At 67.7% G+C, this 57,671-nt stretch carries 36 protein-coding genes and 1 pseudogene (1 of these 37 cut by a window edge); 11 read left to right on the forward strand and 26 right to left on the reverse strand.

Annotated elements, in window-relative coordinates:
- The 5 genes and pseudogenes from mobF to EDD90_RS10065 form a co-directional block, all read left to right on the forward strand.
- Positions 1-437, forward strand: partial view of a MobF family relaxase gene (gene mobF / locus EDD90_RS10045; RefSeq protein ID WP_260328704.1) — the 3' portion only. Its footprint begins 4,378 nt before the window's first position; 437 of the gene's 4,815 nt are visible here — the last part of the coding sequence; the start codon falls outside the window, past its left edge; the stop codon is at positions 435-437.
- Between the two features lie 16 nt (positions 438-453).
- The gene (locus EDD90_RS10050; protein ID WP_123972724.1) at positions 454-744 is read left to right on the forward strand and encodes a hypothetical protein; all 291 of its coding nucleotides are present in this window, start codon (positions 454-456) and stop codon (positions 742-744) included.
- A 229-nt stretch (positions 745-973) separates the two neighbouring features.
- Positions 974-1,322, forward strand: a pseudogene (locus EDD90_RS57075) (RNA polymerase subunit sigma-70); the annotation flags it as partial.
- A 164-nt stretch (positions 1,323-1,486) separates the two neighbouring features.
- The gene (locus tag EDD90_RS10060) at positions 1,487-1,816 is read left to right on the forward strand and encodes a transposase (protein WP_123972376.1); all 330 of its coding nucleotides are present in this window, start codon (positions 1,487-1,489) and stop codon (positions 1,814-1,816) included.
- The gene (locus tag EDD90_RS10065; RefSeq protein ID WP_221305085.1) at positions 1,813-2,724 is read left to right on the forward strand and encodes an IS3 family transposase; all 912 of its coding nucleotides are present in this window, start codon (positions 1,813-1,815) and stop codon (positions 2,722-2,724) included. The genes EDD90_RS10060 and EDD90_RS10065 overlap by 4 nt, the downstream gene beginning before the upstream one ends.
- A gap of 80 nt (positions 2,725-2,804) precedes the next feature.
- Here the strand turns inward: EDD90_RS10065 and EDD90_RS10070 are convergent, their stop codons facing one another.
- The 4 genes from EDD90_RS10070 to EDD90_RS10085 all read right to left on the reverse strand — a co-directional run bounded on the left by EDD90_RS10070 (position 2,805) and on the right by EDD90_RS10085 (position 7,097).
- Positions 2,805-3,917 (reverse strand): hypothetical protein, encoded by a 1,113-nt coding sequence (locus EDD90_RS10070; RefSeq protein WP_123972726.1) that lies wholly within the window; start codon positions 3,915-3,917, stop codon positions 2,805-2,807.
- A 296-nt stretch (positions 3,918-4,213) separates the two neighbouring features.
- Complete coding sequence (locus tag EDD90_RS10075) at positions 4,214-5,455, reverse strand: DUF1173 family protein (protein ID WP_123972727.1); 1,242 nt, start codon at positions 5,453-5,455, stop codon at positions 4,214-4,216.
- Positions 5,452-6,645 carry a hypothetical protein gene (locus EDD90_RS10080; RefSeq protein ID WP_123972728.1) on the reverse strand — a complete coding sequence of 398 codons (1,194 nt, stop codon included), beginning with the start codon at positions 6,643-6,645 and terminating at the stop codon, positions 5,452-5,454. The genes EDD90_RS10075 and EDD90_RS10080 overlap by 4 nt, the downstream gene beginning before the upstream one ends.
- An 11-nt stretch (positions 6,646-6,656) precedes the next feature.
- Complete coding sequence (locus EDD90_RS10085) at positions 6,657-7,097, reverse strand: hypothetical protein (RefSeq protein WP_123972729.1); 441 nt, start codon at positions 7,095-7,097, stop codon at positions 6,657-6,659.
- 332 nt (positions 7,098-7,429) lie between these two features.
- Between EDD90_RS10085 and EDD90_RS10090 the strand changes: the two genes are divergently transcribed.
- Positions 7,430-8,848, forward strand: a complete 1,419-nt coding sequence (locus tag EDD90_RS10090; protein WP_260327775.1) for a hypothetical protein — start codon at positions 7,430-7,432, stop codon at positions 8,846-8,848.
- A gap of 36 nt (positions 8,849-8,884) precedes the next feature.
- Here the strand turns inward: EDD90_RS10090 and EDD90_RS10095 are convergent, their stop codons facing one another.
- From EDD90_RS10095 to EDD90_RS10135, 9 genes are all read right to left on the reverse strand, one after another.
- Positions 8,885-29,017 (reverse strand): UvrD-helicase domain-containing protein, encoded by a 20,133-nt coding sequence (locus tag EDD90_RS10095; RefSeq protein ID WP_123972730.1) that lies wholly within the window; start codon positions 29,015-29,017, stop codon positions 8,885-8,887.
- Between the two features lie 53 nt (positions 29,018-29,070).
- Positions 29,071-29,343, reverse strand: coding sequence for a hypothetical protein (locus EDD90_RS10100; protein ID WP_221305086.1), 273 nt, complete (start codon positions 29,341-29,343; stop codon positions 29,071-29,073).
- Between the two features lie 327 nt (positions 29,344-29,670).
- Positions 29,671-30,276: a hypothetical protein gene (locus EDD90_RS10105; protein WP_123972731.1), complete on the reverse strand. Its 606-nt coding sequence runs from the start codon at positions 30,274-30,276 to the stop codon at positions 29,671-29,673.
- Positions 30,269-32,089, reverse strand: a complete 1,821-nt coding sequence (locus EDD90_RS10110) for a type IV secretory system conjugative DNA transfer family protein (RefSeq protein WP_123972732.1) — start codon at positions 32,087-32,089, stop codon at positions 30,269-30,271. The genes EDD90_RS10105 and EDD90_RS10110 overlap by 8 nt, the downstream gene beginning before the upstream one ends.
- Complete coding sequence (locus EDD90_RS10115) at positions 32,086-33,465, reverse strand: ATP/GTP-binding protein (RefSeq protein ID WP_185149013.1); 1,380 nt, start codon at positions 33,463-33,465, stop codon at positions 32,086-32,088. The genes EDD90_RS10110 and EDD90_RS10115 overlap by 4 nt, the downstream gene beginning before the upstream one ends.
- A 2-nt stretch (positions 33,466-33,467) precedes the next feature.
- Positions 33,468-34,967 carry an SCO6880 family protein gene (locus EDD90_RS10120; RefSeq protein WP_260327776.1) on the reverse strand — a complete coding sequence of 500 codons (1,500 nt, stop codon included), beginning with the start codon at positions 34,965-34,967 and terminating at the stop codon, positions 33,468-33,470.
- Between the two features lie 31 nt (positions 34,968-34,998).
- Positions 34,999-36,468, reverse strand: a complete 1,470-nt coding sequence (locus EDD90_RS10125; protein ID WP_260327777.1) for a hypothetical protein — start codon at positions 36,466-36,468, stop codon at positions 34,999-35,001.
- 64 nt (positions 36,469-36,532) lie between these two features.
- The gene (locus EDD90_RS10130) at positions 36,533-37,330 is read right to left on the reverse strand and encodes a hypothetical protein (RefSeq protein ID WP_260327778.1); all 798 of its coding nucleotides are present in this window, start codon (positions 37,328-37,330) and stop codon (positions 36,533-36,535) included.
- Positions 37,330-37,536: a hypothetical protein gene (locus EDD90_RS10135; RefSeq protein ID WP_260327779.1), complete on the reverse strand. Its 207-nt coding sequence runs from the start codon at positions 37,534-37,536 to the stop codon at positions 37,330-37,332. The genes EDD90_RS10130 and EDD90_RS10135 overlap by 1 nt, the downstream gene beginning before the upstream one ends.
- Before the next feature lie 567 nt (positions 37,537-38,103).
- On the opposite strand from EDD90_RS10135, the gene EDD90_RS57080 reads away from it, so the two are divergent.
- From EDD90_RS57080 to EDD90_RS10155, 3 genes are read left to right on the forward strand one after another with little or no spacing between them, the layout of a single operon-like run.
- A complete protein-coding gene (locus tag EDD90_RS57080; protein WP_260327780.1) occupies positions 38,104-39,276 on the forward strand; it encodes a hypothetical protein in 1,173 nt (390 codons plus the stop codon).
- Positions 39,273-40,040, forward strand: a complete 768-nt coding sequence (locus EDD90_RS10150) for a hypothetical protein (protein ID WP_123972734.1) — start codon at positions 39,273-39,275, stop codon at positions 40,038-40,040. Before EDD90_RS57080 ends, EDD90_RS10150 begins: the two co-directional genes overlap by 4 nt.
- A 24-nt stretch (positions 40,041-40,064) precedes the next feature.
- Positions 40,065-40,244, forward strand: coding sequence for a hypothetical protein (locus EDD90_RS10155; RefSeq protein ID WP_123972735.1), 180 nt, complete (start codon positions 40,065-40,067; stop codon positions 40,242-40,244).
- A 62-nt stretch (positions 40,245-40,306) separates the two neighbouring features.
- Here EDD90_RS10155 and EDD90_RS10160 read toward each other — a convergent pair whose 3' ends face one another.
- On the reverse strand, positions 40,307-40,957 hold the full coding sequence (locus EDD90_RS10160; RefSeq protein WP_123972736.1) for a 2'-5' RNA ligase family protein: 651 nt from the start codon (positions 40,955-40,957) through the stop codon (positions 40,307-40,309).
- 678 nt (positions 40,958-41,635) lie between these two features.
- On the opposite strand from EDD90_RS10160, the gene murC reads away from it, so the two are divergent.
- On the forward strand, positions 41,636-43,084 hold the full coding sequence (gene murC, locus EDD90_RS10165; protein ID WP_123972737.1) for a UDP-N-acetylmuramate--L-alanine ligase: 1,449 nt from the start codon (positions 41,636-41,638) through the stop codon (positions 43,082-43,084).
- Here murC and murF read toward each other — a convergent pair.
- From murF to EDD90_RS10220, 12 genes are all read right to left on the reverse strand, one after another.
- Positions 43,081-44,469: a UDP-N-acetylmuramoyl-tripeptide--D-alanyl-D-alanine ligase gene (gene murF / locus EDD90_RS10170; protein WP_123972738.1), complete on the reverse strand. Its 1,389-nt coding sequence runs from the start codon at positions 44,467-44,469 to the stop codon at positions 43,081-43,083. The genes murC and murF overlap by 4 nt on opposite strands.
- A gap of 23 nt (positions 44,470-44,492) precedes the next feature.
- Positions 44,493-45,146 (reverse strand): C39 family peptidase, encoded by a 654-nt coding sequence (locus EDD90_RS10175; protein ID WP_311737206.1) that lies wholly within the window; start codon positions 45,144-45,146, stop codon positions 44,493-44,495.
- 43 nt (positions 45,147-45,189) lie between these two features.
- Positions 45,190-46,185, reverse strand: coding sequence for a threonine/serine dehydratase (locus tag EDD90_RS10180; protein WP_260328705.1), 996 nt, complete (start codon positions 46,183-46,185; stop codon positions 45,190-45,192).
- Between the two features lie 26 nt (positions 46,186-46,211).
- Positions 46,212-47,192, reverse strand: a complete 981-nt coding sequence (locus EDD90_RS10185) for a D-alanine--D-alanine ligase (RefSeq protein ID WP_123972740.1) — start codon at positions 47,190-47,192, stop codon at positions 46,212-46,214.
- 166 nt (positions 47,193-47,358) lie between these two features.
- Positions 47,359-48,228 carry a zinc-dependent metalloprotease gene (locus EDD90_RS10190; RefSeq protein WP_123972741.1) on the reverse strand — a complete coding sequence of 290 codons (870 nt, stop codon included), beginning with the start codon at positions 48,226-48,228 and terminating at the stop codon, positions 47,359-47,361.
- Between the two features lie 92 nt (positions 48,229-48,320).
- A complete protein-coding gene (locus EDD90_RS10195) occupies positions 48,321-49,349 on the reverse strand; it encodes a hypothetical protein (RefSeq protein WP_123972742.1) in 1,029 nt (342 codons plus the stop codon).
- Between the two features lie 132 nt (positions 49,350-49,481).
- Complete coding sequence (locus tag EDD90_RS55240) at positions 49,482-49,679, reverse strand: hypothetical protein (protein ID WP_185149015.1); 198 nt, start codon at positions 49,677-49,679, stop codon at positions 49,482-49,484.
- A 189-nt stretch (positions 49,680-49,868) separates the two neighbouring features.
- Positions 49,869-51,242, reverse strand: a complete 1,374-nt coding sequence (locus EDD90_RS10200) for a glutamine synthetase family protein (RefSeq protein ID WP_123972743.1) — start codon at positions 51,240-51,242, stop codon at positions 49,869-49,871.
- Entirely contained in the window at positions 51,242-52,771 is a 1,530-nt protein-coding gene (locus EDD90_RS10205) for an amino acid permease (RefSeq protein ID WP_123972744.1), read from the reverse strand. The genes EDD90_RS10200 and EDD90_RS10205 overlap by 1 nt, the downstream gene beginning before the upstream one ends.
- Positions 52,772-52,836: 65 nt before the next feature.
- Complete coding sequence (locus tag EDD90_RS10210; protein WP_123972745.1) at positions 52,837-53,868, reverse strand: hypothetical protein; 1,032 nt, start codon at positions 53,866-53,868, stop codon at positions 52,837-52,839.
- 165 nt (positions 53,869-54,033) lie between these two features.
- Positions 54,034-54,519 carry an ATP-binding protein gene (locus EDD90_RS10215; protein WP_260327783.1) on the reverse strand — a complete coding sequence of 162 codons (486 nt, stop codon included), beginning with the start codon at positions 54,517-54,519 and terminating at the stop codon, positions 54,034-54,036.
- Between the two features lie 255 nt (positions 54,520-54,774).
- Positions 54,775-55,965 (reverse strand): helix-turn-helix domain-containing protein, encoded by a 1,191-nt coding sequence (locus EDD90_RS10220; protein ID WP_123972746.1) that lies wholly within the window; start codon positions 55,963-55,965, stop codon positions 54,775-54,777.
- 311 nt (positions 55,966-56,276) lie between these two features.
- On the opposite strand from EDD90_RS10220, the gene EDD90_RS10225 reads away from it, so the two are divergent.
- A protein-coding gene (locus EDD90_RS10225) for an IS3 family transposase (protein WP_123972747.1) occupies positions 56,277-57,439 on the forward strand; the annotation gives its coding sequence in 2 pieces (ribosomal slippage) (positions 56,277-56,561 and positions 56,564-57,439; 1,161 coding nt in all).
- The last annotated feature ends 232 nt before the right edge of the window (positions 57,440-57,671 follow it).

The raw sequence follows: 57,671 nt of genomic DNA on the forward strand, positions 1-57,671 counted from the left end.
TGCGTCGGGCACTGGAAGGGCAGGAACCCATCGAGGAGTGGGTCGAGCAGATTCCTTCGCCGGACTCCGAGGACACCGCTCAGCAGGAGCAGTGGCAGCAACTCGTCGCAGCTCTAGCCGCCTATCGGATGCTGAACCAGATCGACTCCGACGAGCCTTTGGGAGAGACTCCTGATGAGGCCGAAGAACGAGAGCAGTGGTCCGAGCTGCACGAGGCCATGACGCTCTTCCAGCGCTCCCGCATCCAGCAGCGCCTGGCAGAAGTCCGCGCCCACCGAGACGCCGAACGAGCCCGGCGCGGCCTGGCCCCCGTCACACCTGGCGTACCGGCTGACGACGCCGTCCGCCGGCGGCGAGCCGACACCGTACAGGACGAACAGAACCATCACCGGCGCCGCGGCCCCAACCCGGGACCACGCAGAGGACCGGGAACGTGAGTGAGGAGATGAAGGAATGGACGAGAAGAACGAGAACGTCACCACCAATGAAGGGCTCACCGAAGAACAGCGTGAACTCCTCACGCAGTTCGCCGCCCGGCGAGCCGCCCGGCTGGCCGTAGCGTCCGGACGAGCACCCGAACAGTCGGAACTGGAGGCCCGCCTGCACGAGATGGACGAGGCCTTCGCAGCGCGCCCAGACCGCGACAGCCCGCTGGTCCAGGAGAATCACGAACTCAGGCGATACACAGCGATCCTCGAAGAAGCGATACGAGCCCTGATGGCGGGTGAATTGGTCGCAGACTGAGGCGATGGCCAGGCAGGCCAGATCGTCTATGTCGAGTCAGGTCTCGGTGTTCAAGGCCGAACGTGCGGCCATCTGGAAGGTCTTGTCCGGTTGACGCTTGGCCGTCGCGGCGCTCACGAAGCGGGCGTTGAGGATCTCAACGCGCCCGTGGCTGGGGCGCGGACGGCCTCGTACCAAGCGAGGTCAATCATGTCCATCTCGTAGAGGGTCTGCCGGAACGTGTCGGCAGCTCACCGACGATGCGACTGCGGGCTCGGACGGCTACGGACTGGCAAAGCGGCTGCTGCAGTACGACACCTGCGAGCGCATCGCCGCCTGCGTGCGGGCCGGCTTCAAGCCCACGGCGGCGAAGCGGCGGCCGGCCGGAGGCTTCCCCGCGTTCCACATCGCGCTGGTCAACAGCTCCCCAGCCGTCCTCGCCGTGTTCGACGACCGGGTCGTGGGCGCCGTGGCGTTCGAAGTCAGCGACGGCAGGGTCGCGTCTCTGCACGGCATCGCCCGCCGCGGACCGGCTCGCGCGCCTCAACGAGGCCTGGCGGCAGCTCGCACCCGATGTGCCGGGCATCACCGCAGGGTGAACAGAGCCGGGCGAAGCTCCTGGTAGGGCGACGAGTGATCTTAGTCGTGAACCCGTCTACCAGCTGCGGCCCCACCCCTGGATTCTCAGGCACCCGCGCCTGATGGCTGGGCTGTCCCTCCCCTCTTAGCGTGGAGTCCGTGATTGCAGGGGAAGTTGGGGTTCATGGGGTCCAAGCAACGCACGTACACGCCTGAGTTTCGTGAGGGTGCTGTACGCATTGTGATCGAGACGGGCAGGCCGATCCCGGAGGTCGCCGAGGAGCTCGGTGTGCATTCCGGCACGCTGCACAGCTGGGTGTCACGGTGGCGGCGCAACGGGTCGGCGTCGTCCGACCAGCCTGCCGAGCCCGCACCGGGCGGGCGGCTGCGCGAAGCCGAGCGGGCCGAGTTGGAGCGGCTGCGGCGGGATGCGGCGGAGAAGAACAAGCGGATCCGCGAGCTGGAGATGGAGCGTGATGTCCTCAAGCGATGCATGGTCCTCTGGGTGAAGTGACCGGAACGGACCCGGCCGCCCTGGCCGCGTTCATCGGTAACCAGAGGGCCGAGCACCACGTCCCGCACCGCCTGGCCTGCCGGGTTCTGGGAGTGTCGGAGTCCTGGTTCTACAAGTGGCGCGACAAGACCACCACCGCTCGTGAAGTGCGGCGAGGACAGTTGGCCGACGCGATCCGACAGATCTTCGAGAAGTCCGGCGGCACCTACGGTTCTCCGAAGGTCTGGCTCCTCCTGATCCGCGCCGGCTGGCGCGTCTCGGTGAACACCGTCGCGCGTCTCATGGCCGAACTCGGCCTGGCCGGACGGAAGATCCGCCGACGGGGCGGGCTGACCCGCCCCGGCAAACGGCCCGCGTTCGCGGACTTTGTCCGCCGCGACTTCACCGCCGACGCTCCAGATCAGGTGTGGTGTGGCGACATGACGGAGATCGCCACCGGTGAGGGCAAGCTGTATCTGGCCACCGTCATCGACCTGTTCTCGCGCCGCCTGCTCGGCTACGCGATGGGTGCACGTCACGACGCAGAACTCGTCGTTGCGTCCTTGAACATGGCCGCGGCCACCCGTGGCGGCGACGTCAAGGGCGTCATCTTCCACAGCGACAGGGGCAGCGAATATGTGTCCCGGCGCTTCCGCTGGGCCTGCCGGCGTCTGGGCGTGACGCAGTCCATGGGCCGGGTCGGGTCGTGTTTCGACAACGCCGTCAGCGAGGCGTTCAACAGCGTACTCAAGGTCGAGTACGTCCATCGGCACACCTTCGCCACCCGCACCGAGGCCCGCCTGAGGATCGCGACCTGGATCACCGCCTTCTACAACACACACCGACTACACAGCGTGTGCGGTTACCGGAGTCCGATCGACTACGAACACGACCACCGAGCCAACTCCGCCTTGGAGCTGGCCGCTTAGAAGATCTCCACAGTCCGAGGGGATTGACAGGGCAGAGTTACCTGGCGAGGTGACGCCTCCACCCGGGTCACTGACTGGACCTACTGCGGACTGTTACGAAGGCGCGCCAGATGCCGCTCCAGGGCCCGGGCCGCGAAGCGCTCCCGGATCCGCCGCCAGATCCGCACCAGTAGCGCCACTTTCGGCGCGGGATGCGGAGTGGCAAGAGCAGCCTGTACCTCCCCGATGATCGTTTGAATGGCTGGTGTGGCGCTGGCGTCGGCTGCTGAAATGGCGCGCAGGTCTCGGCTTACCAGGTCCGTGAACACGACCACGAGGCCGACAAAGTTCGAGACTGTCGAGTCAAGCAGCGCCTGCAGCTTGCTGTCCCAGACCCAATCGGGCCGCACCCACCCGTTTCCGGTCCGGCTGGCCTCAATGATCAGCACGGTCGCTGCCGCTTGGGCCTGGGCGTTCTTCTGGATGTCAGTCAATTTGTTGCGCAAGTAGGCCTCGACGTCGGCCATGTGGTCAGTCAGCTCGGCGCTGGCGACCTCCCACGTCACTAGCTCTGCCCCGGCTGGGCCGGGGGTACCGGTGATCGTCAGCGTCGCGGTGCGACCGCCGGTCCCAACCACATCCTCCTCCAGCGTGAACGCCGTGCCTGTCGCGACCTGCGCGGCCACCGCATCGCAGATCTGCCCGCGCTGATCGTCCGTGATGCGGGCCGGTTCAGTGCTGCAGAGAATCCCGATCGTGAATCCGGTGCCCTTGAGCTGGGCTTCAAGGGTCTCTTCGAGGGAACTGCGGCCGGGGACCCACCGGTTCGTGACCTCAAGGCGCAGCGCGCCGCTGTTGATCTCGATGTCCGGCTGCGGGGATCCGGTGGTGGGCAGAAAGACGAAGGGGATCGCGGCTGCGAGGAGCTTCGCTGCGACGAGCAGCTCGGTGCGGATGTCAAGGCAGTCCTGCCAGGAACTGGCCGTCTTCAGCTGCTTGCGTTTGCCGCCGAGACCGGGAGGGCCGGCAGCCTCCAGGTCGACGATGACGTCCTCAAGCACACTGAGCGCGGCGCGTTGCCCGGGAAGGCCCTCGTAATCACTCCGCAGCGGATGCTTCGGCTTGGAGCCGGCCCAGTCGTCGAGCCGAGGCCAGGAGGCGAGGACGGAAATGGCGCCGGCGGGGGCGGGCGGGCTACTGCGGCGCTGGTTCATGGGACCTCGTGGCGGCACTGCGGGGCGCTCGCGGAAGCAGGCGCAGGGAACGGTCACTGTATTCGGCCTATGATGGCGTTTCGAGCCCCGGCTCTGCATCCCGCCTAGTCACGCGTTGTTCGGCCCGCTCAGCCGCAGCTTCGGGCCGGGACAAGGTCGCGTCGGCCTGTAATAGGCTACGGCCTTCTCCCGCGTCGCAGCCTTCCTGGCCGCGAGCAGGTGATCGGCAGGGCCGAATCAGGCAACCCGGAGATCATTCACGGAATCGTGGGCGGAGCCAGGTTCGAATACCTCCTTCATCCTCCCGCAATCCCGCGACGCCGAACGTCAGGAAGCGAGTAGGCAACGTCCCACTCGATCAACGCAGCACCTTGGCGCTGGTAGTGCGCCTGCTTCACGCGCTTGCGCTGGTCGTACGACTCCCTGCCGTGGATGCCATACACCTCGACGTAGGAGTGGGGTTGGTCATCGGTGAGGACGAAGTCGGGAAATACGAGATCGCTTCCGTCGTATCGAACCGGTTTGACGTAGGCACGTCCGGCGTCGGTGAGAGCGTTGGCCATGATGACTTCGTGGCTGGAGTCGGCGGGTATATAGAGCTTGCTGACCAGCATGGCAGCCATGTCCACCACCCTGACGTTGCCCTTCGGGCTGAGTTCGACCAGGAACAAGCCGATCCGGCGGGCTCCGTGTTCGTCCGCGGCTGCGGAGAAGGCAGGGCGGTATGAGCGGCGAAGCCGTTCGTCGAGCGCCGTGGAAGCGAACAGGGCGCCGTGATGGTGAGCCAGCGCGTATCGGATGCCGTAGCGGGTCGGTTTGACGTCTCGGATTTCGCCGAGGATGAGTCCCCGGCGCTGTGTGTCTCCCCGACGCTTCAGGCGGGCGATGCGGAACGTCTCGAAGGCGGCGATGTTGCGGCGGGCGTACTGCTCCCGGAAGGGAGGCACGACGTACAGGGCCTCGGTCAACTCCTCGTGGTTGATGGAGCATCCGGCGATCTGCTCGCTCAGTCGGGCGTGGCAGACCCACCAGGTGCGTCGTCGCCAGCGAGGATGCCAGGCGGTGAGTTGGGTTTCCTCCCACAGCCAGTGGAGGAGGCCAAGCAGGCCGACGGTGCGGCGGGCACGGCCTTCTCGTTGTTCGGTGGAGGTTGTGGCCGGCTCCGGGGCGCTGAGCTTGCGGGCGAGTGCGGCGGAAAAGCGGATAGCGACGCCGTCGTCGGACTCGTGGATGGCTTCCGTGCTGTAACCGTCGCGTCCGGTCAGTTCTGAGGCGAGTTTGTGGAAACTGCAGCTGGGGTCGTGTAGTTCGCCTTCGCCCGGCCAGCCGGCCAGGTGGTAGCGGCCGGCCCGACTGCACCGTATGACCAGGCGGAGTGCTGGTGTCTGGCAGAGGCATTGGCCGTGGCCCACCTCCGCCCTGGCGCGGGCGAAGAGGGGTGCGTAGTCGGTGGCGTGTTCTCGAAGCACGATGAGCGGCAGTGACTTGTCCGCGAGTCGTACGCGATCGGCTCGGTCAGCTTTGAAGGGTGTGGTCATCTCTGCACTCCTCCGTAACTGGGTCCGGTCGTGGGCCGGTGGTGCTGCAGTTCTTCCTCTGCCTTGCTGTGACGACGACGCCGGACGATCTTTAGCATCATCTGAATCGCCGTCTGGTGGGGGTCTTGGGTCTCGTCGGAATCGAGTTCCTCGGCCAGAGCACGCCGTAGGACGGCCTCTTCCGCCCGCTGGCGTTCGGTGAGCCGCAAGCGCCGTTGAATCTCCAGCGTGATGCGTTGCACCTCTTCGACGAGCTCCTCGACGCGTTGCGCCGCGTCAGCGGCTTCTGGGGGAACAGGCGTTCCTTCGGGGAGTTGCTCGGTCAGCTGCCGGAGCGCGTGGGAGGCGGTCATAGCTCTGACCATGGCCTCGCCGCGCCGGTTGCTCAGCTCCGGCGGGCTCAGCAACGCCAGGGACTCCGCGCGTGCCAAACGCACGAGAGCGGCCAGGACGTCTGCCTGGTTCAGGACCTCCATACCGGCGGCCACGCCCGGGTCCAGGCGGCTCGCGTTCAGCTCGGCCGACGCGATCCGGTCTGCCCAGGCCAGCAGGTCGGCACGCAGGCGTTTCACGGCCTGCGGCTCTACTCCGTATGCGGTGAACGCCGCGTCCGGGATGTCAGCAACCTGTGCCAGGCGCACGTACAGCTCTTCGCGCATCTGCGCCTCGGGGATCTGATGGAGGCCCGCCATGCCCCTTACGTAGTCCACCAGGTAGGAGTCGACGTCGCCGAGTCCAATGTGCCGGGTCAGCACCGAGAGGTCCACGAAGTCCTTGGCGTTGAGGCGATGTTCCGGTGCCTCAATCTTGGCGTAGAGAAGATCGCCGACAGCAGCGACCGGTATGCCGTCGACGGTGACGGTGTCGAAGTAACGGGTCATGCGGGCGAGTTGAATGGTGACGCTGCCGTAGAGGGCGTGTGTGGCCAGCAGGTCGCTGTTCTGGTCGCATTGCGCGACCGGGTGATACGCCCAGGTCCGTGTTTCCTCGACTCGGTAACCCTGAGCGGTCAGCGCGGCGACAACAGCTGCCCTCACTGCCGGAGCGTCTTGGACCTGGTCTGTGAACACGTCGATGTCGTGTGCGGGGCGGGCCCCGGCGATGCCCAGGGCATGGAGTGCCAGCGATCCGGAGAGGTGGTAGCCCTTCCGGCCGCAGGCGGTGAGTACGATCCGGGCGACCGTGATCATTGCGTCGGTGTTCACGCTGCGGTCAGCTCCGGGAAGCGTCGCTCCCACACCTGCGCGACGGACTGCGGTGCGAGCCGTCGTGGCCACAGCCGCAGCAGAACATCGCGGTTGATCAGCGCTGCCTGCTCGGTCGCGGTTCCTCGTACCAGGAGTCTGCGGTACAGCACGGCACACAGTGCCGCGTCCGCCACGTCCACGAGCGCGGGCACGTCTCCGTCGACCAGATGACGGGGAACGTCAACGACGCCCGATCCGGGTCCCGCGAGAGCGCCAAGATCCGTTACTACCTCGAACCCCTGGAACAGGAGAAGGTCGCTCACGCCTGGCGCGGTGAGCGCGTGAGCGATGTCCTCGGGCATGAGTCCCTGGCGGGCGGCTTCGTCGATCATTCCCTGCTCGGCGCCTCGCAGGCGCGCCACTCGCGCGAAATCGGGCCGGGGGGTGCTGGCCATGTAGTCCGTTCTCCTTTGGTGATGCGTCAAGTACACGCATTGGTTGACTAGTTGCGGCGATGTCGCCCGTCATCCGCGCCGTTCACCTCTAACGTCACCGAACGGCGGCTTCCCCTTGTGCAGAAGTCGGCCGACTGTCGAGCCAACCCCGCCGCAAAATACCCCCTGGGGGTATCGAAAGGTGTGAGAGTGTGGCTTCGACCGCCTGCGATGCACGTCCCAGAACGGAGGACTTGATGACTGACTGCTCCATACCCGTGCCGACCGGTGCGGGTAGCGCGTCCTCGGCAACAAGATCGAGCCGCGTACCGCACCTGGCCCTCGCTGCGGGAATGGCTGCACTTGTCCTCGGCGCGCTGGCTGGCTGCAGCAGCGATTCGGGCGGCAAGGCAGATCCGACTGCCGGGGCGACGCACAAGGCCGCGGCGCCGGTCCGGCTCCCGGTCCCGGTCCCGGACGGTTTCGCCACGGAGACCGGCTGGAGCACGTCGGCGAGCCCCGAGGCCAGCGATGTCGAGCCGGGATCCAGTGGCTTCCCTCTTGTCGCCGTCGCTCCCAAGAGCGGACTGGTGATTCAGGCAGCCGCCGACGGCTCGCGTGTGCGTGCCTTCGCTCTCGCCAGCGGCAAGACCGTGTGGACCTTCACCCCCAAGGCCCTCGCGGGCGTGCGTGCCGGTGTCTTCGTTCAGGAGGGCAAGCCCGGGGAGAAGGTGGTGCTGGCCCGCCAGGGCATGACCAGCGGAAGCGGCCTGAGCACGTCGCGCCGCACGACGACGATCGATGTGATCGCGGCGGCATCGGCCGGCAAGGCGACCGCCGCCCATCACCTCGACCTGTCGGCGCCCGACGACACGGCTGCCTCCTTCATGGCCACCGATTCCGGCTTTCTGGTCGGCCCGGTGACCGACGGCGTGCATGAGAAGGCCGTTGCGATCGACGCGGCCACGGGCGTCCAGCGCACCGTGGAGAAGACGTCGGTGACGGTTTCCGGCTGCGGCTCGGGGGCCTGCGCCGTACAGGCTTCTCCGGCCTTCGCCACGTCCCTGGGCGTCGTCTCGGCCTTCCAGCAGCAGGGCGGCTGCGACCAGTGGACCGACGGCGGCACCCCGTGCACGTACGGATTTCAGGTCGGTGGCGCCTGGACCAGCACCAGCGTGGCCCCCAGCGGCATGCACGTCGGTATCCCGCTCGCGGTCACCGGACCGTACTTGGTGGCCGCCTGGCACACCAGCGACACGCAGACCGACCCGCCCGCGCTCTCCGACACGAAGAAGACCATCCTGGCGGTGCACGATCTCGCGACGGGGAAGATCAAGTCGCAGGTGAGCTGTACGTCCGCCGATGCGCTCACCCTTCAGCCCGGGTCCGCGCAGTCCTCCACCCACCTTTCGCCGAACGGTGACTTCCTCGTCTCCGGGCAAGCCGGGTTCGACCTTGCCACCGGCCGCGGGCGCTGCTTCACCAGCACCACCAGCACCAAGGGCATCGATCTGACCGCCGTGGCCGATGACGGCACGGCGTACGGCATCGTGCACGTCACCGATGACACGGACGCCACGTCCCTGTATGGGCGGCTGCCGATCGCCCAGGACGGGACGGACACGCCCGATCGCGACTCGGCTCGTGTCAGTCTGCGCAGCGGAGCGGCCAAGGCGCTGCCCGCAGCGTCCGAGGTTCCGGTCTATGTGGCGTCTGACGGGCACGGGGTGTTCCGCACCCGCGGCGTGGTCGCGGTCTATCCCGGTTCCTGACCTCCCACCGTGCTGAGCCCCGAGCATCGTCGTGCCCTACCTGCGGCCGACGCCGCTCGGGGCGTTTTGCTGCCCGTGAAGCCGGTGATCGGCCTGCTCTCGCTCGGCCTGCCCCCGGCGTGTCGGGCGTGGCGGTGCTGCGGCGGAGCCTGTGGAACGCTGCGGCACCGCGGTGACTGCTTCCTGGGCTGCCTCCATGGCACTGGCCAGGAGATCGTCGGGGATCTGTGCTCCCCGTGCCTGGGCCGTGGTCCGCAGCGCCGCAAGGAAGGCCTCTGCTGTCAGTCCGGACTGCGGGGAAGCCGGTGATCCCCCGGCGGGTGTCGCTCCGGCGATCTTGTCGGCGGTGGCCCGCGAGTTCTCCGCGATCGTCTGCAGGACGCCCGCGGCCCGTTCCTCGGCCGGGCTGGTCGCGGCAGCCCGCGCGAAGTCCGCGCGGTCCTGCATCCGCTGAGCCTGGGCTTTGAAGGTGTTCGCGGTGGCCGCCCGCCGGCTTCCCTCTGGGGAGGACGGCGGGCGGCGCCGTCCGGTAGCCGCCTGCTCGATCCTCGACGGACCATCGGTCGGTGTCGGCCGACGTCGACGAGGCAGTTGTGCCCCCTCAGCGGCCTCCTGTTCTCCTGCTGCCTGCGCCTGCCCGCTGGCAGGAGTCTGCGCAGCCGGGGAGGGAGCGTCCTCCCGGAGCGCCCAGTCTCTGTTCGTCTCGCCCCGCACGTAGGCGAAGCCCTCGCCCGCCAGATGCTGCGGTACCTCGTTGCCGCGGCCTTGCAGGAAGAGGTCTACGGACTCGTTCGCCCGGCGGCCGGCGTCCGTCCTGTTGCCCGGGCGCGCGTTCTCGTGGTTGAGCAGACTCATCAAGTCCCGGCGGGACAGCCCGCGATCGGGCTGGACATCGCGTCGTACGGCGGTCCTGACTTCGTCGAACCAGGCTGCGGTCAGTGGTTCGCTGGCCGGCTGCCATCGGGGCGCGGGAGTGCCGGGCGCCGGACTCTCGTCCAGGAGGCTCTCCGCGTCGCCGGGTGTGACCAGAACGTCCCGGACGCCGCCTTCCCCCTGGGGCCCGACGATGCCGAGCTCCTCCATGCGCGTCAGCAGGGCGTCGGCGTCGGCTGCCGGGATGTCGTAGTCGTAGCTCAGGTCCAGCGCCAGGGCGTACTCCTTCGCTGCCACCTGGAGCACGACCGCGCGGAACCGGTCCGGATCCTGCGCCAGGCTCTTGTCCGCCGGAGCGGGCTCGGCTTCGGCTGTGGAGGGTCCTCCCGGCACGGTCTCTTCGCCCGCTGCGGGCCTCTCCTCGGCCGCCTCGCCGACGGCGGATTCGTAGGTGCCCAATGGAGTGCTCACGTCCTCGGGCAGGTGACCGTGGAGGTGGGCGATGTGGTCTTCGGCAGCGTGGCGCAGGACGCGCAGCATGTTCCACCGCAGCCCGTTCTGGCCGCCGTTCGCGGCCAGCCGGTTGATCAATGCCTGTGCCCCGGACGAGATGATCTCCAGGGTGCGGACCCACAACGCCCGCCCGGTGCCCAGGGTTTGGCGGTCGGCCATGAAACGACCCACGCCGAGCCACCCGTTGTTGACGGCTTCGCGCACCGCAGACCACACGGACGCGATCCGGCGCCACACCGGAAGCTGTGTCAGGGACCCGAGCCGCTCCGAGACCGCACCGTAGATGCCACGAATCGACTCGACGCTGTTCGACAGCATCGCGCGCACACGCCCCTGGTCGCCGCCGCCCGTGCCGTTCCCCGCATCCGGGCGGCGGTCAGCGAGCCTCTCGGTGAACCAGTGCCAGGCGCGGCCCAGCTGGTCGGCCAGGTCGATGCGCTGGCCCGCGGGCAGCAGCCCGGTCAGCCGGTCCGCGCGGGTCGCGGCAGCCCGATGGAGTCCCCACACCGCCCGCCAGCCACGCGAGTCACGCTGGCCCGACCGTTCCAGGCGCCTCGCCAGGTGCATCGCCCCATGGGAGATGGCCCGCGCCGTACGGGCTTCGATCGTCCGGTTGATGCCGTACGCGCGGATGTCGCGCAGCGTCGTCTCGGCGTAGGTCAGCAATGCCTCCCGCACGGCTCCGCGGAGTTGCTGTCCTGCCTGGCCGATCGAGCGGATCATCGTCCATTCAGGGGTGCCCCAGTAGGCGCCTGCCTCGGCCGCGGCGTTGCCCATCGCCGCTTCGAGGGCATTGGCGTCACCGGCCTCGACCGCCGGGTCCTCGGCCGCCGGCAGGATCGGGTCGGCGTCGATGCTGGTGAGGATCTGGGACAGTGCCTGCCGAGTGGCGACGTACTGTTCCCGCAGCCGCTGTTCGTCCTCGGCGCTGAATCGGGGCCGGGGCGTGAGCGTTTGTGTCTCCGCCGGGGCTTCTGCGCTGCGCAAGAGGGCGACGATGTCCTCAAAGTGCCGGTCGAAGTCGTCCTGCCCCGGAACTTCAGGTTCTCCCGTGACTGCTTCGGCCGCAGCCATGCGTTCCTCCTCGATCAGGGCCTCGTACTCCCGGTCCACTTCCATCGCGGCCAGTTCTTCGGCGGAAACCGGCTCGTCTTGGTCATCGATGCGGCGACGAACGCCCTCTTCCGGGTCCGGCTCCCACTCCGCGCTGCTGTAGACGACCCCGCCTACGACCAGGTCATCGCCGATGACGTCCCTGAAGAAGTCGAAGTCGTCGGCGTCCGGTTCAGCCGGCGCAGATGTCTGCGCCTCCTGCGGCTCGGGAGTCGGTGCGGACTCCGGGGTGCTCTCCTCCTGCTCCGTCGGCAGCTCGGCGATCACGGTGGTCGACTCCGGCTCGGCCGGATCGGACGAAGCCGGTTTCGGTCCCGTGCTTGTGGTGGCGGCGTCGGCCTCCCGGAGCGGTGCCGGCTCCGCGTTCGGCGGTTCCTGACCACGTTCTTGTGCTTGCGTCGGCGCGGTTTCGAGGCCCGTGGGACCGTCGGGGCGGTCGGCCAGACGCGTCTCCTTGAAGCGGGAGAGCAGCCTGGCCCCGCCATGTTCGCTGCCGAGCAGGATCTGTACGTCCGGGGTGGCTTCCAGACGGCCCAGCTGTTCTTGTGCCTGGGTGTACACCGCGAGGAGCAGGCGTCGATCGTCCTCGGACGCGAACGCCGTACGTGTCGCCAGCGAGCGCCCCGCTTCGGCGACGGTCGTGCGCAGGTTGCGGCAGGCGCTGAGCAGATCGTCAGCCGAGGAGTGGGTGGTGTCGGCTGCCAGGATCGCGCCGCGGAAGGCCGTCTGGATACGAGCCGCTTCATTGGCGTCCGTGAACCCGGTTTCCTCCTGCAGTTCCCGGGCTTCGGACAACAGCAGCCGGCCCGTGGCCGAGTTGGCCCAGGCGTCGTAGGCGCTCTCCGTGGCCCACAGATCGTCCAGGAAGTCGTTCTGGTACTCGTACGGCAGGTGCGGGGGCACGGTGGTGGCATCGGGTGCCACGGGAACGGCGGGCTGTTCCTTGTCGGCGCGGGGCGCCTCTTCGGGCGCGGTGACGGAGTCCGGCGCAGTGGTGGGTGATCCAGCGGCGGGGGACGCCTCCTCCTGCTCGGGCTCCGCCACCACGAGCGCGTCGCCAGCCGTCGCAGAGGCGGTGGGCGCGGGGGCGAGAGGGTGTGGTGCGTCTGCGGGAAGGTCGACGAGCCCGGCCAGCGACTGCGGAAGAAGAAGGGGCTCGACATGATCGTCCGGATAGCCGCCGGTCTCCCACGTGTACGGACGCAGATCGCCCGGCCCGACGACGAGGTCTCCGACGACGAACACTTCGGTGTCTGCGCTGACGACGGGACGCTCTCGCACGATGAACGGCAGCCGTTCCTCGGACACGCCGGTGATGCAGTCACCCGGTGTGAGCTCGCTGAGGCGGCAGGCGCCTTTGAACCGGTCAGGCAGTACGGCCCGGAGCGCGGTCACCCGCTCCAACGTGGCGATGTCGGCAAACGAGGCCTCCATGCCGCCGAAGTCGATCGGCAGCATCTGCCCCTGTTCCCAGTTCTCGGCGGCCCGGATCCGTGCGACTCGTTCGTCCGCGGTACCCGTGACGTGAGCTTCCAGGGCTTCCTTGATCACGGTCGCCCTGGCGGCGACACTGATGCGCCAGAGCTCATTGTCGGCTGCCTTCCAGCGGCCCGACTCACCGACTACCTCGAAACCCTGCTCGCTGCGGGACATGGCGTTCCTGGTCCGCCATGCTGCCGCCACCAGCTGACGCCGTTCCGGCGGCAGAGCCGGACGGAGCCACGCAAGGACCTTGGCCATGGTCAACCGTCCGGCGCGGACCGTCGTCACGGCGTCGCCAACGGTCTTGACCTCGATCTCGATGGCACCGCTTCGGGAGTAGACACTGCCGAACTCGTTGCCCGCCTCGTTGTAACCAGGCTCCGATGGCAGTCCAAACCAGCCCTCATACAGTTGGGGGGTCGCCCTCTTCTTCTGGTCCATTTCGAAGATCAATTTGCCGAAGTCCCACACGCTGATCTTGCCCAGCGCCTCGGCGATGTCCCGGTCACTCAATGGCTCGGGTGCGCGCTCCTCCTGCTCGGCGGGGGCTGGAGGCTCGCCGGTGTTCTCGGCGGCCTCGATGACGGGTGCCGGGGCGTCCTCCGTCTGGGACTCTGCAGCCGGCTGCGCCTCGTGGGTGGCGATGAGGGCGCGCAGGCGGGCGTACTGCTCGGTGACCGTCGAGTTGGACAACTCGGCGATGCGTTCGCGGGCCCGGTCCACCTGGACCTTGACCGGGGCCAGAGCCGCGTCGATGTTCGGCCACACCTGCTGGCCGTCGGGGCTGTAGGAGGTTCCGGCGAGCCCCATGACCTGCTCCAGGGCATCCCGTGCGGCGGCGGCCCTGACCTTGCGGCTGCGCGCCGCGCGCTCGATGTCGTCCACGGCCTCCAGGCAGAGGATCAGGGCCTGGCGTACCAGCGGGTCGGTGAGTTCCGGCAGACGGTGCACTTCAGCGAGTTGGGCGTCGAGTTCGGCCAGCTGGTCCGGGTCGCCTGCGCGGGCCTGGATCAGGGTCTCGAAGCTGTTGAAGGCCTCAACGGCGAGCTGGTCGATCCGGGCGCGCAGTTGTTCCGCAGCCTGGGTCACCAGGGTGTTCAGGGCGGAGTCGGGCTGCGCGAGTTCGTTCTGGGTGTGCCGGAGGTTCTCCTCGAACTGGGCCCAGGGGTTGTCCTGTTCCCAGATGTCGCGGACCTGGTTGTCGCCGAGAGCCTCACGCAGTTCACGGGCGAGGTTGGGGATCTCGTTCTTCTGTCCACGGCGGATTCCTGCTGTACCGCGCTTTTTGATCTTTTGGTCGTCCCAGGGCAAGGGTGCGATGCCCGGTTCGGCGTCCTGTGCGGCAGGGGCGATCGTCTGCTCGTCGGCGGGCAGATCGTCTGCCTGGCCGGCGAACATGGACGGCTGGTCGGCGCCGTTGAGTGGTTCGCCGGCATCCTCCCAGATGGGGGCGGCTAGCTCGGGCTGCCACTCGGGGCCGGGTTCCGTCTCTTCGGGCCGTGTCGTGTCCCACGTCGCGGCTTCGCGCTCGTCGGTCGACTCAGGATCGGCAGGCTCTGCGGAGGCCGTAGCGGCCTGGTGAACTGGGGCGGCTGGCTCATCGTCTGGCGCCTCGCTGACTGCGGGCTCCGGCTGTTCTTCGGGGACGGCGTCCGGCTTCCTGCTGTCAAGGGACGTTGGGGGCACGGGCGGTTCAGGGGCGGCAGTCTCGTCAGCGACGACGGGGGCGGGGGCGGCTTGCTCGGGTGCCGCAGTGGCAGCGATCTCGGTTGGGAAGGTGTCCGCGAGTGTGCCGATGGAGTGGATCCAGCCGAGGGAGCCGATGTCAAGTCGTTTCCTGGCCCGGGTCACCGTCACGTAGGCCAGGCGCAGCTTGTCCTGTGCGGGCAGGATGAGTTCGCCGGTCTTGGTGTCCTCCTTGGGCTGGGGGAAGTCGCTCCAGACCTGGACCTGGTCCCATTCGCGGCCCTTGGACTTGTGGGCGGTGGAGACGACCAGTTCGGGGCGGGTTTCCTCGTCGCGGGCTTCCTCCGGGACCAGGTCGCGGATCATGTTGATCAGGCCCTGGGGTGTGTAGCGGTCGACGAGCCGTACGAACGTCTGCAGGGTGCTCGCGTCCTCGTCGGACTCGGCGTACTCCTTGACCTCGTTCCAGTTCTCGAAGGCCGACAGCTCGGGGTGCTTGGTGCGGCGGCCCTGCTGGAGATCTCGGGCGGCCCGGGCGATGTCTTCGATGTCCCGGCCGCCGCCGACGAGTGCCACGCGCTTGCCGGCCTCGAACCCCGCGAAGACAGCGGAGATGGCGCCGACGTTGCTGTATGTCAGGATCGCATCGGGCTCTTCGACGGTGCCCAGGACGGTGTCGAGGGTGGGTGCTCCTTCCAGCCGGAGGTCCGATTCGAGGAGAGAGAGGTAGGCGTTGCCCACCTCGGCGACAGCGGGGCCGAACCGCCAGCTCTGTGTCAAGGGCAGGACGACGTCGGCCGGCCAGTCCCGCAGGGCATCGACGGCGCCGCGGAATTCGTAGATCGCTTGATTGCTGTCGCCGACGACGATGATCTGGGCGTCCTGGTCCTGGATCACCTTCTTCAGCACGGGATTGATGTCCTGGGCCTCGTCGAAGAAGATCGTGTCGAAGTTCAGGCGCGGGTCTGACAGGGCCCAGATCTTGAGATAGTCGTCGTGGTCGAAGAAGATCTTGTTGCTGTTCGGATCCGCGATGTCCGCCCAGGCCCGGCGGGCGTACCCCAGCAGCGTGCGCGCGGCGGGGACGTGCGCCCACTTCTCCCCGAGGTGCTGGCGCCCGAGTTCGGGATCAGCACTCTGCCGGTAGCGGCGGAGCGCCCCCATCACGATCTTGGCGATGTCCTCGGGCCCGACGCGCTGGAGGTTGCCGTCGCGGTCGCCGACCCGTATCTCAGCGGTGATGCCGAGCGCTGCCGCGACGTCCTTGGGACGCCGGGCCCCGCTGTTGCGCGAGCCGGCGATGGAGACCTTCTGCCGGTAGGGGGTGTTGCGCAGATCCTGCAGAGCGAAGGAGTGGCTGGTCCGGGCGGTGACGTTGCGACCGAACTTCTGGCCGGCTTCGTCGGCGATAGCCCGGTTGAAGGCGATGTAGCCGATGCGCCGCTCCAGCATCTGCGCGGCGATCATCACCAACGTCGAGGTCTTCCCGGTGCCCGCGAGCGCCTGCACGGCAACGTGCTTGCCCTCGACCGCCGCGTCGATGATCGCCTGTTGCTGAGCGGTTGGAGGGTACTTTCCGCTGGCCACGGCCGCGACCGCGCCCTCCTGGGCGTCCCGGGCCGCGAGGAAGGCCCGGATTTCCTCCAGGAGCTGCTCCTTCTGCCCGCGCATGCCGTTGTAGCGCCAGCGGCCCTTCTCATACTTGAAGTTCCGGTCCCGCTTCAGCAGCTCACGAAGACCGTCCTCCGCGGGGGCGCCTGTCGTGCCCGTGACGTAGGTACCGGTCCTGTCGCTGACGATCTTGAACCGGCTCGTCCAGGGTCCTTCGGCCGCAGTCTCCGGCTCGGTCGACGTCACGCTCTCCTCCTGTTGCTCGTCGGCCGGGGACATCGGTCCGGGTGCGGGCTCCGGCGCCGTAGCCGGTGCGGCCTTTCCCGCCTGCGCGGGGCTGCTGGGGCCGATGTGACCGATGACGACGCGGTCTCCGAGTGCGCCGATCAGTTCCTTAAGTGGCGCGGTCCCTTGTTCGGACTGCTCGGCCTGCGGCTGGGCATTCCGAGCGGGTGCGCCTGTCGAGGGGGCGTTCTGGGCGGCGAGCGGTAGCCGTCCCAGGGCCTGTGCATAGGGCAGCCGGACGAGTTCCTCCACCTGCTCCCAGGTCAGCCCGTCCTCAAGCGGCAGCAGCCGGGCGTTGGTTCGATGAAGCAGATCACGGGGGAGCACCGTGTACCCCGTCTTGGAGGTGAGTGCGAGTTTGCTCTCGGGGGCGATCAGGACGCCGTGCAGTGCATCGCCGTACCGCCTGTCTTCCTCGGCGGCCTGCAGCAGGATCACGGCGTCGGGGACCACGCCGTTGGGATAGGTGAGGGTGGCTACGACTGCGAACTGGATCTCCGCGTCGTTCGGGGGGCTTTCGTCGTAGCGGGGCAGTGCACGAAGGTGCGCCTGGGTCAGTGGTTCGACGGCACTGCTCAACAGCTGCTGAGTGTCGACGGATTCGGGCCCAGCGGGAGCGATCTGTTGGGGATCACGGGGGATGGCGCGTTCCGGGTCGGCAGACGCTGCCGCGACGTTCTGGTCCTCGGCCAGGTTCGCCTGATCCGCAACAGCAGGGCTCTCGGCCGGAGCCGGCTCCTCCGGCAGGTCCGGGGCGGGGCCCTCTTCTCCGGTGAGGGGCAGCCGTTGCAGAGCTTGCTCGTGGGGCAGCGCGGCCAGGGCCTCTACTTCTGTCCACGGAACAGCGCGGGCGAGAGGCAGTACCCGGGAGTTGGCCATGCCGAGCAGGTCAGCTGGACTGTACTGGCCGTTGAGACTTGAGGACAGCACATCGTTGGGCGGCACGATTTGGGCGCCGCGGATCAGCGGCTCGTCCTCGGGGTCCTCCTCCGGCTCGACCGTCTGGAGTAGAAGCAGGACGTCATCGACGTGGCCGTCACGGACCCTGAGTGTCGCGAGGACGGCCAGGTGGGCGTCCGCACCATGGTTCCGATCATCATGGTGAGGCAGTGCGTCCAGGTGCTGCTGCGTCAGGGGACCGCGGGCCTCAGCCCGCCTCGCCGTCAGTTCGTCTCGCTCGGTTGCGGGCGCCGATGCGGCGTCAGCAGCCTCCACCGTTGTGGCCGCCGCGATGAGGCCGGCTTGAATGTCGGCGATCGATTGCGCGGCGACAGCGTCCCGTGTTTCTGGCGGGCTGGCGTCAAACCAGTCGCGCCACCGGCCGTCGTTGCCGTCCGCGTCGGCGATATCAGCCGAGGCCAGCCAGTCGAGGAGCTGGGGTTGCAGGGTCTCCGTGTCCGGTGACTCGGCGAACCACATCCGAACGACCGGGCTCGCGAGCGCGGCCCGTACCGCCTGTTTCCTCGCTCGGCCGTGGTGGCGCTCCAGGCTCTCGGCGATGAGCTGTTCGAACTCGGTGCGCTGACCTGCCGGCTCACCGGCAGAGGTCGCGGAATGTTCAACGTCCGATGCAGCTTCCCGGCCGGCATTCACCTCGGCTCTCTGTGTCTCCCTGGCTGTGCGGTGAGTCAAGTGCAGCCGGACGAGGTGCTGCTCGGTTTCGTCGAGCAGGCGGGCGAGGAAGTCGCGGGCGTCTCCCGGCGCTTCCGTACGCTCCAGTTCGCGCGCGAGTTCCCCCGCGGCAGTGAAGGCCAGTCGGTAGGCGTCCACCGCTTCGTCGAAGGGACGAGTCCGGTGAACGCTGGCGTGACCGATCGCCTTCGCGCCCTGCCAACGCAGGCCGAACTCGGAGCGCAGGGTGTGTATGTCTGCCACAGCCTGGGTCAGCAGACGGGAGTCCGTCGGAACAGCGACGATCGAACGCGGATGTATGCGCGTGTGCGGTGCGGCGTGGTAGTAGCCGTCGCGGTCGCTCGTGCTCGTGGTGATGACGAGCGTGCGGTACGACAGCTTCTTGGAGTTCGGCCAGCGCTTGAACCCTTCACGGACCACATCGCCGCGCTGGAGAACGGCGCGGTCGTTGGTGTACGGCGCGAACCCGTCGGGGATCTCGACGGCGGCCGGCCCCTTGAACCACGAATCCGGGGCTCCGGAGGGCGGTCCGGGCGGCCCCTCGGGCAGCAGAGGAGCCGGAAGGGCGTCGTTCACCTGCTCGAAGAGAAGGTGCAGCCGGTCCACGGCCTCCCGCATCGTCTCTGACGTGTAGGGGTCGGCGGACCCGTCGGCCGAGGCGCCGCCGGCCGTGTGCGCCGTGGTCTGGGCACTGGTGCTGTTGCCTGACGCAGTAGTCGTCTCAGGCTCGGTGGCTGCGGATGGAATCGGGGATTCGACCACTGCGCCGGCTTGTCGTACTGCGACCGCATCGGCGGGGAGTTCGTTTGGCGCGGCGGATACGGCCGCATACACCTGCTCGAAGGCGCCCTCCGCGTACCGCTGCTCCACTTCCTGCTGGGAGTGAACGAACCAGTCCCGGAACCGGTCGCCCCCGGCGCCGGTCGCCGACAGATCGGCGTGACCGAGCCAGGCCATGAACAGTTGAAGGGCTTCCTCACGTGATCGCCCGTCCCCAAGCAGCGACCGAAGACCCTGGTCGGCGAGGGCCGCGCGTACAGCGCGTTGCTGAGCGTCGTCACGCATCCCTGCAGCCCAGCTATCGGCCTCGGCCTGAAACTCGGCGCGCCTGCGCTCGCGGTCGTTCTCATCGGCAGCGGGCGAAGCCGCCGACTGCTCATCGGGGACGGACGGGCCGGACTCTTGCGACTCGGGTGCCACGGCCTGCGCACGCAACGCCCGGTGTGCACGAGGGCCTGCCAGATCGAGGACCTGGCGGCGTCCGTCCTCTTTGAGGTACGTCCACAGCAGGTGTTCCGAGCCGCCGTCCCTGATCAGTTCGTCGGCGGCTGTCGCGAAGACAGCGAAGAAGTCGGCCTGTTCGTTGGCGTGCGCGGCCTGGACCAGGGCACGGTTCTCGCTCGCCGTGTTCACCAGCCACTCCGCGACGTCCTCGGGATCGGGGGCCATGGAGTCGCGCAGCAGATCGCGAACCGTCCGCTGGATCACCGCACGTACGGCGGGAGCGTTCCAGGCCGCGGGTACCGGACTGTCGGGCAGGTGCTCGCTGAGCCAGGCGTCGACCTCCTCGTCGGACACGAGTGAGTCGGTCAGTTTCGCCGCTCGTACCAGGAGGGGCAGCACGGCATACGAGGGCAACGCCAGGCCCGGTATATCAGCACCCCGCAGGTCCGGGACCTCTTGCACGGCGCCGGTGCGCTCGGCGGGGATGGAGACGTTGACCAGCAGGTGTCCCGCGGCACTCCTGGCCGCCACGGTGATCTCGATGCGCCTCTGCTGCCCACCTGACGGTTCACGCCCAGCCACCTGGCCGGTCGGCAAGGAGGGCTGCTCGTCCTCACGCACGTCAGGATGAAGGGGGCTGCCCGGTGCCGGGTCGGGCTCCGGGCCGACCGGTTCCGAGCGTTCGCCCTCGGTCTGCGCTGCCGGGAGGGCTGGGGTCCCGAAGATTTCCTGCCAGTTGCCTCCCCGCTGGGCGGTCGCGGTGATACGCGAGGCCAACTGCACGGCATGCCGCTCCAGCCTGCGGAAGCGGCCCATCACCACGGGAGCCCGGTAGCGCTCCTCCTCCAGATTTCGGGCGAGGATCAGAACGGCGTGAGCGAGCTTGGTGCAGCGCTCGACCAGAGTGCCGGCGGGATGTGTGAACGGATCCTGCACCCGGCCCACCGGCCCGTCGCACAGCTCCTCCATGGCCAGCCACACCGCCTGGCCGTCCGGTCGGGTCGGCACCCCTTGGTCTGTTTGGCCCCGTCCGATCAGACGTCGGCCTGCCGGGGTTTCCTTCATCTCCGACAGCGCGCCGTACATCTCCCAGAAGTCGTGCTGGGCATCGTCCTTCGACGTGTACGGCGCGCCCACGGGGATGACGATCTCCGAGGCCGCGTCCTGCTCGGGCTCCTCGACCATGCGGAAGGGACGTCCCATGCGGGTCAGCTCGGCGGTCAGTTTCTGCACCCGGATATCCCGTGTGGCCTGGCTCTGGTTGCGCTTCAGGTACCAGAAGCCCTTGTTGCGGCTCCACCTGAACTTGAGACGGTCCAGAGCAGCGCGTACGGGGGCGTCGGCGTCCTCTTTGGTGGTACCGCGGACCACGGTGCCCCGGTAGTGGTGCTCGATCTCCAGGGCGGGTCCGGTGGGCGGAGGGGTCTGTTGCGGCTCGGGGGCGGGCTGTTCGGCGTCGAGTCGCCGACGGCGCTGAGCAACGCCTGCCTGCACGGCCGCGACGGTCTCCGGGCGTGCGGTGGAGGCGCGGCAGGCGACCGCGTGTTCGTAGGAATAGCGGACGAGGTCGTCCAGCCGCTTGGCGTCGTCGGGATGCCGGTAGTAGCTGGCGCTCAGGTGCAGCACCAGGTCGTACGCTGCGTGCGCCATCGCCGTCACTCGCCGGTTGACTTCGTCCAGGGTCTCGGCGGCGAGCGTGACGAAATCGGCGGCGTACCGGGTGTCCCGGACAGCGTCGAGGGCCTGGCGGGCTCCGGATGCCTCGGGCGAGATGTCGAGCAGCGCCTTGGCGGTATCGGTGCCCATCCACCAGTTCCACGCGGACTCAGCCTTGTTGGCGCCGCCGACGAAGTCGTCAGCCGCCTCGTACGGAGTCTCCTCCATGCCCAGCTCGTGGGCTGCGAGGCGCTGGTGGTGCTGGAAGGCCTTGCGGGCCAGGTCGCGCAGCGCGTACCGGCTGACTCCATCCCCTGCCGCCTCCGCCTCTTGCGCGGCACCGAGGGCGTAGGAGGTGACGTCCGTCCAGTCGGTCAGGGCTGAGCCGACCGTGTCGTGCGGCCGGCGCAGCATGAGCATGGCTCCGCGCAGCTGGTCCGAGTACGGCCCGCCGATGTCGTCGTAGGCGTGCGGCCACTTCGGGAAGCTGTCGAAGATGTCAGTCAGAGCGCGCCCGATCTCGGCGCTGTCCTGGTACCAGGGAGCTGTCAACCGGAGTGGGTCGTGGTGGTCGAGGACGGAGGTGTGCTCCCCTTCGAGGTCGGCCGCGTCCAGGAGCATCTCGGCGAGGTCGTTTCGTCGTGCCTGCATGCGGGCCAGGTGGCGCTCCGTGTACTGGACGACCTTCTGGGCGGCCGTGCACACGTCGTGTCGGGGGTCGTCAGCGAGCTGTACGGCGGACCCTGCGAGGCGGTCGTAGATGCTGAACACGTCAGCGTGCGTGCGCGGTTCGCTCTCGATGACCGCGGCGGCTGCCGCGTCGGCATCCTGGTGCGCCGGGCTCGGGGGGTCGCTCTCCTGTCGTGCGAGGACGCGCCGGAGCTGCTCGGCGGCCATACCGACGTAGCGGCGTCCACCAGCCAGTTCCGCGGGGTCCGCATAGCCTTCGAGGACGATCGCGAGATTCGCCACCTGGGGCAGTGCCGAGCCGAAGCCCTCTCCCCCTGTGCCCGCCGCGTTCGCAGGAGGGGCGGAGGCTGTGGCTTCGGGAGTCTCAGTCTCCGCATCGGTTGTCCCCTCCGGCTCCGGGACGTCGCTGGTCGCCTGTTCCGGTGCCGGTGTGGGCGCCGTGGCGGACGGCGCGGCGGGTGTGGCCGGTTGTGCCGTGGCGAGCTGAACAGAGAACCGGAGACGGCCGGGGCCGGTGACCACGAGTCCGTCGTCGGCCGCTTCCATGTCCGTGCCGTCGGCGGCAAGTTGCGCCAGGCCGGCCGCGAGGTCACGGCCGCTGACCGGGCCGGCGTTGTGGCCCCAGGGCCCGGCGACGGTGTACTGCTCCCACGGGAGGATGCCGGGGATGAACTCCACGGCGTCTTCGTCGAGCGTGAGAGGTTCCGTGGAGCGGACCCACTGCTGGTAGGCATCGCTGCTGCGGTCCTCCACGGTGCTGCGGTAACGGGACGCATGGTCGCGCAGGCCCGTGTAGATCTCCCAGTTCCCCTCGGTACTCCGTCCGTCTTCCCGCTCCCACTGTTCGACCACGGCACGGCATTGGTCGGCCAACCGCTGCAGGTGCGCCCAATCGGATGCCAGTTCCACGCCGAGCAGGCGGGCGATCCGGCCAGTGCGGCTGGAGGTCATCGCGGCATCGGCCGCCGCCATCAGGCCGTCCGCCCGCTCACCTGTGGCCAGGCGCCCGGCATGGTCGGACGCCCATCGGCGGTAGGCGGTCAGTGCCGCTTGCTCCGCAGTCCAGGACTCGGAACGGTCTGGGTAGGGGGTGTTCGGTACGCGCCCGGGTCGCTGGGCGGTCGCGTGTGGTGTCGTCGCTGGGACAGGCTCCGGTTCGGCTGCGGAGACCGGGGGTGCCTGTGCTGTCCGGGCGGTGTCTGCCGTGGACGCGCTGTCCTGACGGTGGTCTCCTGCGGGGGGCGGGCTCGCGGGCGGCGTGACTGGTGACGCGGAGGCGGCGTCACCTGGTGCTTGTTCCGGTGCGCGGGACCGGGACGGAGGTAGAGCATCGGCCAGTTCGGCCTCGGCCGCGGTTTCCTGCTGTGTTCGGGATCCCGGCTGGGGACGGTCGGCCGTGTCCGGGTGAGCCCATGGCGCGATCTCGTAGAAGTGCACCCGCATCGCCTGTCGGAAGGCGGTTTCGTCGCCGCCACCTGCGAGGGCGGCTTTCAACGACGTGGCCCGGCTATCGAGTTGGCCAGTCAGCCAGGCATCGAACAGGTCACCGGCCTGGCTGCCGTTGCCGTGAAGAGCACGCTGGGCGTCCTGAAGGAGCTGGTCGATGGCCGCCTCGTACGCCTGGGCAACGCTGGCAGGAAACTCCTCGGTGAGCGGTGTGACCTTCACCGACCCCATCGGGCCAGTGATCACGACCGTGCCGGTGGCGTCCGGTTCGATCGCAACGTCCGACCCGTCATGGCCGAGCTGTTGCACGATGTCGTTGAGGAATGTGCCGCGGGAGTCGCTGAGGGTTCCGCCGAGCATGGTGTGTTCGTACCAGCGGTCCGGATCGAAAGGTCGGCTTGTGCCGGGCGAAGGGGCGCCGGGGGCCGGTTGACGTGAGGGCGAAGGATTCGCTGGTGCTGTGGTCGGCTGTACTGAGCGCCGGCGGCCTTCCAGTGGTGCAACGTAGGTGATGTGCTCGCGGGCGGAGCGGGCGACCTGCTCCGTGAGGTTCCTCATCTCGCGACCGGTCGCGTTGGGCTTGAAGCGTGGGGAGTCCAGGTGGGACAGGAAGTCTTCGCAGGCGCGGGCAAGGGCGTGGAAGAGATCCAGGGCCCACGGATCGCCGCCGGGCATAGGGGCCTCGTCGGCGGACTCACGCGCATGGTGCAAGGCCTCAGCCAGCGCAATCCCAGCCTGCTCCATCTGAACGGCCAGTTCTCGGCCCTGGCCGGACATCCCGTCGACGACGTCCAGGTTCTGCCAGGCTGCGAAGTTCGCCAAGACGGAGTCTTCACCCGCAACGGCGGCAGCCTCGTCCGGATACGGCCACGGGGGCGAGGCAACATCGCCGGGTTCTCCGCCCACGCCATCTTCAGCGTGTGCCGTCGTACTGGCATCCGAGCCGGCGGGCGCAGCATCTGGCGTGGCCCGGGAACTTGTGCCGTCGGCCAACGCGTCCAGGAATCCGCGAGTGGTCTCGCTCAGGTCGTCGGGTGTGAGGGTCGCCGGATCGATCTCCACCCAGCCGTCGGTGGAGCCGCCCGCCATGACCATGGCGTCGTGGAGCGCTGCGTCGACCAGGTCGGTGCCGGGTTCGGTGACCGTCGCGTCGTGGACTTCCGGCTCGTTTGTTTCCGCGGCTCCCTGCACGCCGAGGGCTTTGGTCAGCTTGCGGTGCTGGGCCTCGATCTTGTCGAGTTCGGCTTGCTGCGGGAAGGGTTTGCCGACCAGTTCCTTGGCTCGCGCGATGTTCGCCTCGATCCGGGCGATGTGCTGCTCTGCCTTGGCGTGAACGGTCTCCAGGCCGTCCAGGGCGTTTTCCGCTTTGCGGATCAGGCCGACGCGATCTTGTTTGGCCAGGCCGCTCGCCGACAGCCAGATGGCATCGACTGGAACGTCCTGGAAGGACAACCCCACAATCAGGCCCTCGAAACTGCGCTCCACGAGGGCGTGGACCGGGATGCCGCCGAGTTCCCCAACGAGGGCGTCCTGCGGTCGGCCGCCGGCGTTGACCGAGGTGCGGACGAGCCGTTCGAGTCGCTGGGCCAGCGCCTCGCCGGCCTCCCGGCGTTCGTCGTAGGCGCGGCCGTCGACCGTCATCGTGAAGGCGTCGCCTCGGGTGGTGGTCCGCCGCTCCATCGCGGCCCGGGCCTCCTGCATGCGAATCTTGAGGTCCTGGACGCGCCGTCGCCCCTGCTCGCCGGTGACTTCGTAGGCGAATTGCTCGTCGTGCCACATCTGCTGGTCCAGGCGCAGCTTGGCGAGCATGCCTTCGACGCGCTCCAGCTGTTCCAGCTCTGGCTTGTCCGCGGCGACGGCGAACATCACGCCGGCGGGGATGCGCCCGTCGTCCCCGTCCTCAGCGGCTTCCAGGATGCGGCTGGTGTCGTTGATGTCGAGGATGGCCTCGGCGAACGCCTGCTTGGTGGCGACCTTCTGCCACAGGAACGGGTCGTACGACTTCTTGGTGACGATCGCGGTGTGGTGGATTTCCTTGTTCTGGTTCCCCTGGCGTTTGCCTCGCCCCAGGCTCTGGATGATCGGGGTCGCCTTCCACGTGGGGTCGATCTGCATCACGTGGATGACGCGTTTTTGCAGGTTGCGGCCGGTGCCAAGGCCGGAGCGGCTGCCGACCAGTACGGCGATCCGCCCTTCGCGGGCGTCCTTGTCGAGTCGGGCCTTCTGCTGCGGGTTCTTCGCCTCTTGGTCGAAGCGGATGAGGCTGCCCGGCATGCCGCGAGCGGTCAGTGCCTCGCGCAGCGCCTCGTAGAACACGAACTCCTTGTCTGGGCCGGGCACGCCGAGGTCGCAGAAGGCCAGTTGCAGGCTGCCGCGGTTGGTTTCTTCGTTGCCGTCGTCGTCGTAGTAGTAGACGTCGTCCTTGTGTAGCTGCCAAATGCGGAACAGCTCGTCGGCGGCGACGTCGACTTTCTGGGCTTCGTCGGTGGTCTTGTTGACCAGCCGTACGTCGAGCGAGGCGAGACGCCCGTCCGTGGAAATCCACAGGGTGTTGTCCTCGACCAGCTTGCCCTTGCGGTTGTACTTCAGGTCCGGGCTGCCGAGGCGGATGCCCATCATGCGTCGGCCCAGCGATTGCATGAGCTGGCGCAGTTCCGGAGATGCCTCGGCTTCCAGGATCCGCATCTCGCCGCCGATGATCGCGGGTTCACCGAGTTGGAGATCGCGTTTGAGTTTGACGTCGGCGATGGTGAACAGCACGCGTTTGAGTTCGGTTTGGTTGACGTAGCGGGCGTAACGGGCGCGGGTGGAGAAGGAGTTGCCGTCCGGGCTCATCTCGACCCGGTTGACGGGCTGGATGTAGGTGGAGACGAACTGGTCGTCCTCCTCGATGCCCCATTCGTCGCGCAGCAGGTCGGGGCCGAGGTACTTGATGGCGGTCAGGATCTCCATCGGGGAGTTGTCCACCGGCGTGGCGGTGGCGTGGGTCGTGACCCGGCCGCCGTAGTTCTTGCGCAGATAGGACAGCTTCATGTCCATGTCCGCGGTGATCTGATTGCCTTTGAGGGCGAGTTCGCGGATGGACGAGATCACCCGGAGGTTCTTCAGGGTGTGGGCTTCGTCGTAGAAGATGTACGTCGAGCCGGTTCGCTCGAACTCCACGCCCGAATCGCCTGGCGTCTTGAGTTCGTCCTCGATCCGCCCCTTCAGGGTGGCGATCTGGTTCTCGATGTCCTTGACGGTGTACTTGTCGTCGCCATCAGCGTTGTCCAGGTGCGCCTCCAGGCGCTTGACCTCCCGGTTGATGTAGTCCAGGCGGGCCGTTTTGGACATCGGGATCTTCTTGAACGCGGTGTGGCTGATGATGACCGCGTCCCAGTTGCCGGTTGACCAGCGGGCGACGAACTTGTGCCGGCGTTCTCCGGTGAGGTCGGAGGAGTCGGCCACCAGGATCCGGGCCCTGGGGTAGGCCTGGAGGAATTCGCGCTGGAACTGGCCCAGAACACCCTTGGGCACAGCGTAGACAGGCTTCTTGGCCAGGCCGAGGCGGGTCAGTTCCATCCCGCCGACGATCATTTCGAGGGTCTTGCCCGCGCCGGTGCCGTGGTAGAGCCCGACGCCGTGTTTAGAGGCGCGGATCCGGGCGACCGCAGCCTTCTGGTGGGGGTGAAGGGTGTAGGCCTTGGACAGTCCTGGGGCCGTGATCTGTACGCCGTTGTAGGTCGGGGGGACGATGGCGTTGTAGCGGTCGTTGTAGTACCGCAGCAGAGTCTCGGCCCGGTCGGGGTCTTCCCACAGCCACATCCGGAAGCGGTCGTCCAGCTGCTTGGACTTCGCCAGGGCGAACGCTGTCGCCTGCCGGTCCGTCACTATCTGCCCGTCGGGCGGTATTTTCTTGGTGACCAGGATTTCCTGGTTGTTGAGCAGGTTGCTGGCCAGGGCTTGGGCGGAGCGGGCCTGGGTACCCCAGACGGTGCGGGCCAGCAGGCTTGCGGTGTCCCCGCCCTTGACGCTCCAGCGGGCGCCGAGGTTGCTGACCTTGATGTCGTCGTCTTCCAGGATTTCACGAAGGAACTGCTGCACGTACGTGGCGCTGACCCAGGCGGCGCCGAGCCGGCTCTGGATCTCCGCGGGTTGCAGGTCGCGGGGGATGACCTCGCGCAGGGCCTCGACGTTGACGGCGAACGTGGGGTCCTTGGCCGCGGCCTTCTCGGCCGCGGCGAGTTTGCGGCGGACGTTGCCTGACAGGTACTCCATGCGGCGCACCAGGCCGCCGGCCGGATCGTCGTAGACGAGGGTGCCCAGCGCCTCACGTGCTGCATGTTCGCTGTCCAGGCCAAGCAGACCGGCCACGGCGTCGAGGCGGATCTCGTTGTACTGGTCCCAGCAGATCAGCGCCGCATCTTCCGGGCTGTCCGCGCGGGTCAGCGGCTCGGGCGGGGCAACGACCCGCTTGGCGAACAGGTCGGCCTTCGCCGCGATCTGGTGGTCTTCGTCGAACTTCTCCAGCGCGAAGACGTACGGGGCGAAGGGGTCGTTGCGGAACCCGCCCATGCGCGGGTAGTTCCGGCGCTCGGGCGCGTTGTCATCCTGTACGGCTTCACCGGACGGCGGGTTGTTGACCTTGAAGCGGTTGATCGGGCCGAACCGTGCCACGTACGCGTCGTAGCGGCGGTTGAGTTCGGCCCGCAGCTGCGTCATCCGCGGGGTGATGAGGTGGTGCTCGGACTCCTCGTCCAGCAGGGCCACCGCGATGTCGCGCAGGCCGATCAGCTCGCGCAGCTCCCGGACCTGAGTCTTAGCGGGTACGTGCGGGACGGGCCGGCCGTTGCGGATCTCGGTGAAGGTGCCTTCGGGACCGAGTTCCAGCAGGCCGTCGTACTTCTCCAGCGTGCCGTGGAAGACCATCCGCTCGGTGAAGGTACGGCCCGAGTCCTGGGCGCGCTGCGCGACGTGTTCCAGGGCCGCGCCGAGAGCGACTTCGGCCTGTGGGTTCCCCTGGACGACCAGTTTGGGGCCGTATCGAACGATATCGACTTTGGGTGTGCCGAGCACCATCTCCGGGTGCTGCACGAAGTAGTTGTTGATCTCGATGGGCTGGGAGACAACTCCGGTTCGGGCTCCGGGCAGAACCGTCGGCTCAACAGTCAGCCAGTCGGCTTCGGCGGGCGTCTCTCCTTCCCCGCGACGCCGGAAGACGAGGAGGTCCATCACCACATTCGTGCCGGCGGCATCCTGGTGGGAGTTGCTGGGCAGCCGGACGGCGCCCAGGAGGTCAGCGACGGCGGCCATCTGTTCCCGGGCTTCGCGCGCCTCGTCGGTCCCGTCCAGGGTGTAGCGGGAGGTGATCAGGGCGACGATGCCGCCGGGCCGGGTGAGCGCCAGGCTTTTGAGGATGAAGTGGTTGTGGATCGAGTGGCGCCGCCCGGGGTTGTACTTGCGGTCCGTGACCTTGTACTTGCCGAACGGGACATTGCCGACGACGACGTCGAAGTCCTCCTCGGGTGGCCGGGTGTCGGCGAAGGACTCGGTGAGGATCTGCGCGTTCGGGTAGAGGGCGCGGGCGACGGCCGCGGTGATGGGGTCGACCTCGACACCGACAATCTCGGCGTCGGCGGGGGCATCGGCGAGGAAGCGCCCTGCGCCCACGCTGCCCTCCAGCACCCGCAGTGGTGCTCCGGCCGGCACCCCGAACCGGTGCAGGGCCTGCCAGACGACGCGGGCGTAGGCAGGATCGGTGTAGTGGGCGTTCAGGGTCGAGGAGCGGGCCTTGGCGTACTCGTCGTCGGACAGGATGTCCCGCAGATGGGCGCGTTCGGCCGCGAACATGGCGGCGAAGTTCTTGCGCTCGTCGAACAGGTACGGGGCGGCGCCCCAGCCCGTCCACTGCTGGAGCACCTGCCGCTCGGCCTCGGTGGCTGGCCGGTCCTCCGCCCGCAGTTGTAGCACGACGTGCACGGCAGCGATGTTCGCGGCGACCCGCTCCCGCTCCGTACGCGGCCCGGGCCGTGCTACTCCTGGTCCGGTTCCACGTCCAGGAGCACCCTCTCCCGCAGTACTTCGCCCTCCGCTGTCGAACGGGAGGTGTTCAGCCGCTGCAGGCGCTGCAGGTATCCCTCCCCGTCCGGCTCCTGGCCCGCCAGCTCCCGGGCCCGGGTCTCGATCTCCGTCGAGATCTCCTCCCCGAGTTCCGTGAAGAACTCCTCCGGGTTCTCCAGCTCCCCGAACGCCTGGGGCTTGTGCTCCTTCCAGTGCGTCATCGCCTGGTCGCCGTACCGGTTCATCGTCGAACCCCCCTGCCTGCTTGGCACTGTTGGAACTGGTGGACGGGGCGGGGTGCCCCGTCTCATCCTCTCCCGCCGCCGTGCCGTCCGGGCGTGCCGCAGCGCCTTCCTGCACCGGAGGGGCCTGGTCGCCGAAGTCCAGGCCGGGCAGGAAGCCGCTGTCGTTGATTGAATTGTCGTCGGCGGGCTGCTGCGGTGTGCTCAACGCCTGCTCCCAACGTCGAGGGCGGTTGTGTGCATCGGGGGCCCAAAGGGCTGCTGGTGGGCTGGGTCAGATATGGGACGGCGGCACGGGGAGATCTCGCGCGGCGGCGGTGCCGTCCGGGGTCATCCGCTGCCGTCCTCGTCCGGATCGGGCTGGTCATCGCCGCGCGGATCTGATGCATCGCCGTCGGGCTCGGGGCCTTCGGCGGCCAGGAGCAGGGCGAGGTAGTCCGCGTCTCCATCCCAGGTGGCATCGCGGTGGCGGGCTCGGTGCTGGCCGTTTCGGCACGCGCCGAGCCAGAACCGGCCCATCCGCTCCACGGCCCGGGCGAGGGCGTCTTGCCACAGGTACGGCGCCGACCCCCCGTCCTCCCCGCCGGCGTAGGCCGACTCGCGGGAGGTCCACAGCGCCGTGAGTTCCTCGACGACCGCGCCGTGCTTCCACCAGCACTGTCTGGGCAACTGGTCCGTGGTCATCTCGTACCGGTCGGCGACCCAGATCACCCAGCGAACGAATTGGGGCCAGAGCACGGCGCGTTCCTCTGGTTCGAGGTCGTTCCACCGCACTGGGGCACCGACCGGGCGTTCCTGCTCTCCGTCGGCGTCCCCGCTGCCGGATTGTCCGGCCTCCAGTTGCTCCTCCAGCAGCTTGACGCGCTCACTGAGAAGCACCTGTTCGGCGTTGATGTTGGTGAGTTCGGCGAAGATGTCATCGAAGCCGCTAGCCATGGCCGCCGCCCGCCTTCTCCAGTCCCACGCGGTCGTCGACCATCTCGTGCGCCCTGCGGGTGGCCTCCTTGATCTCCGCCGCCCGCGGTCCTTCGTGGGCACGGATAAACGTGACGAGCGTGGCGGGGGTGCGACGGTGGAACACCATCCCGCCGCGCTCCGGGATCATCCGGATCGCGGCAGGCTCCACCACCGCACGACGGCGCACCGACGTGGACACCGAGACCCTGTCCCCGTCATCGGAGACGGTCTCCACGTCCTCGTCGAATTCACCCGCGAGAGAACTGTAGGATTTCAATTCTTCGGGGTCGCTGATACCACCCAGGAAGACCTTCACCGTACCGCTGGCGAACATTTTCCGTACGCCCAGGGCGCCCCAGCGCTCCTCCGCTTGGGCATATCCCTGAAGAACCGCCATGATGAAAATGTTCTGCGATCCGCTGACACTCATCAGGTTCGGAATTTCCGGCAGAGGAGCTACGTTGGCCAGCTCGTCCATGAAGCAGCCGAGCGGAATCGGAAGGCGCCCGTTAGGGCTGCGGGCAGCGACCCGCTTGGCGGTGTCGAACATTGCTTTGGCGAAAGCGGCATTGAGCGGTGCCAGGGCGGATCCTTCTTCGTCCTCGCCGATCAGGAACAGCGTTCCGGACTGCCGGAGGTACGTTTCGATGTCGAAGACCTCCACGTCCCCCTGGGGGGCGAAGATCTCGGCGACCTTCTCGTCGTAGAGCGCGATGAATGACTGCTCTGCGGTCCTCCAGGTAGCGGATCGCTCCTCCTCGGCCGCGGCGTGCTGGCCGGCGAGCGCGGCGGCGAGCAGATGCTTGCCCTTCGCTGCCAGAAGGTCGACGGCCTCGCGGTTGTCGGGGTCCGTCGCCCAGGCCAGCACGTCGAGGACGGGCCGTTTGTGGAGGGCTGCGGCATGCAGCCAGCAGGTAATAAGGGTTTTCGCGTTGAGCGCGAAATAACCGCCATTCTTTGTCCCTTCTTCGCTTTTCGTGGTCGCCGCAAGGGTCTCGGCGCGCTTGCGTGCCGCCTGGTATTCCTCGCAGCCTGCGGTCAGCGGCCAGCGCAGCTGATTCGGCCAGCCGGACAGCCCTGTCGGGTCCAACACCCAGACAGGTCCGTGTTCCTGCCGCAGAAGCGCGGTGTTGTAGAGGACGTCTGTCTTGCTGCTGGTGGCGAGGACCGTTCCGCGGAATTCGAGGATCTCGGGAAGGATGATCTGGGAGGTCTTTCCCTCGCGCGGCGGGGCGACCAGGATCATCGACTCCTCGATCGTGATCCAGAGATGGATTTCCGAGGGGTCCGCGCTGCCGATGTAGACGGCAACGTCGCGGATGGTGATGGCCTTGGCGTTCTGCTCGGCGAGCGTGGGACGCAGCGATCCGGCACGGGACAGGGCCTGTTGCTCGCCCATTGCCTTCTCCAGCTGGGCGCGGGTCGCCATCCCGTCGGCGCCGTCTGAGCCCCGGTGCTTCCACCACCAGTACGTCTTCCACATCCCCCAGGTCGCTGCGGCGAGCAGGAGGAAGAAGGTGGGCCAGAACAGGAACGGGCCAGCTACGCCTGCGCTCGGCGGCCAGGCGGCTGCGGGGTCGCCGGGGTGGCGGAAGACGGCGACGACCGCGTGGCCCGCGGAGTCCCAGCTGATCGCCGCCGGCCGTCCGTGTGCCAGGAGGCCGGACAGGAGCGCGGTCGACCACAGCAGCGCGGTGAGCACGAACGCCGCGATCAGCGGGAGGATCCACACGGCATCGCGACCGAGGCGCAAGCGGGCCGCGGTCTTCGGGGTAGCGGCTTTCGGCATCATGCCGCCGCCCCCTTGTGGAGGCGTATCATCGGTGCCGACGCCTGTGCGCCCTGATGGTCCGCAGGCTCCCGATGCCCCTCCGACATCCGGCGGTTGGTGTCCGTCAGCCGGATCTCCTGGGGGGTCCGGATATGTTCCACCAAGTTGATCCGCGAACCCACTTGCCAGATGGCCCGCCCTGGTGCGCACACGTTGGAACCGTCGGCTAGCGCCTTGCGCGCCCAGTCGGGAAGTCCCAGGTAGTTGGCGGTTGTCTCGGCCTCGTCCCGGTCCATGTGGTACAGGACCCTTGTCGCCGTCAATTTCAGGATGGCCGCCGCCTCCGGGGCCTGCTCCAGCAGCAGATCCCCGAGGTGGTGCAGGACCGCCCAGAAGGACAACCCCAGGCGCCTGCCGTACCGGACCAGCTCCTCGAACAAGCGTGCTACGGGGCGGTGGGAGAGGATGTGCCAGGCTTCCTCGACGATCAAAGTCCTTTTGATCCGGTCATTCGGCTTGATCCATCCGAACCGCAGCCAGGGCCCGATGACCGCCATCAGCAGCGGCATGGCCTCGCCCTCGCGCGGCAGCTTCGTCAGATCGAAGATGATCAACCGGGCGTCGAGGTCGATCCCTTCGGTTGTCGGGCCGTCGAACATGCCGGCCAGGTCGCGGCTGGGGTTGCACAGTGAGTCCAGGGCCAGCGCGGCTGGCTGGCCCCACTCCACCAACTCCTGCGGAGTGACCGGCTGTTGTCCGAGAAGGGTCGGCTGCGGGGCGGTCAGCGCGTCCAGGACGTCGGAGAGGATCGCCACGCGCTGCTGCTCGCGGGCCGCGGCGGTGGCCGACTTGTGGGCCTCGGCCAGGGCGAACTTGGTCTGCGAGGTGAGGGTGCCGGTGAGGATCTCCATCATGGACACGAGCACCTTGAACTGGTGCTCGGCAGGGATCCGGTCGTCGAGCGGGTTGATCCGCACCCCTTCGCCGCCGTCGCCCGCGCCATAGACGAGGCGGATCGGCGTGATGCCCAACTGCCGGGCAATGCCGTCCCATTCACCGGCGCCGTCCTCGCCCTGCGCGTCCAGAATGGCGAAGCTCCGGTCGCGGAAGCGTAGTTGTCGCAGGACGTAGGTCTTCTCCAGTGCGGACTTGCCGTAGCCGGACTTCCCCAGGATCAGCGCGTGGCCGCTGGCGAGCCGGATGCGCGCCTGCGGGTTGTACAGGATGAAGGGGTCGTAGATGTAGGCCTTGCCGCTGTAGGCCTCCCGCCCGATGATCACGCCACGGGGGTCCATGCTGGCCGCGCCGACCGCCGGGTAGAGGCCGCAGGCGTGGCTGGTGGTCGAGCGGACGGCCCGCCGCCGGGTCTGTGTCTGGCGCCGCAGCATCTCCAGCATCGCTACCGCCCTTCCTTCAGCAGTCCGGCGGCGAAGGGCAGCGTGTTGGCGAAGGCCCGGTGATGCTCGGTGTCGCACCACTCCAGTCGCAGGCCCGCGCGGGTGGCGCCGGCGCGGACCGTGTCAGCGTCCCGGCGCAGGGCGTCGAGGGTGGGCGAGGTGACGGTGATCCAGGCAGCGAGCCGCGTGCCCGCCGCCCCGTCGGCGATGTCCCGCATGGTGCGGATCGAGGCGCTCTGGGCTTTCTGCTCCCGCGGGTCCTCGATCCGTCCGGCCTTCTTGTCCGCCTGGCCCAGCTCGTTCGTGGCGTCCGCCATGGCTTCGGTGATCGCCTGGTCCGTGCTGACGAGGTCCATGACCACGGACACCGACAGGATGATGTCCTGGAGGTAGAGCAGGATCGGCGCGAGGAAGTTGATGCCGACCGGGAGGACAGGCAGCTCCTTCACCCAGGCGGTCATCGAGTACCAGTCGTCCTCAGTGGCCTCCCAGCTGCGCGAGGACATGTACTTCTTGTTGCGGGCGTCCAGGACGGCGGGCCAGCAGGTGACCCGGTCCATGCCGGCGGTGTCGTCGATCCAGTGGCCGGGGTCGTAGGCGTGGTGCAGATTGGAGGCCAGCCCGGCTTCGTCGAGATTGCGGACGTGGCGCAGCTGTCCGCGTCCCAGCGTCCGGATGAAGCTCTCGATCTCCTGCCCGAGCGTGATCGCGTAGCCCTCGTGGAGGGTGTTGTAGCGGCGGGCCTCGGCGACCAGGTCAGCGGTGTAGGGGATGCCCACCACAAGCAGCAATCGGCGGTCTTCTGCGGTGACCGCGACACGCCGGATCAGGTCGTCGTACGACTGCTGCAACCACGTCGGGCTGTTGGTGTCACGCCGTTCGGCGGCGTCCCGGGCATGGGCGTTGGGGTCGGTGGGGATGACCCGGCTGATCCACTGGAGGCGGCGGATCCGCCCGCCGCTGTCGGCCGTGGTCTTCAGCAGGTGCTCGTAGGCCCGGATCAGGGCCTCCTTGTCCGCGGTGTCGAGGCTGCCGAAGTCGCGCTGGCCTTCCACCTCGACCACGGCGGTGAACATCAGCTCGTCCGGCTGCAGCACGATCGCGATCTCGCCGAAGGAGGTACGAGCCGAGATCCACTGCATGTTCCGCGGGACACCGACCGGGACGTCGACGGGGACGCGGCGGCCGTCGGCGTACCGGCCTGCGTACGGTGCCCTGGACCTGTAGAGCAGTGAGCCGTCCCGCAGCAGTTTCTTGTAGGTCCGGTTGATCTCGAACCACCGGACGTAGGTGCGCCCTTTGTGCGGCGCCAGCGTGGCCCAGGCGCAGGCGCCCGCGATCAGCACGAATCCGATGACCTTCAGCAGAATGCCGCCGAGGATCCAGGCCGCGATGAGCCCGCCGACGAACCCGCATCCCAATACGAGTTGCTCATCGGCTTCGAGCTTGCGGCCGAGCAGGCCGCGCGGCCTCGGCCGCGGGTAGGTGAAGGTGCGAGCCACAGCTACTCCTGGACGTACGTCGGGACGGGCATCAGCGCATCTCCTCGCCCGGCGGGGGCGGTTCCGGCTCGTCCGGGGGGTCGGGCGGCGGCCAGGACTGCGGGCCTGCCGGATCCACCGGCTCCCCGCCCGCCGATGCGCTGTCCGGGACTGCGGAGTCAGGAGCGCTTCCGGCAGACGGCGCGTCCCCGCCGGGGGCGTGACCACCGCCGCCGTCGGCATCGCCGCCCGCCGACGAGGCAGCGGATGAACCGCCGGAGTCGAGACCGCCGGTTGCCCCGTCGACTCCGCGGTCGACGGCGGCTTCGGCCTCGTCCTTGGTCTTGTCGACGCCCTTCTTCGCGGCCACGGCCGCCGCTCCGACACCGGTTGCGGCAGCTGCTCCTTCGGCCGCTCCGGCCTCGGTCGCACCGTCTCCGCTCAGGGCCTCGCCGTCTGCAGCGTCGTCTTCTCCTTCATCGCTGTCGTCACTGGATCCGGTGCCGTCGCCGCCGCCCATACGCGACTTGAGTTCTCCGTAGGAGTCGCCCACCTGGTTGCCAACCTCCTTCGCCCGGCCCTTGAGGTCGTCACGCGCGGCGTACATGTCGCGCACCTCGTCGCCGAACGTCGGAAGGAACTTCGAGAGCTGGAAGGGCATGTAGAAGGCGAGGAACAGCAGTGCCATCGCGGTGAAGACGGTCGCAAAGGACTGCCCCAGGCTCTTGTTGGGGCTGTCGGATGCCAGCGTTCCGGTGGCGAGCGCGATGACCGTGAACGTCACGTACTTCGAGGCGATGACCGCAGCCATAACGCCGCACCAGCGCTTGGTGTGTCCCCACAGGTCGCGGTCCACCAGGCCGCTGAACACCGTCGGTCCGAAGACGAGACCGGAGAGGATCAAGGCGTTGCGGACGATGAGCTCCAGCCAGACGCCAGCCACCGCCGCCAGCATTGCCAGGCTGAAGAAGATCACGATGATGGCGCCACCGGGGATCTTCATCAGCGCGAGCATCGCTGTCGTGACGGTGAGCACCATGTCGGCGGCGTCGCCAGCCACGGGCTTGAACATGGCCTCCGCGGCCTCGTCGAAAAGCCGCACGGTGTAGGCGACCGCTAGCGGTGCGAAGGCGGAGACCAGGACCGACATCAGCAGAAAGCCGACGGATTCCCCCAGTGCCCGGAGCGGCTGAACCCCTTGAATCGCCCTTTTGGCGACGGCGATCAGCCACAGGATGACCGTCAGCACCGTGGAGGCGGCAAAGGCCATGGTGTAGGTCCGAAGGAACCCCGGGTCCTGCCAGTCGATGCGCGTGGTCGATCCGAGTGCCTTCATCATCTGGGTGAAGATGCTGGTCACAGCGTTGTTGAAGAACTGGGCGATGTACCCCAAGGGATCCGACGCGAAGTCGATGGCCTCGTTCGTCTTCTCGACGACATTGCAGACCTTGTCGGCGAACGGGATGTTCTTGCAGGACCAGTCGGAGAAGTCGTTCGCCTGGGCCTGACCCGGGGCGAGCATGATGCTGAGCGTGGCCGTCAGGCCGGTAATCCAGACGAGACGGGTCCGTACCCGATACTGAGTCTCAGCCGACATACGGGGGCGCATTGAACTCCCGATCTGCCGTGCGGAACTCGTCCACGCTGGTAGGGCTGTCGCTGCCTGCATCCAGAGGGGTCGGGCCGTTGACGGAAGTGATCGCGTTCAGCTTCCAGTCGTTGGACTGCCACTCCAGGGTCAGCGTGTAGGTGGTCCACGACGCGGATACCGGCATCGGGGCGTTCTTGTCCGTGACGCCGACGAGTCCGGCCATCCACACGTCGACGGTGGCCACCTGATCGGTGTACGTGGTAACCCTGGTGCCCATCGCCGCACCACGTGCGACCAGCCCGTCGGTACTCCCGGCGGTGATGCCCAGCGAGGTGAGGACCTGCTGCATCCCGGTGTCGTCGTTGCGGATCTGCCGCTCCAGCGCCTGGCTGGTCATCATCGCGGCGAGCGTCGCGTGCCGGGCCTTCTCGTCGGTGAAGTAGGCGGCTGATGAACGCGCCACCTGGTAGTTCACTGCGGCCTGAACCACGCCGACCTGGTTGTGGGTATAGCCGACCGGGACACCGTTGACCAGCTTCTTCGCGGTACTCTTGGTGTCCCCTCCCGTGGTGTTCTTCTCCGCCGGCGCGTTCCGGCTCTGGCCGTCGGACGAGCCGTCGGATCCGCCACCACCTCCGGAAAGGCTCATGAACACCGCGAGGATGACCAGCGCGAGGAATACCGCTCCGGTGATGGCCATTCCCCGCCACCAGGGCTTGCCGCCCTGCACTTCGGTCGGCGTCTCAGCGATCAGGACTCGCGTACCCCTGCCACGGGTGGTCTGGCGGGCCATCAGATGCCCATCCCGTACACGATCGTGAAGATCGTTCCTATCGAGGCGACGACGAAGGCCCCGACGAGACTGCCTGCGATTTCCTTCTTGCCCTTGCTGACCTGGGCGACATCGTGCTGCCCCTCGCCGACCTTGAGATGTACGGCGCCGAGAATCGCGCGTCCTACCAGGACGAGAACGACTCCGGCCATGAGGGCCTGGATCACCGTTCGCCCCGTTGTGCCCAACTTCCCGAATGGGCCCCAGTCCGGGGACAGCCCGTTCACGAGGGGCCCGATGTCACCACTCGCTGCAAGATCCACTAGGTGTTGTGAAACGGGCATCCCCCGACTCCCTTCCACCCTCGTCACGGAGGTCGACCCGAAACCGGGCCGTGACGGTGAAAGGTACATACACACAAACTTGACAACAAGTGTTTATTGCCTGACAGGCAAGGCCGCGTCACGGTTCAGGTAACCGCCGCGAGTGCGGCCGCCCCCGGGCGACCGACCAGGGCAACACAGCCCACCGACAGGCACCCTGAAGTCGCAGCACTTCATATATATGCAGCTCAGTTGGCACTCTTCTCCACGTACGCGACTCGCTTGAGGTGGGCTAGATGGCGCGCCGCCCTTCTCTGTAGCGGTGCAGCCAGCAGGCACTTCGTCGACATAATTCCCCGGCGCGGACACAGTCGTACGACACACTGAGGCCGCTGAAGCGGGTAGCCGTTCCGTCGCAAGTGAGGTTCACTGGCCTTCTTTCATAAACACATGTTTATGGTCGGAGTGGGGATGAACGGGCTCGGCAAGACCGCCACAGGTGTCACCGCGGCAGGCATCTCGGTGCTCTCGCTCTGTGTCCTCGCGGTCAGCGGTGCCACAACCCAGGCCAACGCCAACACCTGCCAGAGCGGCCTTCAGCCGATCGGAGACGGGGAAAGTGGAGCCGGCACGGGAGGGGAGGCACCAAAGTTCGACGGCGAGCAGGAAGCAGACAGCAGCCAGGTGACGGTTCCACTGCATCCGGAAGGTGCGCAGAACAGTGCGAAGTGGACCGCTCGTCAGGTTCGCAACGCGGCGACCATCACCAACGTCGCCCGGACCAGGAGCCTTTCACCGCGCGCCGCAGTCATCGCCGTGGCGGTCGCCATGCAGGAAAGCACCCTCAACAACCTGCACCACGGCCACGCGGACAGTGTGGGGCTCTTCCAGCAGAGGCCCTCGCAGGGCTGGGGCACAGTCAGTGAGCTCACCGACCCGGTGTACGCATCCGGGAGGTTTTACGACCGGCTCCTCAAGGTCGACAACTGGCAGCAGAAATCGCTCGCTAAGGTCGCCGCCTCGATCCAGCGCCCCGCCGAGCAGTACCGCAACGAGTACGCCAAGTGGGAGGCCGCAGCCGGCTCTCTCGTAGCCAAGACCTGGGGAACCCACGCCGTGACCTCGATCAGCGCGGGCTGCAACGACCCGGCCGCCTCCGGCGGAAAGGACCCCAAGGCAACGTTCAACGTCAAGAACCCGCGCACCGCCGCCCAGGCCATCACGAGCGCCCGGAACGAAGCGGGCAAGACGGGCTGGTACCGGATGTGCGACAACTTCGCCGCCCAGGCCTACGGTTGGGGCTCATCCGGATCGGCAACGGCCAACATTCACTGGAACCGACTCGTGGACGCTGGACTCGCGCACCCGGGCGACTTGTCACCGCCCGCGGGAGCACTGCTGTTCTATGACACAGGCGGCTCGGCGGGGCACGTCGCCCTCTACCTAGGCAACGATCAGGTGGCCAGCAACGACGTAGGGGACGAGTACCCACGCCAAGGCAAGATCGTCATCGTCTCGCGGAAAGATCTCACCGACGGCGCCTGGCGCCTGAGGTATCGCGGATGGGCCGAGCCGAGCTTCCCGAGCGCCGGCGGCATCAGCACCGTCCCCCTCCTCCCCGACAAGCAGGTGAACCAGCAGTGAGCGACATATCCCCAGACGCGGTGCAGATCCGGATCACATCCGACGGCATCTGCTTCATAGACGAGGAGTACTTCACGGCGCCTCCCGGTGTCCCGCTCAACGACGCCGTCCTGGCGCACCTCCAACTGGAGGCCGCTGCCCTGGAGATGCCGGTCCGGGCAGTGATCCAGGACGAGCAGGCGCAGTACACGACTGCGATCCGGGTCGAAACCGACGGCACCAGCCATCCCGTGGCCGGCGAGGCTCAGGCCCCTGCCTCGCCAACATATCTGCCGATGCCGCAGCCCAAGTCCTTGGACCCTGTGCCGCCCGACCGGCCGTACGAGCCACTGCCCGAGCCCTATCGCGGACGGCTCGTTTCGATCTGCGCAACCGCCAACCAGAACCTCTTCGCCGAAGCCGCACGCGACGCAGATCAACTACTCGTAGACCTTTCCGCCCAGTTCGGTCCGAGCCACCTCTTCACCTTGGCAGTCGGCCTCGTGCGCGGGGACATTGCATGGCTGGATCAGGACTTCCGATACGGCCTGCAGAGTTGGGTCTTCATGGCTCGGGCCTGGCACAGCCACCTCGGGCCTCAGCACAGCAGCACCGTTCGCGCCGCCGGCAACGCACTCGGCTGCTGGCGTCGGCTTCAGCCCACCGAAGCAGGGGAGTCAGCCGAGTACATGATCACGTTTCTCCGAGACGTATCTGTCCCAGACGGCGAAGCGGCGATCCGTAGTATCAGCCGGCGGGCACAGACAATCGCCCTGGCCAACTAACGGTCATTTGCGGATACTTGACGCATGAACCCCATACGCCTCGGCCGCATCGTCCTCTTCTCCCTCCCGTACATGCTCATCGTCGTCGGCGTCCTGGCAGCCTCTAAGGCTGACGGCGCCCCCAGCGTTGCGTTCGAGGCCCTTGGCGTAGCAGCCGTGGGCGCACTCTGGGCCTGGCGCCGTGGCCGACGGAACGGCTTCTGAAAGCTCAGGTAGGGAAGCCCGAGAATACGGCCCTACAGGCTGCTACCGGGGCTGGGCCAACGTCACGGAGTCGCTGTCGGGCCCAAGGGGATCCGGTCAATTTCCTTCCACGTGATGGTCTTCGATCTCTTGGTGTCCGTGGCCGTGACATCGACGAGATAGACGGCGGAGATATGAAGAGGAGCGTGGCTTGGCCTAATACGGCGCAGGCGGCGCTGTGCCTCATCAGAGTCGGCATGGTCGTAGGCGTACGCCGTGGACAGGTGCTGAACGCTCCAGGGGTACCTGGCCGCTTCCTCGCCGCACACGCCCCGGATGGTGTCGCGGGTGGCGTCGTGGAGTGTCGCAAGGCCCTCGTCCGGATGCAGGTCGGCTAGAACGCCAGTGTGATAGCTCAGGAGCGACCCAACCATCACTTCCAGCGGCTCGAAGGTGCTCAGGCGTTGCCGCAAAGCATCCACCAGAGCCTGACGTTCTTCCTTCGGCACGGCAGCAGCTGGACGCCCACTGATCTGGTCGATAGCGATGTGAAGCCAGCGCGGCTCGACTGGGCACAATGGGAACCCCTCGTCGATCAACACCTTGTTCGCTTCGGTGATGAGGCTGATCAAAGGCGTGTGGCGGGGATCGGAAAGATCGACTACTGCATAGATGTGTAGAACACTCTCGGCCTTCCACGCCTCCGTCCCGTGCAGGAACGTCAAAGGCTTCACCTAAGAACTCCACAGTCAGAGGCCGACATTCAAACGGACGCGAAGCTTGTCCACCCCGGCAGTGTAGCTGCGGCCCAGCGGATGACTTTTACGTTCCGGTGCTTTGCACGTAGGCGGCCTCGCATCTCGCGACGTGGCCGACTAACAGCGCCCTCGCATAGTGCTCCAATGGCATGTTCGCCGCTGCCGCGTGTTCCGCGAGTGCGCAGTGCTCTTGTTCGTTCAGCACCACGACTAAGCCGAACGACCGGGCAATACCAAGGCTCTGGGGCGTGCACACACGTCCCAGATGTTCGGTGAGGAGGTCAGCGAGTAACGCGGGAACGGGTGGGCGAGGGCATTCACCGCGGCGGACCCACCGGCTGACGCGCGATCGGTCAACGGCGACTCCGGGATGCCCCTGTTCCTCCGCCCGCTGGTTGATACGGCGGGCGGTCTCGCTGCGGTTCCAGCCGACCTCGGCCAGCGCCAAAGCCAGGGCGTAGTTCGGCCCTCTCATAGCGCATCAGCGCCATACGCCATGCCTGTTCGCACGAGGGCGCGTTGCGAATAGGTTCGCAACGCCGCAGGTCGTAGACGGTGTGGGCGGGCAAGAGGGACGGTGGCGCAGCAACCCCCAATGAGGGGGAAATCGACGGCAGTTGAGGCGGTCAGCTCCGCCTCGAAGGAGGCTTCTTCATGGCCGAAACCGCAGTTCCCAAGATCGAGTCCGACGCTCTGGAAGGACTTCTCGACCTGACGCGCGCGCACTTCGTCGGCATCGGTGGTCTGGGCATGCTGCCGGTCGCCCGCGTATGTGCCGAGCGGGGCTACACCGTTTCTGGAAGCGACGTCAAGGAACCGGCTGGACTCGCGGCTCTCGGAGAGCTGGGCGCCCAGCTGTTCACCGACCACCGGGCGGGGAACCTGCCGTCGGACGCGACGGCGCTCGTCTTCGCCAACGCCGTCCGCGCCGACAACCCCGAGATCGCGCGGGCGAAGGAACTGGGCATCCCGGTCGTGCACCGATCGCTGGCCCTGAACTCGCTGATGTCCGGCCACACCTCGATCGCCGTGATGGGTACGCACGGCAAGTCCAGCACCTCGGCGATGCTGGCGTTCGCCCTCGACCGCCTCGGGCGGAGTCCGTCCCACGTGGTCGGTGCCGATCTGGACGGGCCGGGCAGCGGCGGACGCGCGGGGTCGGGCGGGTTCTTCGTCGCGGAGGTCGACGAGTCGGACCGCTCGCACATCGGGATGCAGATGAGCGTCGCGGTGATCACCAACATCGCGTACGACCACCCCGAGACCTACGCCGAGGAGATGGACCACGTCGACGCGTACGAGGAGTGCGTGCGGACGGGTCTCGCGGCGGGCGGGACGCTCGTCCTGAACACCGACTCGGCGGGCTGCCGGGAACTGGCTTCCCGGCTGGCGATGGCCGGAGACGGCCCCCGGGTGGTCACCTTCGGCACCTCGTCGTCGGCGGACTGGCGGCTGACGAACATGGCCGACGAGGAGGGGCACACCACCGCGACGCTGACCGGACCGAACGGCCTCGAACTCGACTTGGGGCTGCGGGTGCTGGGAATCCACCAGCTGCTGAACGCCGCCGCGGCCGTGGCAGCTCTGCACGCCTTGGGCCAGGAAGTGGACCGGGCGGCGGAGCAGCTCGTGGACTTCCAGGAGGCGCGGCGGCGGATGACCCCGGCCGGTGAGGCGGCCGGGGTACGGATCTACGACTCCTTCGCCCACCACCCGGACGAGGTGACGGCGGACCTCGCTGCCGCGCATACCCTCGTCCGGGACGGCGGGCGGGTGGTGGTCGTCTTCCAGCCGACCGACGACACCCGGCTGAGCGTGTTCGGCGACGCCTTCGGGAGGGCGCTGGCCGGCTGCGCCGAGGCGGTGGTGACGGACAGCAGCCGCGGCATCCCCGTGGAGGCGCTGGAGCTGCTGTCCGCCCGCATCGTCCAGGCCAGCGGGATCTCCGTGGACGTGGTGGTGGAGCGGGACAAGGCCATGGTCTACGCGGCCCACGCGGCGCGCCCCGGTGACGTGATCGTGCTCATGGGAGTCGGCGACGTCGCTGAGGCCGGTCCGGTACTCCTGGCCGCGCTGCCCGAGCTGGAGCCTGTCGCAGCCTAACCGGCGGCGGTACCGGGGGTCGGCTGCAGAAGCTTCTCGGCGAGCTGCTGCAGCTCGACCCCTCGGGATGCCTTGACCAAGACGACGTCCCCGCGGCCCAGAACCTTGTGGAGCAGTTCCAGGGCGGTTTCCTGGTCGGGCAGGTGCACGGCCTTTCCTCCGACGCTGCGGACGCCGTCCTGCATCCATCCCGCTTCGTCCCCTCCCACCAGGATGATCTGGTCAAGATCCAGACCGGCGGCGTAGCGGCCGAGTTCTACGTGCGCGGCCCGTGCATCGTCGCCTAGCTCGTTCATCCGGCCCAGGACGGCGAACGACCGCTGGTCGGTGCCGCCGGTCATGGAAGCCAGGGCGTTCAGTGCGTGCCGCATGGAGTGCGGGTTGGCGTTGTACGCGTCGTTGACGATCGTGACGCCGTCGGCCCTCAGATGGGTCTCCATCCGCCAGCGGGAACGCGGAAGCGCGTCGGACAGCCGCGCGGCGATCTCGTCGGCGCCGAGTCCGGCTTCGCGGGCGACGGCGGCCGCCGCCAGGCTGTTGGGGACCTGGACGTCGCCGAGGAACTTGAGGTGGACGGGGGCGCTGCCCTCCGGGAGGGTCAGCGTGTAGGAAGCGTGGCCGTGCGCGTCGACGGTCACGTTCACAGCCCGCACGGTGGCTTGCTCGCTCAGGCCGTAGGTGACGACGCGGGCCGATGTGCGCTGGTCCATGACGCGTACGAAGTCATCGTCGGCGTTGAGGACGGCGAGCCCTCCACGGTGCAGGGCTTCGACGATCTCTCCCTTGGCTAGGGCGATGTTCTCGCGACCGCCGAACTCGCCGACGTGGGCGGTGCCGACGTTGGTGATGACGCTGATGTCAGGCGGCGCGATCCGGGTGAGGTCTCGAATGTCACCGATATGGCGGGCGCCCATTTCCAGGACGAGGTAGTCAGTGCCAGCGTCGGCCATGGTGACGGTGATCGGCAGGCCGATCTCGTTGTTGAAGGACTCGGGGGTGGCCACGACGTGGCCGGGCAGGACCTGCGCGGTGAGGTCCTTGGTGCTGGTCTTCCCGGCCGATCCGGTCAGGGCGACGACCTTGGCCCGGTTGAGGGGACCGTGCAGCAGGTGGCGGCTGAGCAGGCCCGCTGCTGTGAGGACGTCGTCGACGACGATCGCGGGAACGCCGACGGGCCGGGTGGTCAGGGCGACGGCGGCACCCTTGTTGATAGCGGCTTCCGCGAAGGCGTGGCCGTCGGTGTGCTGGCCCTGGAGGGCCAGGAACAGGCCGCCGGGGACCGCTTCGCGGGAGTCGAAGATGGCAGGTTCGGTGACCTGAGCTTCGGGATCGAGGACGTCCGCGAGACGGCCGCCGACGATCTGAGCGATGCTGGTCAAGGACATGGGCTGCAACGTGGTTCTCCTGCTCAGGTGGTTGACGGCGACGCTACCGGGCGAAACCCGGAGGTCAGGGCAGGCGCCTGTCGTGCGGTGCGGCGCAGGTCGAGTGAGATGCCGCGGCCCCCGAAGAAGTCCCTGAAACGGCTGATGGTCAGGGCTGCCGAACGGGCAGCGGGGGTGTGGCCGCTGGGGTTGCGGAACGTGATCGTGCCGTCGTGGTGGCCGGTCACCAGGACAAGGTGCCCGCCGCGCCGCTCGGGGTCCTGATCGGGGCGGCGAATCCCCTTCGACACGGAGGCCATCACCATGCGTCCGGCGTCCAAGAGGTTGAGGATGTCGTGGAGCTCCATCACGCCGTGGACGTCGGCCAGCAGGTTGTGCGTCTCGCGGACGTAGGTGGCGAACGGGTCGTAGAACAGACCCCGGATCTCGTTGCCGTCCCGTGTGTACGCATTGAACAACCGTGCTCCGGACAGGAGTTGGAAGAGGTTGGGGGCCTGGCCGTCACGGTGGAGCAGGACCATACGCAGGCAGGCCATACCGCACAGGTGGCGGCACCAGCGGGCGTACGTGGATCGGGAGGGGGCTCCGCTCTGCGCCCATCGAGGGTCGGCTGCTGGGTCGTAGCCCTGGTACGCGATGCGCTCGATGAGGTCGGGTGACGCGTACTGGGTGACCACTGGTACCGGCTCGTGGACCGGCCGGCCTGCGGCGGGTGGGGTGTCAGTGCAGCACGGGGGCAGCATCGGTGTTCCGTTCGATTTCCATGGCGGTGTCGAGGAGGGTGCGGTAGTTGGGCCAGTCGACGTTGCCGCCGGAGACGACGACTCCGACCGGTCCGGCCGGCAGACGGTCGGTGGCTTGGAGCAGGCCGGCGAGTGCGACCGCGCCGGAGGGTTCGGCGGTCGTGCTGTAGTGGCGCCAGAGGTATGCCATCGCGCTGGCGATAGCCGCTTCGGGCACGGTGACCACGTCGTGGATCAGGGGCTTGATGATCTCGAAGGGCAGCAGGGCGGGCTCGGTGTGACGGAGGCCGTCGGCGATCGTGTCGGGGGGCGGGATCGGGGTGAGACGGCCCGCGCGCAGCGAGCGGTGGGTGTCGTTCGCGGTGGCCGGTTCGACCCCGATCACGCGCAGGTGCGGGTTGTGGCCCAGTGCGGCGAGCACAGAGCCTGCGGCGAGTCCGCCGCCGCCGATGGGTACGAAGAGCGCGGCCAGGTCGGGGACTTCCTGGATCATCTCCCAGGCGACCGTCCCGGCCCCGGCGATGACGGCGTGGTGGTTGGAGGAGGGGATGGCCGTCCGGCCCGTATGGTGCGCGATCTGCTGTACGAGAGCGTCACGGCGGTCGCGGTGTCGATCGTAGGTGATGATCTGCGCGCCCAGAGCGTCGAGGGCGACGCGTTTGGAGGTGGGGGCGTCGCTGGGGATGACGACGGTGGCGGTGGTGTGGTGGTGGAGCGCGGCGAGCGCGAGGGCCTGGGCGTGGTTGCCGGAGGAGCCTGCGATGAAGCCGGCGGCGCGCTGGTCGCTGGTGGCGGTGGCCAGCGCGTAGTAGGCCCCGCGGAACTTGAAGGAGCCGGTGAGCTGCTTACTCTCGTCCTTGACCCACACGCGGCGGCCGACGAGCGAGTCGAACGCTGCGGAGGAGACCATCGGGGTCCGGACGGCGGCGCGGCGGACCTGTTCCATGGCCATCAGGACGTCGGCGGACGTCATACGTCCCACGCGGTGGTTCCCCTCGGTCATGCCTGAGCCCGCCGATCGGTGCGGGCCCCGCGCAGGATGTGACTGACGAGCTGCTCGTAGCTGATGCCTGCGGCCTTCGCCATCCGGGCGAGGTTGCCCTTATGGCTCAGGCCCGGAAGGGTGTTGGCCTCCAGCCAGAGCGCCCGCTGGTCCGGGGTGATGATGAAGTCGTGGCGGCTGTAGCCGTGACAGCCCAGAGCACGGTGGGCGGCGACGGCCTGCTCGCGCACCGCTTTGTCCACGTCATCCGTCAGCGGGGCAGGACAGCGATAGGTGCACAGGTCGCTGTTCTCCTTCGCGGCCTGGGTGTAGACCCTGCCGGCAGTCTCGGCTTCGATCGGGGGTAGCGTGTCCAGCCGCCCGGTCGTCTCGTCTTCCAGCACCCCGACGCTGATCGACCGCCCCCGGTGGTACGCCTCGGCCATCAGATCGGTCGACGAGGCGTCCAAGAGCGCCGCGATCAGCTCGTCGTTGCCTCGGGGACGGCGGAGTCCGACCGAACAGCCCTCGTTGACGGGTTTGATGATGATGTCCGGCCCGAGCAGGTCGACAATGCGCGCAGCCTCGACGTCCACCTTCACCTGGTGGCTGACGGCCGTGGCCACGGGAGTAGTCAAGACGCCGGCCGCCCGCACGATGCTCTTGGCCCGGAGCTTGTGCATACAGACGGCGGATGCCAGAACACCGGAACCGGTGTAGTCGATGCCGCGGGTTTCCAGGTAGCCCTGGAGGCGGCCGTCCTCGCCACCACGCCCGGCAATGGCCAGGAACACGGTGTCGACGCCGTCGAGCCGACCGCCGAGTTCGCGCTGGTCGGTTTTGAGGTCGACGGTGTCGGCCCGTACCCCCATCCCGTGGAGTGCTCCGAGGACGGCCTGTGCCGAGAGCAGGGAGCGGTGGCGTTCAGCGGACCACCCCCCGGTGATGACGACCACCCCCTTCGGGTAGTCGTACTGGCTGACGAGCCGGATGGTCATCGGCTTCCTCCTTGGTTGTGTTCCGCTGGGCTGGTTGTCTGCCAGCAGGGAGCGTGTGGGTGGTTCGTCCGGGGCCGGACCGGGCTTCGGTCCGGCCCCGGGGGGTGCACCCGTCCGCCGAGGCGGTCGGGCAGCGCGGTGATCAGGGCCGGAGGTTTGGCCTCGATCAGCTCTGTTCGATCGGCTTGGCCACGAGACTGCGCTGTTCCGACGGAACGGCGAGGCGCTGGGCCCAGGTGTCCAGGGCGGCGACCTCGTCGGCGGTGGGCAGGAGGAATATGTCCTTCCAGACCCGGTTGACCACGTCGACGCCGTGCGTGTCGACGGCGTGGGTGATGAGGCGGGCGCCCTGCTCGTAGGAGTCAAGGCGCGGGCCGAGGCAGCGGACACCGGGGAAGCCGGCGTGGAGCCGGTAGCGCCAGGAACGCTTCGCCAGCTCGCGGTGGTTCACCGGCGCTCCGAAGAGACGGGTCGTGGTCTGCTGCTCGGCCCAGGTGGCGTGCCCCTCCAGCACAGTCGAGGCGCCGCGCCCACGGCGGTCCATGCCCCGGCGATCGGGCGCGTAGGTCTCCCACACCAGGCCGCGGCGGGCTTCGAACTGGGCGTGATGGACGAGTTCGTGCGCGGTCATCACCGTCAGGCACGGCTGGTTGGTGAGGAATCCGCTGTGGTGCAACGCGCGGGGCGCGATGATCGTCTCGACCTGGCCGTCGGCGGCCTCCATGGTCTGTGCGAAGACCAGAGGCCAGACAAGGACGGGGACGAAGCTGGTCATCTTGAGGATGCCGCGCAACGCCCTAATCTGTTGGGGCGTCAGCTTCTGGTCTGCTATGTCCCGGGCCAGGATTCGTTGCTGGTTGAGCCGGTTGGCGTTGCGCCACTTCTTGGGCGTCAGCAGGCGGTAGCGCACCTTAGCCGGAAGAGGGAGGCGAGTCGTTTCCTGCACGACAGGCGCCACGGTGTGCAGGATGCTCAAGAGCAGCTCGGTCAGTTCGGGGTGTCGGCGGGTGTCATCGAGGACGGTGAAGCGGGTCACTGGTGTTCCTGTCGGGTGGTTGTTCTCGGAGTCGGTTCAGGCGAGCCCGTACGCGGTCGGTAGGTGGCCGGGGCTGCTGTGCGCAGAAGCCGTCAGGGGGTAGGGGCTCTTGACCGGTCCTGGGTGTGCGGTATTCCGGTCGCGGATCCGGAGGGCCCGTCAGGAGCCCGTTCCTGCTGCACATGGCGTTCGGCCCGCTCCTCGACCGCCGCTGCTGTGACCCGTCGTTCAATCCACATCACCACGAGCGCGACGGGGATCACCGGCAGGACGCGGTAGATGCCGGGAAGCAGAAACTGGACGGTGGCGGCGCTGAGGTCGAATCCAGCGTAGGCCGCCATGAGCGGGAGGAGGCGCTGATAGCGGCGGTACAGCCAGACCCGGCCAGCCGCGTAGAGGGCCATGGCGATGGCGGGGAGCCCGAAGTAGGCGTGCGCCAGGACCTCGATCAGGCAGATGAGGGTGTAGATCTCCCAGGCGGGCCTGTGGATGGCTGTCAGCAGGGCTGCGGTGGCGGCCACCATCACGACGTCTTCGATGGCCACGGTCCACACCACCGTCAGACCGATTACCCCGACGTTGTGGAAGCCGAGTGCTCCCAGCTGGCTGCCCTTCATGACGGGTATGCCGTCGATGTCGGCCCAGCCCAGGAGTACCACCAGCAGCTTGGTAAGGCCCCCTCCGGCCATGCACGCGAGGAGGGCCGCGGTCGCGATCCGCCAGTCCCGCAGCCGGTCGCGGGCCGTGGCCGGGAGCCACGCCGTCGGGGATACCCCGTGTGCCCGGCAGACCTCCAGAGCGAGCCAGGCGGCCGTACAGCCGGACACGATGAGGGCCACCTGCCGGTAGGGAACAAGCCCCGCCGCGTACATGGACACGGCTCCGCAGACAGCCGCAGCGCCGCGCACCGCGAGGCGACGTGGTTGAGAGACCCGGTCCAGGGTGGTGCGGGCGATCACCAGCCCGGACAGCCAGAAGAACACCACCATGCCGAGGACGAACTCGCACGGTCGAATCCACCGTAGATCGGCCGACGCCCACCGTACGCCGTACATACCCGCCACATCCAAGACGCCTATGGCCAGGGTCCGGAAAGAGGTGAGCAGTAGCAGCAAGAGCACCTGCGCGTACACCCGAGCGACCGACGTATCGGTTGACGGGGTGGCTGCCCTGTCCCGGGGGGAGACGGCCGGGGGCGAAGAGGAAGTCGGCAGCTATCCGACGGAGCGTCGCTCGGGGCCTGGAGGAACTCTTCACGCGCGGCCCTCCGTCGTGAAGGGTGCGAAGGCGTCAGCGTCGTACACGGCCAGCTGGTTCCACGGGTCGGCGGCGGCACCGAAGCGCGCGATCTGCTGCGTCAGGTCGAACAGCAGGCCCAGCACGATGGCGGTGATGTGGTCCCTGCTGCCCTCCGACAAGGAGGTCAGCACGATGGGCTCCACCTCGGCCACGGACGTGGGGGTGTGTCCGGGTAGGCCGGGATGGCGTGCGCTGTCGCATAGAGCGAAGCGGAACAGGGTCACTGAAGGTCCGATCGGCTTCTGTGGTGCCCTGTCGCCGAGCCCCGGTGACGGAGCCGTGGGCCCGGCGACAGGCAGGAGAACTCGCCCGCGGGAGCGGGCAGGGGAGGCGGCGAGACGTCAGGCGCGGTCGAGGAGTTCGCGTTCGATGTCGGTGACCATGCGGCGGTGCTCGGCGAGCTCAGCTTCGGCCGCCCGCGTGTAGTGCCGGACAACGTCCTGCCCGAACAGGTCGTTCGCGAGGCTGCTGGACGCGAAGGACGCCAGGGCCGCCGACAGGTCCCAGGGCACCGACGGCGAGGTCTGGTCGGTGTAGGCGTCGCCCAGGGACACCGGCGGCAGGTTCGGTTTGTCCCGCAGACCGTACGCGATGGAGGCGATCGTGGCCGCGATCCCCAGGTAGGGGTTGGTGTCGGCGCCGGGCAGACGGTTTTCCAGGTGGGTGCCCTGCCCGTGGCCGGTGACGCGAATCGCGCACCCGCGGTTGTCGATTCCCCAGTTCATGTACTTCGGGGCGAAGGAGTAAGCGCCGTATCGTTTGTATGAGTTTGGGTAGGGCGCGTACAGCAGAGCGAGGTGCGGCATCGCGGCGAGCAGCCCAGCGATGCTGTGCCGCATCGCCTCCGTCGGCAGGTCCCTGGGCGAGGTGGTCGCGAAGGCCGGTTCGCCCTCGCGCAACAGGGACAGATGGGCGTGCAGGCCGCTGCCAACGCCGGTGGCGGGCGCGGCCATGAACGAGGCCAGCATGCCGTGCCGGACCGCCAGGTGCTTGACGGTCTGCTTGTAGAGCACGTAGCTGTCGCAGGCCTCCAGCGCCGGGCCGTAGGGGAAGGTGACCTCGATCTGGCCGCGCTGCCCTTCCGTCTTGACGGCCAGCACGCGGATCCCGGCATCGAACAGGGCGTCTTCCAGGTGGCGGAAGAAGTCGCTGAGGTGGGGAGGGTGATCGAGGGCGTAGTCCATGTTGTGGGGCATCACCGGCTCACCGTCCCTGTTGTAGAGCAGGAACTCGCTCTCCAGCCCGACCTGGGGCACGTAGCCGAGTTCCGCGAGCCGCTCCAGTTGGGCGCGGAGCATCTGCCGGGGCGCGATGGCGACGGGTGCCGTGTCGGCGTAGACGGCGTCGCATAAGACGACCGCGGTGTGCGGGAGGTAGGGCAGCAGGCGCAGGGTGCTCCAGTCGGCGCGGGCCCTGATGTCCCGAAAGCCGTCAGCCCAGCCCGTCAGATCGAATCCGGCGAGAGGGTCCATGTTGATGTTGGTGGCCAGGATGTAGGCGCAGGCCTCCGCCACCGGGGCGTTCGCGTCGGCGTCGATCTCGTCCAGGAGCGGGAGAGCTGCCAGACGCTTGCCCTTCAGGCGCCCCTGCATATCCGGTATGGCCGCCAGCAGCGTACGTATGTCCCCGTGTTCCGCGGCCTCCTTCAGATCCATGAAGGACGAGAACGCGCCCCGCTCCAGATCGGCATCGGGCATGGCGTGCTGGTTGTTCATCAGACGACCTCGTCGCTCAGCGCAGCGTGGGCGGTCCGGTTGCCCACGTCGGGGATCTTGTAGGTGCGGCGCCCCTTGGTGGTCCACAGGATCCAGGCCGCGAACATGACCAGGGCCAGGACGATGGGGGCGTAGTTGAAGGAGTCGACGGTGACCGGGGAGACCTGCGGGAGGCAGAAGAGCACCGTCACGAAGGCGACCCAGATAACGGCCGTCACACCGACCGGCTTGTGCCACCGGCCGAGGTTCCACGGGCCCGGCTGGAAGCGGTCACCGGCGCGCAGCCGCAGGTAGACCGGGATCGCGTACGCCGGGGTGATGCCGAGCACGTTGATCGCGGTGACCGCGCTGTAGGCGGTCGGCGAGATCAACGACGGCGCCGCGAGGAGGAGCGCCACGCCGACGGACAGCCACACCGCGGCGACGGGTGTCTTGGTGCGGGTGCTGGTACGCCGCCACAGGCTGGAGCCCGGGACGGCGCCGTCCCGGGAAAAGGCGAAGACCATCCGGGAGGCCGCCGCGGTCTCCGCGTTGCCGCAGAACAGCTGCGCCACGATCACGACCAGCAGGAGGGCCTTGGCCCAGCCGACGCCGGCGACATCGAGGAAGATCTGCGCCGGCGGGACGCCTGTGCTGGTCTTCTGGGTTCCGACGTAGTCCTGGATCGCCGACGTCAGGCCGAAGAGCAGCACGAACCCGGCGATCAGTGAGATCCAGATGGAACGGACCATCCCCTGCGGTGCGGAGATCTGCGCCTGCTTGGTCTCCTCAGACAGGTGCGAGGAGGCGTCGTACCCACAGAACGTGTACTGCGCCAGGAGCAGCCCGAGCGCCCCCACGAAGAGGCCATTGCCCCAGCCAGTGTCGTTGTTGAAGTGGCCGAACACGAAGGCCGCGCTCTGGTGCTGTGCTGGGGCGAGCATCAGGCAGCCGACGATGAGCGCAACGCCGCCGATGTGCCACCACACCGACACCTTGTTCAGGAGGGCAACGAGGTTGATCCCGGCCACGTTCAGCAGAGCGTGGAGCAGCAGGATCGCCGCGAAGATCAGCATGGTCTTCTCGGGAGTCGGGGTGAATCCCCACTGCAAGTTCGCGAACGCGCCGACGAAGGTCGCCGCGCCGAAGTCGATGCCGGCGATGCCGCCGATCAGGCCGAGCATGTTGAACCAGCCGGTGTACCAGGCCCACAGCGGACCGCCGAGGCGGTCAGCCATGTAGTACAGGCCGCCGGAGGTGGGGTAGGCAGAGGTGACCTCTGCCAGGGCCATGCCCAGCAGCAGCACTATCAGGCCGACGCCCACCCAGCCCCACATGATCACGGCCGGGCCGCCGGTGGCCAGGCCGAAGCCGTACATCGTCATGCAACCGGACAGGATGCTGATGACGGTGAAACTGGCTCCCATGTTGGCGAAGCCGCTCATCCGGCGGTCCAGCACACTGGGGTACCCGAGTCCGGCAAGGACTGCTGCGTCGTCGCCCGACTGGCGACGGGCGGCTCTACTCGAAGACACCGAAAGGATCCTCATCTGGAGGTGGAATGGGAAGGAAATGGGGCGGCTAGGTAGGGGCGTCTCGGGTGGGGAACGGCATCTCATCGGCGTGAGGCCTCCTTCATCGCGAACCTGTGGCCGATCGCGAAGCTGTGCTGCCACCGGCTGCGGGGACCCGTCTGTTCCCACGGAGCAGCCACTGCGAAGGGGCCGATCGCCTCAAACACGGGTGCCGCGCCCGGCAGGCCGGTGTTGATGAGGCCGCAGGCCAGGTAGTTCAAGTCGAGGATCGAGCAGTCACGGCGTGGGTCCTGGTGCCAGGCGAACCATCCGTCTCGGGCCCGCTGGACGTACCCGTGGGTCGCCTCGGTGTTCCAGTAGCCGATGGAGCTGCCCGTCCCTTTCCGGAATTGAGCCGCGTAGTCGTCGACGTAGGCGTAGATAGGGAGGACGTGCAGCGGAGATCCTGGTTTGGCACGTTCGGTCGCCCATTTCGTGAAGGTCAACGCGCCGCGTCCGCGAGCCTTGAAGCACTGGAGCATGCGGTGATGGGCTTCGCGGTTGCCTGGGTCGAGTTCTTCGACAGCGAGGAGCAGCGGCCACGGGCCGACGGGGAGAAGGTGCTGCTCGGGTGGATGCGCCCAGTGCGCCCGGTGGACTGGCCGGTTGGGGTCGATGTCCAACACGGCGAGGGCCAAGCGGCAGATTCTGGGAATGGGACAGGCCGGCCAGCGTTCCTCGGCGGCGTCGCAGGCCACAAGCGCGTGCCGGGTCACGGCCATCACGGAGTAGCGGTCAACGCCGCGTCGGCCCGCGGCGACCGCTCGATGGGTCAGGACTCTGGCGTGCATCATCGCCGCGTAGGCGTCGTCCGGCTCTTCCTTACGCCAGGCCTCGACCGCGTGGCCCTTGGCTGCGGCAGCAGCAAGGAGCTGGCTGCGGGACGTCAACAGTTCCCAGGTCCGGGCCGTCTCAATGGTCCGTTCGAGCAGGGCCTGGGAGGATCGCCACCGGTCAAGCTGGAGGTCTTCAAGAGCATTGCGCAGGTCGTCATCCCATCCAGCGGGATGTGGTGTCAGAGCCGTGCCATCACTAGGCATCGGTGCCCTCCACCGGCAGGTGTGGGCGGACAACTCGGGAGACGCCGAGCTTCTTGCAGGGCGGCAGTAAGGACATGGGGGACCTTCTGGGAAGGGGGCGGTCACCGTGCCGTTGGCGTTGAGGGGGTACGTCAACTGCCCTGTGACGGATAGGGGATCCAGCGGACGGTCAGGCCGTACCCGTGGATCGACGTGCGGTCATTGCGGCTGTTCAGACAGGCTGATCACGGGGAAACGGCACCAGGTCTGCGCGCCGGCGTCGGATGTCCCCCAGTCCCCGCCGTACTCCGCGGTAACGGCTTGCACCAGGTAGAGGCCTCGCCCTGACTCTGAGGTCACGCCCGGCGGCGTGAGCGTCGCTTCGCCCGGCATCCCATCGATGACGACAATGTTGAGGCAGCCCTCGCGGGTGAACATGACCACCTGAACTTCCGCAGCACCGCTGTGAATCATCGCGTTGGCCACCAGTTCGGAGACCACCAACTGTGCTGGGTCAATCAGGGCTTCCAGCCCGTGAAACCGGAGCCGGGCCGTGGCAATCCGACGCATGATGCGCACTCGGGATGCCGTTTCGGGGACCACCTGACGATCGGGACCGGGCGGACCGATGGGGAATCGTTCGTCCATCACATGCTGGTCGCAGTCCAGGACCAGCAGCGGGCTTCGTACGACTGTCGTCGTCATCACGTCCTCTTGAGGGAACGTGGGGCCGACCGAACAGCGTGCTTGGAACGCGAATGCAGTGCGGTAAGGGCGTGAGAATCCGTACCTGGGCGGGCTACAGCAAGGACGCGTCGACAGGTGCGCTGCTGGATCCCGGCGTGCTTCATCGTCATGGTCGGCTCCATGTCGAAGTGGCCAGTGACGACATGGTGGCCCCACAACAAGGCCTCAACTAGCCTGAGTTGAGGCTAGTTGAGGCCAAAGGTTTACAGGACGTTATGACCGTGAGGTCAGCCAGCTTCCGAACGCCTGGAAGCTGTCAGGCAGCCGCCGATGGGCGGCTTCCAGGCCCGAGTAGGTCTCTCGCACCATCGGGTGATATTTGGCCTGCTGGGGGGCCACTTTCCGCGCCGCCATGAGGCTTTTGAATGACGCATCCAGTCGCCCAGTCCACATCTCTGCGCGCGCGACCTCCGCCCAGTGGTGGCTTGCTCGCGACTTCGGCCAGTCTGGTGGGATCGCCAGACCGCTCGCGGCGTCGACCGCTTTGTCGTACTTGTCCAGCTCGGCGAGAACCGATACCCGGTGCACTTCCACGTTGGTGCCGCCGAAGGTCATCCAGAGAACCTTGGGCGCTTCACCGGTCCTATCGGCGATCTTCTTTGCCTCGCTCAAGTGCAACATGGCGCGGTCATTGTCATGCGCGCGACCCGCCATCACGGAGCCACCCAGATGCAGTTGGCCGGTGATTACGTCGCGCTCCACGCAGGCATCGGCCTGCTCGATCGTCCTGAGTCCGAGATCGACGAGGCGCTGCCCGGTCCGGTACTTGCCCTCGCGCAAGTAGGCCAGAGCCCGCAGGTACTGGTAGGCACCTCCGTAGACCGCGCTGGACGCTCGGTGGGCGGCCCAGTCCAATCGGGCCAACGCGAGTTGCGCCAAGTCCGCGTATCCGAGCTTGGTGGCCACGTCGTAACCAGTGCGATAGAGGGACGCGAGGACCAACCAGCCGTCGGTGGTTCCAGCGGCGTGCGCTGCTGTGGTTGCCTCCTCGATCAGGCCTGCGACGTTGGAAGCCGCCTGCTTAATCTCGCCCTTACGTACCGCAGCGCAAAGGGCTTCAGCTTCGTCGTGGAGTTGCGTGAGGGTGCGCGCGGTGATGTCGGGGTCCGCACCGAGGTCGTAGACGTCGAGAGCTTCCCGGATGGGAGCTATCAGGACGTCGAGCTTGTCAGCTCGAAGATCCGACTCGTATGGCTGACCGACGACGGTGGCCACTTCCACACGCATGGCACGCGCGCAGCGGGCAACAACGTGAGGAGTGGCGCTGAGAGCGCCGCGTTCCACCTTGATCAGCGTGTTGTAGGGGACTCCCGAGAGGTCTGCGAGGGCTCGTTGAGTGAGGCCACGTTCACGACGAAGTCGCGCGATACGTGCCCCAGTGTGGTCTTCGGGCAGAGCGTGCATACTGGCTCCTAGTTCTGCTTCGACACCAGAACGGTACCCGCGGTCGGCTCCGCGGTGCGCGAAGAACCCCGCTCCTCGTAGGAGCGGGGTTCTTCGCATTGCAGAACCCGAAGAAGGGGTGCAGGTCGCCGTATCAACGCCACGTAACGCCTATCGGTGATCTCGCGGCCCTCGCTACAACCATTCACCGACGGCGGCAGTTAAAGTAGCCACCCACTAAATAGGCCTTGCGCGACCCGCTGGGGTCTGATGCACGATCGGGTGACATCTGAACTGGCTTGCCCTGTGGGGCGGGTGGGAAGGATGTCGCTGTGCCCAAGCCTTATCCCGAAGAGTTCCGCCAGGACGTCGTGCGGGTCGCGAGGAACCGCGGCCCGGGCGTGACAGTGGAGCAGATGGCCACCGACTTCGGGGTCCATCCGATGACGTTGTGGAAGTGGATGCGCCGGGCGGACATCGATGATGGGGCCAAGCCTGGAGTGACCAGCCAGGACAGCGCGGAGCTGCGGGAGGCTCGGCGGCGGATCAAGCTGCTGGAGCAGGAGAACGAGGTCCTGCGCCGGGCCGCGGCCTATCTGTCGCAGGCCCATCTGCCGGGAAAAGGATCTACCCGCTCGTGAAAGAGCTGGCCGCGGACGGGACGCCCGTCACGGTCACGTGCCGGGTCCTGAAGCTCGCCAGACAGCCTTACTACCGCTGGCTCGACAAGCCGGTGACCGACACCGTGCTGGAGGAGGCATACCGCGCGAAGGCGCTCTTCGACGCCCATCGCGACGACCCGGAATTCGGCTACCGCTTCCTGGCCGATGAAGCCCGTGGTGCCGGGGCCCAGATGGCGGACCGCACCGCGTGGCGGATCTGCCGGGACAACCGCTGGTGGAGCGTGTTCGGCAAGAAGCGCGGGAGAGTCAAGAAGGCCGGTCCGCCGGTGCACGACGACCTGGTCCGCCGCGACTTCACCGCGGACGGGCCGAACCGGCTGTGGCTCGCCGACATCACCGAACACGCCACCGGCGAGGGCAAGTTGTACGTCTGTGCGATCAAGGACGTTTTCAGCAACAGGATCGTGGGCTACTCCATCGATGCACGGATGAAGTCCCGCCTGGCCGTGACCGCCCTGGAGAACGCCGTAGCCCGGCGCGAACAGGTCGACGGATGCATCCTGCACAGCGATCGCGGATCGCAGTTCCGCGCCCGGAAATTCGTCCGGGCACTCGACCGCCACCGGATGGCCGGCTCCATAGGGAGAGTCGGGGCGGCCGGCGACAACGCGGCCATGGAGTCCTTCTTCAGCCTGCTGCAGAAGAACGTCCTCGACCGCCGGACCTGGACCACCCGCGAGGAACTCCGGATCGCGATCGTGACCTGGATCGAGCGGACCTACCACCGACGCCGCAGACAAGCCGCACTCGGCCGGCTGACCCCCATCGAATTCGAAACCGTGATGACCACACCGGCCCTCAAGGCCGCGTGACCGAACCTGTCACCCAAACCTGCATCAGACCCCTGAGGTAGGAAACTCCCAGGGCAGACGGCGCGTCAGCTTGCCTGCTCGTGTACGGCAGCATGCAACTCGCGGACGCCGGTCGTGCGAGGGTGCCGCTCCGCCAGTTCGTAGACGATGCTGCGGATAGCAGGCCGATTGAGGTTCCCGAGATGCGGAGGATGTTGACAGAGGGTCAGATGGTTCTCATGAGAGGAACATC

The organism is Streptomyces sp. Ag109_O5-1, from assembly GCF_003814875.1.
Lineage (GTDB): Bacteria > Actinomycetota > Actinomycetes > Streptomycetales > Streptomycetaceae > Streptomyces > Streptomyces sasae.

Coding starts and splice junctions, on each gene's coding strand:
- EDD90_RS10070 (WP_123972726.1), bottom strand. CDS start 3,917: ATGAACCAGCGCCGCAGTAGCCCGCCCGCCCCCGCCGGCGCCATTTCC.
- EDD90_RS10125 (WP_260327777.1), bottom strand. CDS start 36,468: ATGCTCGCCCCGGGTCAGGCCCAGGCGAACGACTTCTCCGACTGGTCC.
- EDD90_RS10155 (WP_123972735.1), top strand. CDS start 40,065: ATGAACCCCATACGCCTCGGCCGCATCGTCCTCTTCTCCCTCCCGTAC.
- EDD90_RS10080 (WP_123972728.1), bottom strand. CDS start 6,645: ATGATCACGGTCGCCCGGATCGTACTCACCGCCTGCGGCCGGAAGGGC.
- EDD90_RS10115 (WP_185149013.1), bottom strand. CDS start 33,465: ATGCTGGAGATGCTGCGGCGCCAGACACAGACCCGGCGGCGGGCCGTC.
- EDD90_RS10110 (WP_123972732.1), bottom strand. CDS start 32,089: ATGATGCCGAAAGCCGCTACCCCGAAGACCGCGGCCCGCTTGCGCCTC.
- EDD90_RS10200 (WP_123972743.1), bottom strand. CDS start 51,242: ATGAACAACCAGCACGCCATGCCCGATGCCGATCTGGAGCGGGGCGCG.
- EDD90_RS10060 (WP_123972376.1), top strand. CDS start 1,487: ATGGGGTCCAAGCAACGCACGTACACGCCTGAGTTTCGTGAGGGTGCT.
- EDD90_RS10100 (WP_221305086.1), bottom strand. CDS start 29,343: ATGAACCGGTACGGCGACCAGGCGATGACGCACTGGAAGGAGCACAAG.
- EDD90_RS10130 (WP_260327778.1), bottom strand. CDS start 37,330: ATGGCCCGCCAGACCACCCGTGGCAGGGGTACGCGAGTCCTGATCGCT.
- EDD90_RS57080 (WP_260327780.1), top strand. CDS start 38,104: ATGAACGGGCTCGGCAAGACCGCCACAGGTGTCACCGCGGCAGGCATC.
- EDD90_RS10050 (WP_123972724.1), top strand. CDS start 454: ATGGACGAGAAGAACGAGAACGTCACCACCAATGAAGGGCTCACCGAA.
- EDD90_RS10185 (WP_123972740.1), bottom strand. CDS start 47,192: ATGACCATCCGGCTCGTCAGCCAGTACGACTACCCGAAGGGGGTGGTC.
- EDD90_RS10075 (WP_123972727.1), bottom strand. CDS start 5,455: ATGACCACACCCTTCAAAGCTGACCGAGCCGATCGCGTACGACTCGCG.
- murC (WP_123972737.1), top strand. CDS start 41,636: ATGGCCGAAACCGCAGTTCCCAAGATCGAGTCCGACGCTCTGGAAGGA.
- EDD90_RS10220 (WP_123972746.1), bottom strand. CDS start 55,965: ATGCACGCTCTGCCCGAAGACCACACTGGGGCACGTATCGCGCGACTT.
- EDD90_RS10085 (WP_123972729.1), bottom strand. CDS start 7,097: ATGGCCAGCACCCCCCGGCCCGATTTCGCGCGAGTGGCGCGCCTGCGA.
- EDD90_RS10105 (WP_123972731.1), bottom strand. CDS start 30,276: ATGGCTAGCGGCTTCGATGACATCTTCGCCGAACTCACCAACATCAAC.
- murF (WP_123972738.1), bottom strand. CDS start 44,469: ATGTCCTTGACCAGCATCGCTCAGATCGTCGGCGGCCGTCTCGCGGAC.
- EDD90_RS10215 (WP_260327783.1), bottom strand. CDS start 54,519: ATGACGACGACAGTCGTACGAAGCCCGCTGCTGGTCCTGGACTGCGAC.
- EDD90_RS10180 (WP_260328705.1), bottom strand. CDS start 46,185: ATGACGTCCGCCGACGTCCTGATGGCCATGGAACAGGTCCGCCGCGCC.
- EDD90_RS10205 (WP_123972744.1), bottom strand. CDS start 52,771: ATGAGGATCCTTTCGGTGTCTTCGAGTAGAGCCGCCCGTCGCCAGTCG.
- EDD90_RS10090 (WP_260327775.1), top strand. CDS start 7,430: ATGGCTGCACTTGTCCTCGGCGCGCTGGCTGGCTGCAGCAGCGATTCG.